The organism is Moraxella sp. CTOTU47579, from assembly GCF_032004885.1.
Taxonomy (GTDB): Bacteria; Pseudomonadota; Gammaproteobacteria; order Pseudomonadales; family Moraxellaceae; genus Faucicola; species Faucicola tetraodonis.
Map to the genome: position 1 here is coordinate 172611 of NZ_DALZOJ010000002.1, position 57671 is coordinate 230281.

The 57671-nt window shown below is 44.4% G+C and carries 54 protein-coding genes (1 of these 54 only partly in view); 36 read left to right on the forward strand and 18 right to left on the reverse strand.

Going from position 1 to position 57671, the window contains the following annotated elements; genetic code table 11:
• The 5 genes from RTP55_RS02090 to RTP55_RS02110 all read left to right on the forward strand — a co-directional run.
• On the forward strand, positions 1–217 hold the final stretch of the coding sequence (locus RTP55_RS02090; RefSeq protein WP_312383837.1) for a metallophosphoesterase. Its footprint begins 962 nt before the window's first position; the window shows 217 of its 1179 coding nt (coding positions 963–1179); the start codon falls outside the window, past its left edge; the stop codon is at positions 215–217.
• Positions 218–442: 225 nt separating this feature from the next.
• Positions 443–1336 (forward strand): 4-hydroxy-tetrahydrodipicolinate synthase, encoded by an 894-nt coding sequence (dapA, locus tag RTP55_RS02095; protein ID WP_060995312.1) that lies wholly within the window; start codon positions 443–445, stop codon positions 1334–1336.
• Positions 1333–1632: a hypothetical protein gene (locus RTP55_RS02100; RefSeq protein WP_060995311.1), complete on the forward strand. Its 300-nt coding sequence runs from the start codon at positions 1333–1335 to the stop codon at positions 1630–1632. Before dapA ends, RTP55_RS02100 begins: the two co-directional genes overlap by 4 nt.
• 134 nt (positions 1633–1766) lie before the next feature.
• Positions 1767–2495, forward strand: coding sequence for a phosphoribosylaminoimidazolesuccinocarboxamide synthase (gene purC, locus RTP55_RS02105; protein WP_095356156.1), 729 nt, complete (start codon positions 1767–1769; stop codon positions 2493–2495).
• A 171-nt stretch (positions 2496–2666) separates the two neighbouring features.
• Entirely contained in the window at positions 2667–3767 is a 1101-nt protein-coding gene (locus RTP55_RS02110) for an FUSC family protein (protein WP_312383842.1), read from the forward strand.
• 99 nt (positions 3768–3866) lie between these two features.
• Here RTP55_RS02110 and serB read toward each other — a convergent pair whose 3' ends face one another.
• On the reverse strand, positions 3867–4868 hold the full coding sequence (gene serB / locus RTP55_RS02115; RefSeq protein WP_312383844.1) for a phosphoserine phosphatase SerB: 1002 nt from the start codon (positions 4866–4868) through the stop codon (positions 3867–3869).
• Between the two features lie 81 nt (positions 4869–4949).
• Here serB and RTP55_RS02120 point away from each other — a divergent pair, with 81 nt between their 5' ends.
• The 3 genes from RTP55_RS02120 (at position 4950) to RTP55_RS02130 (ending at position 7299) form a co-directional block, all read left to right on the forward strand.
• Complete coding sequence (locus tag RTP55_RS02120; protein ID WP_312383846.1) at positions 4950–6332, forward strand: hypothetical protein; 1383 nt, start codon at positions 4950–4952, stop codon at positions 6330–6332.
• 109 nt (positions 6333–6441) lie between these two features.
• Entirely contained in the window at positions 6442–6678 is a 237-nt protein-coding gene (locus RTP55_RS02125) for a PA3496 family putative envelope integrity protein (RefSeq protein WP_060995306.1), read from the forward strand.
• A gap of 81 nt (positions 6679–6759) precedes the next feature.
• Positions 6760–7299, forward strand: a complete 540-nt coding sequence (locus tag RTP55_RS02130) for a YecA/YgfB family protein (RefSeq protein ID WP_060995305.1) — start codon at positions 6760–6762, stop codon at positions 7297–7299.
• A 56-nt stretch (positions 7300–7355) separates the two neighbouring features.
• Here RTP55_RS02130 and argG read toward each other — a convergent pair whose 3' ends face one another.
• The 7 genes from argG to RTP55_RS02165 form a co-directional block, all read right to left on the reverse strand.
• Positions 7356–8714, reverse strand: coding sequence for an argininosuccinate synthase (gene argG, locus RTP55_RS02135; RefSeq protein WP_062334910.1), 1359 nt, complete (start codon positions 8712–8714; stop codon positions 7356–7358).
• A 168-nt stretch (positions 8715–8882) separates the two neighbouring features.
• Positions 8883–9359: a transcription elongation factor GreA gene (gene greA, locus RTP55_RS02140; protein ID WP_007116148.1), complete on the reverse strand. Its 477-nt coding sequence runs from the start codon at positions 9357–9359 to the stop codon at positions 8883–8885.
• 262 nt (positions 9360–9621) lie between these two features.
• Positions 9622–10173, reverse strand: coding sequence for a phosphatase PAP2 family protein (locus RTP55_RS02145; protein WP_072092956.1), 552 nt, complete (start codon positions 10171–10173; stop codon positions 9622–9624).
• Between the two features lie 154 nt (positions 10174–10327).
• Positions 10328–13567 carry a carbamoyl-phosphate synthase large subunit gene (gene carB, locus RTP55_RS02150; protein ID WP_312383850.1) on the reverse strand — a complete coding sequence of 1080 codons (3240 nt, stop codon included), beginning with the start codon at positions 13565–13567 and terminating at the stop codon, positions 10328–10330.
• Positions 13568–13678: 111 nt separating this feature from the next.
• Positions 13679–14530: a PhzF family phenazine biosynthesis protein gene (locus RTP55_RS02155; RefSeq protein ID WP_312383851.1), complete on the reverse strand. Its 852-nt coding sequence runs from the start codon at positions 14528–14530 to the stop codon at positions 13679–13681.
• Positions 14531–15724 carry a glutamine-hydrolyzing carbamoyl-phosphate synthase small subunit gene (carA, locus tag RTP55_RS02160; protein WP_312383853.1) on the reverse strand — a complete coding sequence of 398 codons (1194 nt, stop codon included), beginning with the start codon at positions 15722–15724 and terminating at the stop codon, positions 14531–14533.
• A 256-nt stretch (positions 15725–15980) separates the two neighbouring features.
• Positions 15981–16214, reverse strand: a complete 234-nt coding sequence (locus RTP55_RS02165; RefSeq protein ID WP_076774895.1) for a hypothetical protein — start codon at positions 16212–16214, stop codon at positions 15981–15983.
• 134 nt (positions 16215–16348) lie between these two features.
• On the opposite strand from RTP55_RS02165, the gene RTP55_RS02170 reads away from it, so the two are divergent.
• Positions 16349–17620: an FAD-dependent monooxygenase gene (locus tag RTP55_RS02170; RefSeq protein WP_312383856.1), complete on the forward strand. Its 1272-nt coding sequence runs from the start codon at positions 16349–16351 to the stop codon at positions 17618–17620.
• Positions 17617–18864: an FAD-dependent monooxygenase gene (locus RTP55_RS02175; protein WP_312383859.1), complete on the forward strand. Its 1248-nt coding sequence runs from the start codon at positions 17617–17619 to the stop codon at positions 18862–18864. The genes RTP55_RS02170 and RTP55_RS02175 overlap by 4 nt, the downstream gene beginning before the upstream one ends.
• Positions 18865–18939: 75 nt before the next feature.
• On the opposite strand, the gene RTP55_RS02180 is transcribed toward RTP55_RS02175, so the two are convergent.
• Positions 18940–20154, reverse strand: a complete 1215-nt coding sequence (locus RTP55_RS02180; RefSeq protein WP_312383862.1) for an OmpA family protein — start codon at positions 20152–20154, stop codon at positions 18940–18942.
• A gap of 517 nt (positions 20155–20671) precedes the next feature.
• On the opposite strand from RTP55_RS02180, the gene RTP55_RS02185 reads away from it, so the two are divergent.
• The 4 genes from RTP55_RS02185 (at position 20672) to purE (ending at position 24071) form a co-directional block, all read left to right on the forward strand.
• The gene (locus RTP55_RS02185) at positions 20672–21301 is read left to right on the forward strand and encodes a rhomboid family intramembrane serine protease (RefSeq protein ID WP_065253622.1); all 630 of its coding nucleotides are present in this window, start codon (positions 20672–20674) and stop codon (positions 21299–21301) included.
• 143 nt (positions 21302–21444) lie between these two features.
• Positions 21445–22380 (forward strand): metallophosphoesterase, encoded by a 936-nt coding sequence (locus RTP55_RS02190; RefSeq protein ID WP_312383865.1) that lies wholly within the window; start codon positions 21445–21447, stop codon positions 22378–22380.
• A 98-nt stretch (positions 22381–22478) separates the two neighbouring features.
• A complete protein-coding gene (locus tag RTP55_RS02195; RefSeq protein WP_065253624.1) occupies positions 22479–23393 on the forward strand; it encodes a bestrophin family protein in 915 nt (304 codons plus the stop codon).
• Positions 23394–23513: 120 nt separating this feature from the next.
• Positions 23514–24071: a 5-(carboxyamino)imidazole ribonucleotide mutase gene (gene purE, locus RTP55_RS02200; protein ID WP_312383867.1), complete on the forward strand. Its 558-nt coding sequence runs from the start codon at positions 23514–23516 to the stop codon at positions 24069–24071.
• Positions 24072–24111: 40 nt separating this feature from the next.
• Here purE and RTP55_RS02205 read toward each other — a convergent pair whose 3' ends face one another.
• Positions 24112–24774 carry a DUF3226 domain-containing protein gene (locus tag RTP55_RS02205; RefSeq protein WP_060995081.1) on the reverse strand — a complete coding sequence of 221 codons (663 nt, stop codon included), beginning with the start codon at positions 24772–24774 and terminating at the stop codon, positions 24112–24114.
• Positions 24774–25847 carry an AAA family ATPase gene (locus tag RTP55_RS02210; protein ID WP_312383870.1) on the reverse strand — a complete coding sequence of 358 codons (1074 nt, stop codon included), beginning with the start codon at positions 25845–25847 and terminating at the stop codon, positions 24774–24776. Before RTP55_RS02210 ends, RTP55_RS02205 begins: the two co-directional genes overlap by 1 nt.
• Before the next feature lie 151 nt (positions 25848–25998).
• Here RTP55_RS02210 and RTP55_RS02215 point away from each other — a divergent pair, with 151 nt between their 5' ends.
• From RTP55_RS02215 to RTP55_RS02230, 4 genes are all read left to right on the forward strand, one after another.
• Entirely contained in the window at positions 25999–28944 is a 2946-nt protein-coding gene (locus RTP55_RS02215) for a valine--tRNA ligase (protein ID WP_312383872.1), read from the forward strand.
• Between the two features lie 71 nt (positions 28945–29015).
• A complete protein-coding gene (locus RTP55_RS02220) occupies positions 29016–29768 on the forward strand; it encodes a hypothetical protein (RefSeq protein ID WP_099807589.1) in 753 nt (250 codons plus the stop codon).
• Positions 29769–29939: 171 nt separating this feature from the next.
• Positions 29940–30395 carry a hypothetical protein gene (locus RTP55_RS02225; RefSeq protein ID WP_157819353.1) on the forward strand — a complete coding sequence of 152 codons (456 nt, stop codon included), beginning with the start codon at positions 29940–29942 and terminating at the stop codon, positions 30393–30395.
• Between the two features lie 30 nt (positions 30396–30425).
• Positions 30426–30680, forward strand: coding sequence for a hypothetical protein (locus RTP55_RS02230; RefSeq protein ID WP_099807591.1), 255 nt, complete (start codon positions 30426–30428; stop codon positions 30678–30680).
• A 59-nt stretch (positions 30681–30739) separates the two neighbouring features.
• On the opposite strand, the gene RTP55_RS02235 is transcribed toward RTP55_RS02230, so the two are convergent.
• Positions 30740–30970: a hypothetical protein gene (locus tag RTP55_RS02235; protein ID WP_099807592.1), complete on the reverse strand. Its 231-nt coding sequence runs from the start codon at positions 30968–30970 to the stop codon at positions 30740–30742.
• Between the two features lie 83 nt (positions 30971–31053).
• Positions 31054–33900, reverse strand: coding sequence for a DNA polymerase I (gene polA / locus RTP55_RS02240; RefSeq protein ID WP_312383876.1), 2847 nt, complete (start codon positions 33898–33900; stop codon positions 31054–31056).
• 423 nt (positions 33901–34323) lie between these two features.
• On the opposite strand from polA, the gene RTP55_RS02245 reads away from it, so the two are divergent.
• The 3 genes from RTP55_RS02245 (at position 34324) to RTP55_RS02255 (ending at position 36246) form a co-directional block, all read left to right on the forward strand.
• Positions 34324–35103, forward strand: a complete 780-nt coding sequence (locus RTP55_RS02245; protein WP_409418401.1) for a thioesterase family protein — start codon at positions 34324–34326, stop codon at positions 35101–35103.
• A gap of 22 nt (positions 35104–35125) precedes the next feature.
• Positions 35126–35779: a methyltransferase domain-containing protein gene (locus RTP55_RS02250; RefSeq protein WP_312383981.1), complete on the forward strand. Its 654-nt coding sequence runs from the start codon at positions 35126–35128 to the stop codon at positions 35777–35779.
• A gap of 101 nt (positions 35780–35880) precedes the next feature.
• Positions 35881–36246: a hypothetical protein gene (locus RTP55_RS02255; protein ID WP_309592967.1), complete on the forward strand. Its 366-nt coding sequence runs from the start codon at positions 35881–35883 to the stop codon at positions 36244–36246.
• A gap of 96 nt (positions 36247–36342) precedes the next feature.
• Here RTP55_RS02255 and RTP55_RS02260 read toward each other — a convergent pair whose 3' ends face one another.
• Together RTP55_RS02260 and RTP55_RS02265 are read right to left on the reverse strand one after the other, a co-directional pair.
• Entirely contained in the window at positions 36343–37560 is a 1218-nt protein-coding gene (locus tag RTP55_RS02260; protein WP_309592966.1) for an alpha-hydroxy acid oxidase, read from the reverse strand.
• Positions 37561–37748: 188 nt separating this feature from the next.
• The gene (locus RTP55_RS02265) at positions 37749–38036 is read right to left on the reverse strand and encodes a glutaredoxin family protein (protein ID WP_312383881.1); all 288 of its coding nucleotides are present in this window, start codon (positions 38034–38036) and stop codon (positions 37749–37751) included.
• A gap of 130 nt (positions 38037–38166) precedes the next feature.
• On the opposite strand from RTP55_RS02265, the gene mtgA reads away from it, so the two are divergent.
• The 5 genes from mtgA (at position 38167) to RTP55_RS02290 (ending at position 42550) form a co-directional block, all read left to right on the forward strand.
• Positions 38167–38907 carry a monofunctional biosynthetic peptidoglycan transglycosylase gene (gene mtgA / locus RTP55_RS02270; protein ID WP_409418402.1) on the forward strand — a complete coding sequence of 247 codons (741 nt, stop codon included), beginning with the start codon at positions 38167–38169 and terminating at the stop codon, positions 38905–38907.
• Positions 38908–38994: 87 nt separating this feature from the next.
• Positions 38995–41193 carry a polyphosphate kinase 1 gene (gene ppk1, locus RTP55_RS02275; RefSeq protein WP_312383884.1) on the forward strand — a complete coding sequence of 733 codons (2199 nt, stop codon included), beginning with the start codon at positions 38995–38997 and terminating at the stop codon, positions 41191–41193.
• Between the two features lie 351 nt (positions 41194–41544).
• Positions 41545–41748: a hypothetical protein gene (locus RTP55_RS02280; protein ID WP_312383886.1), complete on the forward strand. Its 204-nt coding sequence runs from the start codon at positions 41545–41547 to the stop codon at positions 41746–41748.
• Between the two features lie 127 nt (positions 41749–41875).
• A complete protein-coding gene (locus tag RTP55_RS02285) occupies positions 41876–42232 on the forward strand; it encodes a hypothetical protein (protein WP_312383887.1) in 357 nt (118 codons plus the stop codon).
• 63 nt (positions 42233–42295) lie between these two features.
• Entirely contained in the window at positions 42296–42550 is a 255-nt protein-coding gene (locus RTP55_RS02290) for a hypothetical protein (RefSeq protein WP_312383889.1), read from the forward strand.
• Between the two features lie 116 nt (positions 42551–42666).
• Here the strand turns inward: RTP55_RS02290 and RTP55_RS02295 are convergent, their stop codons facing one another.
• Positions 42667–43368 carry a MiaE family protein gene (locus RTP55_RS02295; protein ID WP_409418403.1) on the reverse strand — a complete coding sequence of 234 codons (702 nt, stop codon included), beginning with the start codon at positions 43366–43368 and terminating at the stop codon, positions 42667–42669.
• A gap of 215 nt (positions 43369–43583) precedes the next feature.
• Between RTP55_RS02295 and RTP55_RS02300 the strand changes: the two genes are divergently transcribed.
• The 6 genes from RTP55_RS02300 to RTP55_RS02325 all read left to right on the forward strand — a co-directional run bounded on the left by RTP55_RS02300 (position 43584) and on the right by RTP55_RS02325 (position 51674).
• Entirely contained in the window at positions 43584–45761 is a 2178-nt protein-coding gene (locus RTP55_RS02300) for a malate synthase G (protein WP_312383891.1), read from the forward strand.
• A 240-nt stretch (positions 45762–46001) separates the two neighbouring features.
• Positions 46002–47105, forward strand: coding sequence for a porin (locus RTP55_RS02305; RefSeq protein ID WP_312383893.1), 1104 nt, complete (start codon positions 46002–46004; stop codon positions 47103–47105).
• A 401-nt stretch (positions 47106–47506) separates the two neighbouring features.
• The gene (locus RTP55_RS02310) at positions 47507–48469 is read left to right on the forward strand and encodes a porin (RefSeq protein ID WP_312383894.1); all 963 of its coding nucleotides are present in this window, start codon (positions 47507–47509) and stop codon (positions 48467–48469) included.
• 146 nt (positions 48470–48615) lie between these two features.
• Positions 48616–50244, forward strand: coding sequence for a CTP synthase (locus RTP55_RS02315; RefSeq protein WP_065262630.1), 1629 nt, complete (start codon positions 48616–48618; stop codon positions 50242–50244).
• Positions 50245–50366: 122 nt separating this feature from the next.
• Complete coding sequence (kdsA, locus tag RTP55_RS02320; RefSeq protein ID WP_312383895.1) at positions 50367–51230, forward strand: 3-deoxy-8-phosphooctulonate synthase; 864 nt, start codon at positions 50367–50369, stop codon at positions 51228–51230.
• A 150-nt stretch (positions 51231–51380) separates the two neighbouring features.
• On the forward strand, positions 51381–51674 hold the full coding sequence (locus RTP55_RS02325; RefSeq protein WP_188874669.1) for a heavy-metal-associated domain-containing protein: 294 nt from the start codon (positions 51381–51383) through the stop codon (positions 51672–51674).
• A gap of 9 nt (positions 51675–51683) precedes the next feature.
• Here the strand turns inward: RTP55_RS02325 and RTP55_RS02330 are convergent, their stop codons facing one another.
• On the reverse strand, positions 51684–52124 hold the full coding sequence (locus tag RTP55_RS02330; RefSeq protein ID WP_312383897.1) for a MerR family DNA-binding protein: 441 nt from the start codon (positions 52122–52124) through the stop codon (positions 51684–51686).
• Between the two features lie 108 nt (positions 52125–52232).
• On the opposite strand from RTP55_RS02330, the gene copM reads away from it, so the two are divergent.
• The 3 genes from copM to RTP55_RS02345 are packed head-to-tail and all read left to right on the forward strand — an operon-like array spanning position 52233 to position 55579.
• The gene (gene copM / locus RTP55_RS02335; RefSeq protein WP_312383899.1) at positions 52233–52976 is read left to right on the forward strand and encodes a CopM family metallochaperone; all 744 of its coding nucleotides are present in this window, start codon (positions 52233–52235) and stop codon (positions 52974–52976) included.
• A 40-nt stretch (positions 52977–53016) separates the two neighbouring features.
• Positions 53017–53229: a heavy-metal-associated domain-containing protein gene (locus RTP55_RS02340; protein ID WP_312383900.1), complete on the forward strand. Its 213-nt coding sequence runs from the start codon at positions 53017–53019 to the stop codon at positions 53227–53229.
• A 52-nt stretch (positions 53230–53281) separates the two neighbouring features.
• Positions 53282–55579 carry a heavy metal translocating P-type ATPase gene (locus RTP55_RS02345; RefSeq protein ID WP_312383901.1) on the forward strand — a complete coding sequence of 766 codons (2298 nt, stop codon included), beginning with the start codon at positions 53282–53284 and terminating at the stop codon, positions 55577–55579.
• Here RTP55_RS02345 and RTP55_RS02350 read toward each other — a convergent pair.
• Complete coding sequence (locus tag RTP55_RS02350) at positions 55571–56023, reverse strand: hypothetical protein (RefSeq protein ID WP_065253194.1); 453 nt, start codon at positions 56021–56023, stop codon at positions 55571–55573. The two genes, RTP55_RS02345 and RTP55_RS02350, sit on opposite strands and share 9 nt — an antisense overlap.
• A gap of 139 nt (positions 56024–56162) precedes the next feature.
• On the opposite strand from RTP55_RS02350, the gene eno reads away from it, so the two are divergent.
• A complete protein-coding gene (eno, locus tag RTP55_RS02355) occupies positions 56163–57503 on the forward strand; it encodes a phosphopyruvate hydratase (protein ID WP_065262635.1) in 1341 nt (446 codons plus the stop codon).
• The last annotated feature ends 168 nt before the right edge of the window (positions 57504–57671 follow it).

The following is a 57671-nucleotide window of genomic DNA, read 5'->3' on the forward strand; positions in this document are numbered from 1 at the left end:
ATTGACAGGTAATAAACTGGCGGCAGGGTTACGCAGACCAGATACAGCCAAACAATCCGACACTTATCCCAAAGCATTCAATGAGGATGACAAACCCAGCAAACGCTACCAAGTATGGGTGAATACTGGGATTGGCATGACAGGGTTGCCGTTTCGGTTTAACTGCCCGCCCACCATTGATGTGCTAACTATCCAGGTTCAAACGGTTGATGCTTAACCCATACCATTCGCCACTGTAAGCCAGCGACTATAAACCAGCTGCTGCCTTATTATCTGGTTGAGTGGGGTCTATAACCTGATTTGCTACAGCGGTGGAGAAACTTGCGTTTGCTATCAAAGCGCTTAAACTTCGCCCCAAATGTATGCTACACTAGACAAAAATTTTCAAAAAATTGTCGCAGCTGTTACATATTCTACTTAAGGTTTTGTCCAAGGTATTGTTATGACCCCCATTTTAGATAAACTACAAGGCTCTATGGTCGCGTTGATTACACCTATGCATAGCAATGGTGACGTCGATTGGCAATCATTGGCAAATCTCATTGATTGGCAAATCGAGCAAGGTACGGACGTACTGGTGTCGGTTGGTACGACGGGTGAATCCGCAACCTTATCCATGCAAGAGCATGTGGATGTCATTGAATTTACCATGAAGCAAGTGGGTGGTCGTATTCCCGTCATCGCGGGTACCGGCGCTAACAATACAGTTGAAGCCATTGAGCTGACCCAGCACGCCAAACAGGCGGGCGCTGATGCCGTGCTGTTGGTTGTCCCCTACTACAACAAACCGACCCAAGAAGGGCTATACTTACACTATAAAGCCATTGCTGAAGCCGTGGACATTCCCCAAGTGCTGTACAACGTACCCGGGCGCACTGTTGTTGATATGCAGCAAGCCACTGTCGAGCGCTTAGCGGACATCGAAAATATCATCGCGATTAAAGATGCGACGGGTGACGTGGCGCGTGGTGCCAAACTGATTGAAGCAGTAAAAGGTCGCATGATTGTATTGTCAGGGGATGATGAAAGCGCGTTAGCACTGATGCGTCATGGGGCAAAAGGCAATATCTCAGTGACCGCCAATGTCGCACCAAAAATCATGAGCCAAATTTTTGGCTTGGCACTCAAAGGTGAGTTTGAACAAGCCGAAGCATTAAACCAAAAAATAGCCCATTTACACCAAGATTTATTTATCGAGTCAAGTCCCATTCCTGCAAAATATGCCTTATACAAAATGGGTCATATCGAGCAAGGTATCCGTTTACCATTAACTTGGCTTACCCCAGAACACCAACAAGTGATGGATGAAGCACTTGCCAAAGCAGGTTTACTATGAAAAAAACACTCAGCGCTAACCACAATCGATTCAACGCCCAGCTAGCCCTAGCTATCATTGCCTCTGCTAGCATTGCTATGACAGGCTGTACTACTTTTAAACGTAAAGTTGGCGACAATTCTTTGGACTATACCAAAACCAAAAAACTTGAACCCATCCAATTACCGGCAGATGCACAAACGCTACCTTTTACGCCAGTTTATGCAGTGCCGCAATCGGGTGAAAATACGTTAAAAATCACAAAAGAAGGCAGTAAGCGTTTTGAGCTACCGCGTCCAATTAGTACCGTAAAATAGAGAGTGGCTGACCGCATCTATGATAGTTTGCAGCTGGTGTTGCTAACCGCGTATCAGCCAATCAATGCAACTGTCATAAATTAGCTACACTGAGCCAACCTTAGCCAATCTTAAACAGCCATTTGGGAATTACCATGCAAAAACTCGATTTACTTTATAAAGGCAAAGCAAAATCCGTCTTCGAAACTGACAATCCAGATTATCTGATTTTAGAATTTCGTGATGATACCTCTGCGTTCAACGGCGAGCGTATCGAACAGTTAGCGCGTAAAGGCAAAGTCAATAACCGCTTTAATGCCTTTATCATGCAAAAACTCAGCGAAGCAGGCATCGAAACCCATTTTGAACAGCAATTATCGGATGAAGAGGTGCTGGTCAAACGCCTAACAATGATTCCTGTCGAGTGTGTGGTGCGTAACTATGCGGCAGGCAGCCTAGTACGTCGCTTAGGCTTACAAGAAGGTCAACCCTTAAACCCACCTACCTTTGAATTATTCTATAAAGATGACGGTCTGGGCGACCCGATGGTAAATGATTCGTTAGCGGTATCACTCGGCTGGGCAACGCAAGCTCAACTGGATGAAATGAAAGCCTTAACCTTTAAAGTCAATGACGTGTTATCAAAAATGTTTGATGACGGTGGTTTGATGTTGGTGGATTTCAAACTAGAATTTGGGGTATTCAAAGACCGTATCGTACTGGGCGATGAGTTCTCGCCAGATGGTTGCCGCGTTTGGGACAAACAAACCAAGAAAAAACTGGATAAAGACCGTTTCCGTCAAAGCCTAGGTGATGTGGTCGAAGGTTATGAAGAAGTTGCCCAGCGTATTGGCGTGTCTTTGGTTGATGAGTCAGGTCGATAAATCGGACGCATTCATCAAGCTAGCTAATCGCTACAGCGAATCTAATTAAGTCCAATTAAATTTGGATGACATGTGAAATAGATAAACATCTAAAACTGGGGCTTGCTCCAGTTTTGTGTTTTTAGCAGGTTATTTAAGTTTAAATTTAAGTTTAAATTTTTAGCCCTCAATATGATTAACAAAAGAGTCTTTCATTTGGACAACATTATCACTCACCAATATATCAAGCACCCGCTCACCACCTTAACCCAATTCAATCGCAATCCCAGACCTTGGCATATGCCGTTGTTTGTGGCATTTGCGATTAGTTTTCCAGTGATGGTCGGGGCGTATCTGGGTGATTTGCGCATGGGGCTACTCGCGTCACTCGGTGCGATGGTGATTTTAAACTTACCCTATACTGGGTCTTTATTGTCTCGCATGACCACGGTATTGGCGTGTAGTTTTGGGATGGTCGCGTGTTTTGCCGTTGGCTTGGTTGCCCATAACGTGCCCATCCTGACAATTCCCCTGATGTTTTTTGTGACCTTTTGGTGTACGCTTTTTAGCCGTTATTATAAGCTGCCACCGCCTGCTGGGCTGTTTATCATCATGGCGTCAGCGATTGCGCTGTTTATGCCCGCACCCGTGGCACAAATCCCACAGCTGATAGGGGTGGTGGCATTGGGCGCGTTGTTTGCGGGGATGGTGGCGTGTTTTTATGCGTTACTGCTGATTTATAACAAGCCTGTCTTGCCGCTAAAGGCACCGATGCCTGTGCGAGAGATTTTGGGTGATACCCTGATTGTATCAGCGTTTATCGCCTTATCATTGCTGCTCGCGCTGTGGCTAGAGATGCCTAAGCCCTATTGGGTGCCGATGAGCTGCTATGTCATCATGCAAGGGATGAATTTTCAAAGCATATGGATCAAGCAGATACATCGTATTGTGGGTACAGCGATTGGTATGCTGCTAGCTTGGCTATTGCTATCGGTGCATTTGAGCGATATGGGTGTGGCGCTAGGCATTTTTGGCATGATGTTTTGTATTGAGACTTTTGTGGTACGCCATTACGGGGTGGCGGTTATTTTTATCACCCCACTGACCATCTTTTTGGCAGAGTACAGCGCGGTACAGCCTACCGCAATCAGTGAGATTATCGTCATGCGGTTTTGGGACACCGTGCTCGGCTGTCTCATGGGTGTGCTAGGCGGTATTGTCATTTTATCACCGATAGTGAGGCAAAAATTACAAGTCATCGTCGATAAAATCGTGGCGAAATTGCCAATTTAGCTTTTTTATCCAAAAAAACAAAAAAGCCACTCGATAATCTGGGTGGCTTTTTTATAATCTTTAAAACTCATCTTTAATACTAATGCTTAAAACTAACCGCTAACATGAACCGCTCAATCCCAAGACAGTCATCACCCCATCGAGTCCTGCGACTGTTACCGCATAATCTGCTTGGGCGCGCACAATCGGTTTGGCGCGATAGGCAATACCGATATCAGCTAGTCCTAGCATTGGCAAGTCATTAGCGCCATCGCCGACAGCAACAGTCTCTGACAGCTTAATGCTTAAACGCTGTGCTACGGCTTGCAAAATTTCGGCTTTACGCTTGCCATCTACAATCGCTGAGGTGATTTCACCTGTCACTAGATTATCGACGATATCTAGGTCATTGGCATAACTCTCATCCATTCCTAAGCTGTTTTTCACGTATTCGGCAAAATAGTTAAAGCCGCCTGAGACCAATACCACATAGTAACCATGATTTTTCAGTGCGCTAATCAAGCGTTTTGCCCCTGGGCTAAAGGTAATGTGATTGGCAATAATGTCTTCGAGCACCTCACTTGATAACCCTTTAAGCAAAGCCACACGGCGAGTAAAGCTTTCGGCAAAATCAATTTCCCCGCGCATGGCAGATTCGGTGATCGTATCGACTTGCTCACCAATCCCGGCTTTTTTTGCCAATTCCACAATCACTTCTTGCTCAATCAAGGTCGAATCCATATCAAACAACGCCAGTTTATGCGGGCGCACCAATGTCGCAAGGGGCATGACATTGACATCTACATGATAGAGGTTGTTGGCGGCGACTTGTTTGACTCGTTGGGGTAAGTCGTTGATATCGATATCTGATTCCAGCGTCACAATCCAGCGAATCGTCGTCACAGGGCTGGTTTGCTCAGCTTGGGCGAGCGTGTCATTGGCTTGCCAATCAAGCTCATTGACTAGGGTGTCTTGATGTAAGAGGCGAATGGCAGGCTGAAGGCTTGCAAGGGTTTGGGTGATTTGGCTCAATAGCCCCAATTCAAACTTGGCAGCGCTTAGGGTAATCGCGTAACTATGGGGAAAATGCTGATTAAGTTGATACAAAAAATTCGTCGTCATGATAGTTTACCCCTTGTATGCCAAAAAAATAAACATGATAATGTAGCATTTAATCGCTCCTAAAGAAAGTTTAATCTACCCATGAATCATCTAGCCCCCCGTCAAGGCAAATTCGCTATTGTGCTCCTTATTAGTTTTTGTTTACATTTTTTGATGCTTACTTTTAGTAGTGAAAAATCCCAATACGAGCAGCGTACCCAAAAGGGTGAAAAAATTGTTGAACAGTTAGCCAAAGAAGCCATGGTGGGCATCACGAGCCAAGATAGAATTAGCCTGAGCGTCTTGGCAAACCGCTACCAAGTTGATCAGGAAGTCGCCAAGCTTGTCATCAGTGACCAAAACAATCAGCCGCTGGTGCAAACGGGACAAGCACAAAACGAAGTGGGGCAGGTAATTGATAAACCCATTATCCAAAACAACCAAGTTCTCGGTCACGCCACTATCATTATGAAAGCGGTCTCCAAAGGCGAGATTGTCAGTAGTCAATGGTTGTTTGTATTAGGGTCAGCAATTTTGCATGGGTTTTTATGGCTGATTTATGGCTATATGGCGCGCCCAACGCAGGAACAGCTTGCGCAATTGGGTGAAAAAGTCCAGCAGCATATCGCGCTTGCGCGTGGTAGCCTAGCATCCACCAACCCTGCATTGACAGCCGATGCTGAATTGCAGTTAGACGAAGACACCTTGTACAATAAAGCAGGGGATAGCAGCGCAACCGCGCAACCTGCCGCCACTGGCAAAACCATCAATGATTTTTTAAATCGAGAAAAATCAAAATCTGCTAAAGACATTCCCCAAACCCAGCCCACAGCGACTGAAGCGACTGACAATCTGGCTCAAGAAAATACAGTGGACAGCCAAAAACAGCCCGAAATCGAATTGCAAATTCATTTTTATGACCAGTATCATCTGCTAAAACGGGTGGCACCTGAAGTTGCAAAACCATATTTTCAATTGTGTAATCAGTTATTGATGCGCGCATCAAACAGCTTATTTAATCCGTCAAACAATGTGTTAAATCGCTATATCAAAGACGTGTATATCAAAGACAACTCGCATTTTAATGCCAAAGGCGCGGTCATTCATCTAGCAGGTAAAGCCGAGCAATTGCCACTGGCAGCGGTGTTGTTGTCAAAATTGTTGATTATCCTCAACCAAGTGGTATACGAAAAACACCGTGAGCTATCGCGTTTTGCCTTGCCATTAACCATCGGTACCAGTATCAGTCATCAATTCGATGACGTACAAAAACTGATGGCCAACCACGCCAAAGAAGATGGTTTATTGCTCCTATATCCGCTGGATTTACTTAAAACTTTAGATGGTAAAGTGCAGTTTAAAAACCTGCAACATCCGACCACTATCACAGAGCGTGAGATGGTTTGGTACAACGGTTTATCAGAAACCTTGATGACCGAACTCATTGCCAAACGCGATGATATTTTGACCGCCACAGAAAAATAAACGAATCATGGTTATTTTTTCTTTCGCCACTTGACTTGACTGACAAAACCCATTATAAGGCTTTATGAAATTGCAAATTTATCGAATCGACCAGCGAAAGGAGCACTAAATGGCTGATCCAGATATTGATGATAGCTTTGAAGATGACAGTTTTGATGATGACGATGACGCGCGACTCGTGGATGACGACGCATCGGGTCGAAGTCGGGCAAGTAGTCTTGAAAAACGTCGTTTGATTGATAATTTATTGGAAGAAAAGCGTCTAGAGCGCTCACTTAAAGACAGTTTTGATGACGATCTTGATGACTTAGACGATGACGACGATTTTGACGATGATGAGTTGTAAGTCAAGCAAAAGGTTAATACACTAGGTATTAACCTTTCTTTTTTCAATCCGCTTTTTTGATAGCATACTAGGATAACCACCATGGATTTTGATGATTTAATCGATTTTTTAGACAGTGATGACAACGAATTTGGGCTATCGAGTATCGCTACACACGGCTTTTTAACCGCCTCTATCGTCGGCAAACCTTTACACAATTGGCAAACCTATCTTTTTGAAGGGCATGAAAAACAAGTCAAGCCAGAGGTGTTATCAGCCATTGAACAGTGGCGTGATGAGCTGCAAGCCATGCTGCAAGATGAGCGTGAAATTGAGCTGCCTTTTGATGTCGACGAAACTGACTATCTCGATATTGAAAACTCAGAAATCAGCGAATGGTCAGTGGGCTTTGTTGATGCCATGTATGCCAGCGATGACGAAGAAGATGATTGGTTTGATGATGACGACAGCGAAGAAGATGTGGCAATGCTGACGTTACCGATGATTTTGTTTAGTGGCATTGATGAAGACCAACCGGATATGCAAGAGCTACTCAAAGACCCAGAAACCATGAGCCAAATGGCACAAGCCATAGAAAAAAACATCGTTGAGTTGTTTTTGTTATTTCATACCAATGACTAAATGATGGGTTGTAACAAGCTAAGGGCGTATTAAATACGCCCTTTTTATTTACCGCATTATTTTTGCTCTAGTTGTGGTACGTCTGAGCCATGGGCATTGGATAACAAACCTGATTGGCTATATAACGCCAATTTAGCCCGGGTATCTGAAATATCTAGATTGCGCATGGTGAGCTGACCGATACGGTCCATTGGCGTGAACGCCGCATCTTCAACTTTTTCCATCGATAGGCGTTCTGGTTGGTAGGTCAAGTTGTCAGATTTAGTATTTAAGATGGTATAGTCATTACCGCGGCGTAGCTCGATGGTGACTTCACCCGTGATAGCTTTGGCGACCCAGCGCTGGGCGGTTTCACGAAGCATCAAGGCTTGTGAGTCAAACCAGCGACCTTGGTACAACAAGCGACCTAGGCGTAAACCATTGATACGGTACTGCTCGATGGTGTCTTCGTTATGAATCCCAGTGACCAAACGCTCATAGGCAATGTGCAACAGCGCCATGGCAGGGGCTTCATAGATACCCCGTGATTTGGCTTCGATGATACGGTTCTCAATTTGGTCACTCATACCAAGACCATGACGACCCCCGATTTCGTTGGCTTTTAAAATCAAATCCACTGGGCTATCAAAGGTTTCGTCATTGATTGCCACAGGCATGCCTTGTTCAAAGCGTACTGTCACTGTTTCTTTGTCGATTTTGACATTTTCATCCCAAAATGCCACACCCATAATCGGCTCAACGATGTGCATGCTGGCATCCAAAAACTCCAAGTCTTTGGCTTCATGCGTCGCGCCTAGCATATTTGAGTCGGTTGAGTAGGCTTTTTCTTTGGACATTTTGTAGTCAAAGCCATTGTCGATTAAGAACTGTGACATCTCGCTACGACCGCCCAATTCATCAATGAAGGTTTGATCAAGCCACGGTTTATAGATTTTAAGGGCAGGATTGGTGAGTAGCCCATAACGGTAAAAACGCTCAATATCATTGCCTTTATAAGTTGAGCCATCGCCCCAAACGTTGACATCATCTTCTTTCATGGCGGTGACTAGCATGGTGCCTGTGACCGCACGACCCAGTGGCGTGGTGTTAAAGTAGGGCATACCACCGGTGCTGACATGAAACGCACCGCATTGAATTGCAGCAATACCTTCAAGCGCCAATTGCAAACGGCAATCAATCAAACGCGCTTTGACCGCACCGTATTGGTCGGCTTTTTTGGGAATGGCGTTGTAATCTTCTTCGTCAGGTTGACCTAAGTTCGCGGTATAAGCGTATGGCAGCGCGCCTTTTTGCTTCATCCAAAGTAGCGCAGCTGAGGTGTCAAGTCCGCCAGAAAACGCGATACCGACTTTTTGTCCGACGGGGACAGATTGTAAAATGGTGGCGTTGTTAGTTGCGCTGTTGTTCGCATTCATGCTCATAAGCTTTCCTATCCAATTCTCAAAAAATAATCTGTAAAATCAACCTATCGAATTATTGTAACATTTTTGTCAACGTGTTTTTCGCCATTTTTTGACAATTACCCATAATTTGTCACAATAAAAAAGCCAATCATTTGATTGGCTTTATCGGCTAAATAGCGGTTATTGGTACAAGACTTCTACGATTTCGTATTCGACTTCACCGCTTGGGGTTTGGATTTTGGCTTCATCGCCTTCTGATTTGCCAATCAGACCGCGCGCGATGGGTGAGTTGATGGAGATTTTATTGGCTTTAAAATCTGCTTCGTCATCACCCACAATTTTATAGCGTTTTTGCTCTTCGGTATCGAGATTTTCAATCACTACCGTGACGCCAAACACCACGCGACCTTCTTGCGGTAGTTTGAGCGGATCAATGACTTCAGCGCCGCCCAATTTGGCTTCAATATCGCGAATACGGGCTTCACAAAATCCTTGCTGCTCACGGGCAGCATGGTACTCGGCATTTTCTTTTAAGTCGCCATGTTCGCGCGCTTCGGCAATCGCCGCGGTAATACGTGGACGGTCAACGGTTTTGAGCTGTTTGAGCTCTTCTTCTAAAGCCGCGTGACCTTGAGGCGTCATTGGATAACGTTGCATAGGGGATTCCTTTTGTCACAAATAGGGATTCAAACGGCAAGATTGCCAAAGTAACAAGTCACAAAAAATGGTCATCAACGCTCGTGATTAACCATTATCTATTTTGTATAGATGAAAAAAACCATGCTAGACAGGGCTACTGCCTAACAAGGTTCTAGTAAAAAATTTGCTGTGCTGCGTCAATCACCACAATAACGGTATTTTACTTGATAACGGCTTGTGATGCAAAGCATTCACTCAATTGACTGTATGAACCCTGACATTACCAAACTGAGCTGATGGTAACACCCACGGCTTTATTTTCATACCAAGGTAAAATAGTGGCATTGTCAAACGGTTGCGTCATCACCAAACCACTGACGACACCCAGCGCACAGCCAGCAACCACATCACGGGTATGATGCTTGTCGGCATCCACCCGTGACCAGCCCACATAGGCGGCAGGAATCATTGCCATCGAGCCATAGCGCCAGCCATAGCGTTGACCGATGAAAGTCGCGCCCGCGCAAGAATCACTAGCATGCCCTGACGGAAATGAGTAATCTTCGCCATTGGGACGTTCGCCCCAAGCGGTGTCATTGGTGGCGTATTTGAGCGCATAGGTAGCTGCCAAATTGGTTGCCATGGTTTTGCCTAATTGATAAACGCCTTCTTGGTCATGTTTGGCAAGCGCCATACCTAAACCTGCTACTGGGATAGCAATATGCAATATATCGCCCGCTTTTTCGCTATCGCTTTTGGCATATACCGTTGTAGTCGGCGCTAATACAGCAGCGAGCAGTATGATATTAAAGGTCTTAGAAGGTTGTCTCATGGCATTCACACCCTGATTGTGGTTAGTGGTCAAAACATTGATAAACATGGCTGTACTTAGGGCAAACCCAGTCTACACCCTAAACCTTAGGATTATCTTAGCCCATAAAAAAATACTGACAGCGCTGGCTATCAGTATTTTAAAATAGCGGTGGTTATCCCTGTGTATGTAGCGCTTGGAGCTTATACACATCAAATGGTAGCTGCACTTTATACGCTTGGGTAACTGCTGCCGCGGCATTTAAGGTGGTCACATTAAATACTTTATGCTGTAAGGCTGAGCGGCGAATCGAGAACGAGTCTTCATGCGCTTGTTTGCCTTCAGTGGTATTGACCACAATCGCAATCTCACCGTTTTTGATGGCGTCGACGATATGTGGGCGACCCTCGGTAACTTTGTTAATGCGCTCACAGGCGATACCGGCTTCGGTCAAGATTTTTTGTGTACCTGAAGTTGCCACAAGTTTAAAACCATAGTCGGCAAATTGTTTTGCCACTGGTACTAGATTGGCTTTGTCGCTTTCACGCACTGATAAGAACACTTTTTTAACTTCATTCTCCACTGGCAAACCGGGCAATCTATCATTACTGCCGATGATGGCTTTGTAGTAAGCTTCACCAAAGGTCTGACCTACACCCATGACTTCACCCGTTGATTTCATCTCAGGGCTTAAGATGGGGTCGACGCCTGGAAATTTGGCAAAAGGGAAGACCGCTTCTTTGACCGCAAAAAATGTTGGAATCACCTCAGTGGTAAAGTTTTGTTCCACAAGCGTTGTGCCCGCCATACAACGCGCAGCGACTTGCGCAAGTGAAGTGCCGATGCATTTTGATACGAAAGGCACCGTACGTGAGGCACGCGGATTGACTTCAAGAATATAAACCACACCATCTTTGACCGCGTATTGGACGTTCATCAAGCCCACCACACCCAGCTCTTTTGCCATCGCCACGGTTTGTTCGCGCATCACATCACAAATCTCTTGGCTGAGTGAATACGGAGGGATTGAACACGCTGAATCGCCTGAATGCACGCCCGCTTGTTCGATGTGCTGCATGATACCGCCAATCACCACATTGGTGCCGTCAGAGATACAATCCACGTCCACTTCAATCGCATCATCCAAGAAGCGGTCCAGTAATACAGGGGCTTCGTTGGACGCTTGTACGGCTTCACGCAAATAACGACGCAGTTCGTTTTCGTTATAAACGATTTCCATCGCGCGACCGCCCAACACGTAAGAGGGACGGACAACTAGGGGATAGCCCACTTGCGTCGCTTTGACTATACCGTCTTCGGTACTGGTCGCCAAGGCATTGGGTGGCTGAGTAAAGCCCAATTGCTGAATCATGTGTTGGAAACGTTCACGGTCTTCTGCACGGTCAATCGCATCTGGGCTGGTACCGATGATATGCACACCTGCAGCTTCCAATGCGCGCGCTAATTTTAATGGCGTTTGTCCACCGTACTGCACAATCACGCCTTCGGGTTTTTCGATGCGCACGATTTCAAGCACATCTTCTAACGTAATAGGCTCAAAGTACAGACGGTCAGAGGTGTCATAGTCAGTGGAAACCGTTTCAGGGTTACAGTTGACCATGATGGTCTCATAACCATCTTCACGCATTGCCAAGGCGGCATGCACACAGCAATAGTCAAATTCAATACCTTGACCAATGCGGTTGGGACCGCCGCCGATGACCATGATTTTTTTGTTGTTAGTTGGATTGGCTTCACATTCGTCATCATAGCTTGAATACATATAAGCGGTTGACGTCGAAAACTCCGCGGCACAGGTATCCACGCGTTTGTACACAGGATACACGCCCAAATCCCAACGTTTTTTACGCAGTTGTTTTTGTGAAATTCCCAAGAGCGTTGCCAAGCGTAAATCTGATAACCCTTTACGTTTGAATTGACGCAAGTTGTCGCTGGTCAAACCGCCAAAGCCAGTTTCTTTCACCAATTTTTCCGTTTTGACGATGTCTTCAATTTGCACTAAAAACCAAGGGTCAATGCGAGTAAACTCAAACACCTCATCCACGCTCATGCCAAAACGGAAGGCATCAGCAATGTAGAAAATACGGTCAGGTGTGGGGGTTTTTAACTTAACTTTTAAGGTGCTGCGAATGGTATCCTCGTCTTGATTGAAATCAAGATACTCATCAAAACCATTCACGCCAATTTCAAGACCGCGTAACGCTTTTTGCATCGACTCTTGGAAATTACGACCAATCGCCATCACTTCACCCACCGATTTCATTTGGGTAGATAAGGTGCTGTCAGCTTGGGGGAATTTTTCAAAGTTAAAGCGCGGTACTTTAGTCACCACATAGTCAATGGCGGGCTCAAAGCTGGCTGGGGTCAAGCCGCCTGTAATGTCATTGCTAAGTTCATCGAGCGTGTAACCGACCGCAAGCTTTGCTGCGATTTTGGCAATCGGGAAACCCGTGGCTTTAGATGCCAAGGCAGATGAACGGCTGACACGTGGGTTCATCTCGATGACCACCATACGACCTGTTTTTGGGTCAATACCAAATTGTACGTTTGAACCACCGGTCTCCACGCCAATCTCACGCAGCACCGCCAATGACGCATTACGCATGATTTGGTATTCTTTATCCGTCAAAGTCTGAGCAGGTGCCACAGTGATAGAGTCGCCTGTATGCACACCCATAGGGTCAAAGTTTTCAATCGAACAGACGATGATGCAGTTGTCTTTTTTGTCACGGACAACTTCCATCTCGTACTCTTTCCAACCAATTAAGCTTTCGTCAATCAATAGTTGGTGAGTGGGCGATAAGTCAAAACCACGCTCACAAATCTCGACAAATTCGTCACGGTTGTAAGCGATACCACCACCCGAACCGCCCATGGTAAACGATGGGCGAATGATGCAGGGAAAGCCGACCTTGGCTTGAATGGCGAAGGCTTGTTCCATGGTTTCGGCCACTTCGGCGCGTGGGCACTCTAAGCCGATTTTTTTCATCGCTTTATCAAATAAATTGCGGTCTTCGGCTTTTTCGATGGCGTCTTTGGTCGCGCCAATCAGCTCACAGCCATATTTGGCGAGTACGCCATGCTTGTCCAAGTCTAACGCACAGTTGAGCGCGGTTTGTCCGCCCATGGTTGGCAAGATAGCATCAGGGCGTTCTTTATCAATGATGCGCTCTACCGTTTGCCAGGTGATGGGCTCGATGTAGGTGGCATCTGCCATGACGGGGTCAGTCATGATGGTGGCGGGATTTGAGTTAACCAGAATGACGCGGTAGCCTTCTTCACGTAAGGCTTTACAGGCTTGTGCGCCTGAATAGTCAAATTCACAGGCTTGTCCGATGACGATAGGACCTGCGCCAATGATAAGAATGGATTTGATGTCGGTACGTTTTGGCATTGCTTTACACCCTTTTTAACTGCATTACTTAAAATTTAAAATAAAAAACTGAGTACTAAATGATGTTTTAAAATCCTAATTTTAAAAAAAGCGCGATTAACGCACTTTTTATTATAAATAAAACTCACCTTTGCCCACTTCGATGACATTGCCACCCACAAAAATGTTTTGCTCGTTATCGACGTTGAGCGTCAAGCGGTTGGGTCGCCCCATATCATCGCCTTGATAAATGGTTTTGGCAATTGGGTATTTATTTTGTAGGATAAAATACGCCCCCAAATTGGCACACGCTGACCCCGTTCCGCTGTCTTGGATAATTGTCCCATTTTCTAAAGAGAAAAAACGCACGAAGATAATGTCTTTTTCCATCGCCCAAAGACAAATCATCTCTCGTCCTTGATTTTTTTGGCAAATTGTTGCCAATAAATCTTTATCAATCTTGGCGTTAAACAGACTTTCTTTGCTCAATACCTGCAAAAACAACTGGGGTGAACCGCTATTTAGCCAATACGCTTGACTATCAATGCCATTCACCGTCAAGCCGACCGCCTTTGCTAATTCTTCTGCGGTGGCGTGACTAATTTGATGGTCAAAGCCTGTTAGCGATAGCGTGATATGGCTGTCGTTGGCGGTGATTTGTACGGGTTTGGCGACTGTATTTAGCATAAAATTAGTCGATAAATCATTTAATTGTTTTAAAACAAACGCCGAGCCAAGCGTGGGATGACCTGCCAGTGGCATTTCATAATTTGGGGTAAAAATACGTAAATTGGCGACGGCTTTTGTACCATGTAAATCAGTGGGCGCAAAGATAAACACCGTTTCACTCAAGTTAAACTGCTGAGCAATCGACTGCATTTGCTCATCATTTAGCCCATCGGCATGGGGAAATACGGCAAGCGGATTACCACCAAAATGGCTTTCGGCAAAGACATTAACCAGGTGAAAAGGGTATTGTTGCATTTACGCTTTCGCCTTTGCCATCATAGCTGCGAATTTATCAAATAGTGGCGCACAGTCATGGGGTCCTGGGCTTGCCTCTGGATGTCCTTGAAAACTAAACGCAGGCTTATTAGTGAGCTCAATGCCTTGATTTGAGCCATCAAACAATGAGCGATGCGTCACTTTCACATTGCTTGGCAGGGTGGCTTCATCCACCGCAAAACCGTGGTTTTGTGAAGTAATCATCACCGTACCTGCTTCAATATCTTGCACAGGGTGGTTGGCACCATGGTGACCAAATTTCATTTTCAAGGTTTGCGCGCCGCTAGCCAGTGCCAATAGCTGATGACCTAGACAAATACCAAACAGCGGAATATCGGTTTGCGTAATGATGTGTTTAATCGCATCAATGGCATAAGTACAAGGTTCAGGGTCGCCAGGACCATTGGATAAGAAAATACCATCTGGGTTGTGTTTGAGTACCTCGCTGATAGGCGTTTGGGCTGGCACAACGGTGACATGACAGCCGCGGTCAACGAGCATGCGCAAAATGTTGGTTTTGACGCCAAAGTCATACGCCACGATGTTAAATTTTTGCTCAATGTCAGTGCCCAATTCTTTAAAGTGACCACAAGTTGGGCTCACTTCTGGACTCACCAATTGCCATGAGCCTTGCGTCCAGGTAAAACCCGCTTGGTCACAGCAGACTTTCGCCAAGTCCATGCCTTTGATACCGGCAAAGCTTTTGGCAAGTTCGATTGCTTTGGCTTCATCCAGATGACCGTCGCTATCGGCGGTCATAATACAACCGTTTTGTGCGCCTTTTTCACGTAGTAGGCGAGTGAGTTTACGGGTGTCGATATCAGCGATGGCAACGGTGTTATGGTTAATCAGATACTCATTGAGTGATTGGCTTGAGCGAAAGTTACTGGTCGCCATGGTCAAATCACGGATAATCAATCCATTTGCCCACACTTTGTGAATACGACCTGACTCTGTGTCTTCATCGTTGGTACCAGTATTACCGATATGCGGGTAGGTTAAGGTGACGATTTGCTGGGCATAGCTTGGGTCAGTCAAGATTTCTTGGTAACCTGTCATCGCTGTATTAAACACGACTTCACCAACGGTGTGTCCGCTAGCACCGATGCTGCGACCATAAAAAACCGTACCATCTGCCAATGCCAAAATTGCTTTTGCGTAATTCGTGTTCACCTAGTGCCTCCGCTCGTATCCTGTGTTCTACCCATGTGTGCGACGGTAAATTATGCCCAGTCAATGCACATACCGTAAAAAGTATCGCCCACAAAAAAGCGAGAAGACATTGATTTTAAAGAAAATAGCTAACTGGTTTTAATGCGTTACCAGTCTGTGCCATTAACTTTATCATGCCAACTCGCTAAGGTTTGATTTTGCCTATTTTAACAGAACCTCACAAAAAAAGGTAGCCAAAATTTTTGTCGAAGTCAGTCTAAAAAGTACGTAAACTTGGTTGAAACAAACCGACCACAAACCAAATCGTTTCAACAATCCAAATGATCAGTACATACAAGCGGATTTGCTCAGCGGTCCAATCTAGCGAAAACCAGCCAATTAGCCACCAAGATAGCCAGCCTTCTAGCCATTTTGCGCCATTTCCCAGCAGCACCCAACTATAAAATATACTGCTAAGCAAAAACAGCAATAACCACTGTAATAGCGACATTTTGCTTAGTCCTTTAACATTTGCTTTATGGATTTTACCCAATTGCCGCCACAAAGCGCGTAAGGATTTGTGCTAAACTGGTAAAAAATTCTGATAAGGTGCGCTTTAACCGCCCTTTAAAAAAGAGAACAATCATGAATATTCTTACCCCCCAAACTGTGGTGATTATCGGTGGCGGCAATGTTGGTTTATCCTTTGCTTTACTGCTTGCCGACAAAGGCATCTCAAGTACGTTACTAGAAAAAGCCAACTATCCGACCATCAGCCCTGATGATGACTTAGACCGCGCGCAATTTGACAGCCGTAACATCGCGCTGTCACGCCGTACGGTACAAATTTATCGTGGTATCACCTTTAATGGCAAAGCGCTATGGGATGATTTACAAAGCCATGCCTGCCGCATCGATGAAGTTAACATCAGTGAAGAAGGTAGTTTTGGTAAAGCCACCCTCAATAAACACGCTGAAGGGGTGGAAAGTTTTGGACAAGTGATGGAAAACGCATGGCTTGGCAAAAAATTACTGCTCGCCGTGCAAAACAATCCGCTGATAACCCTGCTAGACGGTGCCACCTTGACCGATATAGAGCAGACGGCAACCGATGTCACTATTCGCTTTGACCAAGCCCACCAAGCTCGCCAAACCTTAACGGCTGATTTATTGGTCGCGTGCGATGGTCAGCACTCGCCAAGCCGGCAACTACTGGGCATTGGCGCAACTGCACACGATTATCACCAAGTAGGTGTCGTGGGCGTGGTCATGACGGACAAACCGCACCAGCATCAAGCGATTGAACGCTTTAATAAAATGGGCGCAGTTGCTGTGTTGCCTTTGGTTGATGCGTTTGATATCAGTCAAGGGGATGGACGACAAGCCCAGCAAGGCTACCGCCGCTCTGTGGTGTGGGTGTGCCCAAAAGGCGAAGAACAGCGCTATCTGGACGACGACCAATACTTTCTTGACACCATTCAACAAGCCTTTGGCAGCCTAGCAGGCAAGTTTGTCAAAGCGGGTAAACGCGGTGCGTATCCACTGGTGAAAATATTGGCAGATAGTCAAGTCAAAGGACGCTGCGTCATCATGGGCAATGCTGCCCACACCTTGCACCCTGTGGCAGGACAAGGCTTTAACCTATGTATGCGCGATGCTGATACGCTCGCCAAGATGCTGGCACAGCAAGTGATGCGCGGCAAAGATATCGGCGATAGTCGCATGCTACAAACTTACGCCAAACGCCGTAAAGCTGACCAAAAACGGGTAGAAATTTTCTGCGATACGGTGGTGTATGGTTTTATGCACCAAAATCCCTTGCTCAAAATCGCGCGTAACGTCGGACTCATTGCTTTTGATAAAGTGCCATTTGTGAAACCAGCTGTGGCTACCTTTGCGATGGGGCTGAAATCATGAAAAACACTACATTAATCATCGGCGGTGGTGTTGTTGGCGCGACATTGGCGTTAAAGCTTGCCCAATCGCGCCATCCTGTCACCTTAATCGATGCTCGCCCACACCTCACTCAAGCCGACTGGGAGCAAAAACTCAACCAGCGTGATGCTCGTGTCTATGCGCTAAGCGTCGCCAGTATCAACCTACTCAAAGAGGTCGGTGCATGGCAGCGTATTGAACAAAGCAAACGCAAAGCCGACTATACCCAAATGCAGGTATGGCAGACCAATGGCGTGGGCGAGCTAAATTTTGGTGATGCTCAAACACCGCAATTATTGGGTAGTATGGTTGAGCCCTTTATCATCGAAAAAGCGCTGTATGACGGTTTTGACGATGAGCGTCTTGTCCATCAGGGTCAATCTTATTTGCGCCATATTGCAGGGCATAAGGTCACTGATATTGCGTGGCAAGGTGAAGATTTGGGGTATCAAGTTAGCTTAGATAATGGCACCACGCATCAAGGTAAGCTATTAATCGGTGCTGATGGACGCGGCTCTATGGTACGCCAAGCGGCAGGGATTGGGTTAGATACTTTGGTGTACCAGCAAACGGCAATCTGCTGCGCCATCAAAACCGAGCAGCCACACAAGGCGACAGCCAGACAAGTGTTTTTGCCGACAGGGCCTTTGGCACTTTTACCGTTGGCAGATGTGACGGCTGACGATCAGGCGAACCCGCAACATTGGCAATCGGTGGTATGGACATTGCCGACCAATGCTGCCCTTGATTTACTCACACTCACGCCAAAAGAGCTTGCCAAAGAACTCGCCTTTGCCAGTGGCTACGCATTAGGGGATATCACTGAGATTGAGTCAATCGCCAGTTTCCCACTGGGTGCCCAACATGCCAAAAATTATGTCAAAGCCAACTTGGCATTGCTTGGCGATGCTGCGCATGGGGTGCATCCTTTGGCGGGACAAGGTTTAAACTTGGGTATGCTCGATATCATTGCCTTGAGCGATATTTTGCAAAAAGATTACCAGCGTTCAGGCAACAAGCTATGGGCAAGTTTTGCCACCTTACAGCGGTATGAGCGTCAACGCTACGCTAATAACGCGATGATGATGCATAGTTTTTCAGGGATTAATTGGATTTTTGGTACACAGTTGCGTCCGATTCAGCAGCTACGCAGTGAAGGCGTGAGTATGGTTAGCAAAATCAAACCCTTAATGAAATTTTTTACCCAAAAAGCCAGTGGCATCTAAAAGTTTTTAACAGCAAAAAAAATCCTCGATAACTTATCGAGGATTTTTAACGATGAATCAACTGCGCAAGGTGGTTTAATTCGCTGGGCTTGCAACAGTTGTAACGGTTGTGGTACCGGTTGCAGGAATTGCATTGTCATCAACAATGTATGCATCGACACGGCGGCCTTCTTGGTCTTTACCTGCAGCACCTGTCGTGTCTTGTGGTTTGATCAATTCAAGTTGTGATTGTGGCACACCATTAGCTACTAAGAATGATCTAACCGCTTGGGCACGCTCTTTTGCTAACTTCTCATTGGCAGCGGCATTACCCGTGCTGTCGGTATAACCACTGATACCGATTTTTTTACCTTGTTTAGCGGCTTCAAGGATATCATTGGCTTTTTCTTTAGCATTACCAGCAACTTGTGCTTTACCTGTAGCAAAGTAGAAGCTTAGGCGACCATTTTCAAATACCACTGAAGGCTCAGTGCTAGAGATAGTTGTTGCCGTTGTCTCAGTGGTGGTCATCGTAGTGCCAGAAGCCATTGGCATACTAGCAACAGCGGTATCAGTAGCGGACGCCACAGCTAGGGCTGAGGTATCTGTTGCACTTGCCGCAGAGACTTCAGTCGTGGTAGTCGTTGTCGTTGTTGAAGCAGTGGTAGAAGCCACAACTGGCGTCGCGACTGGCTCAGTTTTGTTACATGATTTTAATAAAGCCCAAGCGAGTGCACCTAAAATCAACAGGCCAATAATTGGCAGTAACATTTTCATCAAGCCGCCTTCTTCAGCTTTCGGCGTAGCAACCAAATGCTCCTCTCTACGAGTGGTCGCTTGGACAGTAGGCGTGGTGGCTGCATGCGCAGGCGACAAATTCAACATAGTCAAAATGCCCGCTGGGATAAATGCATATGCCCAAGCAGGAATCACAGAAGCCACAGACGCAATATTGTTCGATAAGAAAGTATTAAGTGGTGTTGTACCCGCAAGTGAGCGTAGTTCACGCAGTACTAGGGGAGCGGCACGGCTTACCAACGAAGTAGTCTCTTGCTCTGGTACACTGTAATGACGTGAGAGCTGTTGCACTAGCTCTGTACGATGGTTCGTGTCTGGCAGTACACGGTCAAAAAAGCCGTGGTCATCATCAGCGATGGTTGCATTAGCAAAGCTGTTAGAGATGTTACCGTCAGCAAGACGGGCAACCATAATAGCGTATAATTTTTCTAATAAAGATGAGCGGTTTTCGTCATTTGCATTATTTAAAAGAACGGGTGTTACTGTACGGGTTAAATGTTCAATGATATTCATAATTCAATCCTCAAGAAAATGAAGGGTTATCAACCACCATAAAACCAATGTATTATTTTTATATCCAGCACACTAGCCAATAATTCTATTATATATTTTCAAAAATTATTATTTATGGTTGTTGGGTTTATTATTGCATTGCTATTTAATTTACGCTTAACAATACTGAGAAAAACTGCTGCAACTCAACAGATTTTGTTAAGTCTTTTGCAGTATTACTCAAATATAGCTAATAAATTAAAGCAAAATCGGCACGCCTTCAGTTATGTTAAGGTAACTATTGCGTAAATATTGTGTTAAAAATTCCAATCGTCCCCATTTTGGGTAAACTTGGGTAAAGGTGTGTTGCTAAAATTTGAAGGCTTTGTCATTAGTTTCATGCTACAAGGTGAAAGTAATACTACAAGGTAGCTTTAGGTATCACCTATATTAATAAATTCACATTTGGCTTATTGAGATAATACGCTATCTTTATCATAATCGTACTTACCATTATTTATTGCCATTTTGAGGTGCTATGTCACTTTTTTCTAACCATACTTTATTTATCATTATCATTACAGTGGTTGTCAGTTTATTAGCTTGGCAATCACCCCAACTGATGCAAAGGTTGATTTTTTATCCGCCTGCGGTGCAGCGTGGACAAGTTGATCGCTTTGTCACCCATGGTTTTATCCATGCCGATGGGATGCATTTGTTTTTTAATATGTTTACTTTGTATTCGTTTGGGCAAGCGGTACAGGGTTTGTTCATGTCCAAACTCGGCAGTCTAGGGTTTGTGCTGTTTTATTTTGCCGCTTTGGTGGTGGCAATTATGCCAACCTATCTAAAACAAAAAAACAATCCTCGTTATAGCAGTCTAGGCGCATCGGGCGCTGTTTCAGCAGTAATTTTTAGCTATATCTTGATGAATCCTTGGTCGACATTATTGCTGTTTGTGATTCCTGTACCTGCGATTGTGTTCGCGGTGGCGTATGTGGCGTATAGTGTGTGGGCGGATGGGCAAGGTCGCGGCAGTATCAATCATTCGGCACATTTGGTGGGTGGTATTTTTGGTATGTTAGCTACCATTGCCATTGAGCCCGGTATTGTGGCGCATTTTTTTAACCAATTAATGCACCCTAGATTTTTAGGCTTTGGTGGCTAACATTTGGGGGCAAAAAATTGCGTGGCGCCGCTTGCCTGATTACAGCTTGCCCATTCATAGGTTGTACAGCCACAGGTTGCCTAGTTAACAGTCGCTTGGCTGGTTAACGGTAAAGTCGTAAAAAGCAGTAAAAGGTAAAAAATATGATTTATGATGTGATTGGTGATGTGCATGGTCAGGCAGATAAACTCATTGGGTTACTGACGCAGTTGGGCTATCAACATGATGGTCAGTGTTTTCAAGCGCCTCCTAATCACCAAGCGATTTTTATAGGCGACTTGATTGATAGGGGCAGTCAACAGCTGCAAACCTTATCTATCGTATTTGCGATGATTGACCACGGGCAAGCGCTCGCGGTCATGGGTAATCACGAGTATAATGCGTTAGCTTACGCAACACCCGATGCCCGCGATGCAAGCCAATATTTACGACAACATAATGATAAAAATACCTCGCAGCATCAAGCGTTCCTTGATGAAGTAGGGTTTGGTAGTGAGTTGCACCAGTTTTGGCTCAAGCGGTTTTATGAATTACCGCTGTGGCTAGCGCTGGATGATGCGTGTTTTGTGCATGCTTGTTGGGACAGTGATGCGATGGCGATTTTAAAACCGCTGTTAACAACCGACAATCGCTTGACGCCCGTTGCGCTACAAAAAACCAGTGAGGAAGGCACGCCACCTTTTGAGGCACTGGAAAGAGTGCTTAAAGGTGTGGAAGCACCGCTACCTGAAGGCATTCATTTGGTCGATAAAGAAGGTCATCAACGTAAAAATGTACGGATACAGTGGTGGCAACCGAGTTTGTCGTTTCAGCCGATTCACCAGATTGCGCGCGCCAGTCAAGAAGATTTGATTCATATTCCTAAAGACACGTTGACCGCTGAGATTTTGTTTGGTCTTGACCATGACAAACCTATTTTTGTCGGGCATTATTGGCTCAATGGCACGCCTGAGCTACTTAGTCATCAAGTGGTCTGTGTGGATTATTCTGCTGCCAAAGATGGTTTTTTGACGGCTTATCAATTTGACACCGATCATCCGGCTTTGACCTCAGCGAATTTTATTCAATATCAGCATTAACCCAAAGCTAAACTGGGTGTAACATAAATTAAAATATTTATTTAAAGCTTACGGCTAAAAATGATAGCCAGTGAGCAAACGATTAAGATGAGTTAGGTATGATTCGACGTCCGATTGAGCCGCTAAAGATGCTGTTTGTGATGCAAGGCTCGTATTTTAAACGGCTGATTGTGCCACAAGTTTTGTTGTTTATTTTCTCCTTTTTCATCTATTTTTATCAAACCCATATCGCCACCGAGCCTGTACCGCTCAATCCTTCGGTGTTTGCGATACTCGGTATCTCTCTTGCGATTTTCCACGGGTTTTGTAATAACGCAGCGTATGACAGGTTTTGGGAAGGGCGTAAACTGTGGGGCACGCTGGTTTGGCTAAGTCGAAACATCGCCCGTCAAGTGATGACACTGCCCAATGTCAGTATGGCGGAAAAACAAGCCTTTATCCGCCATCAAATCGCTTTTGTCCACAGTCTACGCCAACAGCTGCGGAGTGAGGATAATACAGCAAACCTGCAGCGGCTATTAACAGTTGAAGAACAGCAAGCCGTGGTTGGGCAAAACTTTATTGCGTTACGCTTGACCCAAATCATGGGGCAGATGCTCGCCAACTGGCAAGCCGAGCAAAAAATCGATGTTTGGCAATGGCAAAGCTTGGATAACACCTTGGGTGAAATTGCCCATATCCAAGCGGGCTGTGAACGCATTAATAACACACCGATTCCGTATGCCTATTTTGTGCTGCTGCATCGCACTGTGTATCTGTATTGCTTTATGCTGCCATTTGGACTGGGCAATGCGATTGGCTGGGTAACGCCATTTGTAGTCAGTTTTGTCGGCTACACCTTTATGGCGCTCAATGAAATCGTCGATGAAATCAGCGAGCCGTTTGGTACGGGGGAAAACGAATTGCCCTTAGGGATGATGTGCGATACGATTGAGACGCAGCTGGCCATGCTTAGTCATCAAAAATTTGCCCCTGAACAAAAGCCGCGAGTACCCGCCAATGTGGTGATATAGTTGCCTCATAGATTTTGATTTTCAAGGGTAAAAAATCATGCTATATTAAGTTTTAACCGTGCATTTCATGCACGTTTTTTTATTTTTAGTCCGTCAATTTTTTGGCAAAAGGAATTTTCCATGTCAGCAAGCCAGCCAAACGCCCAGACACACCAGCTACCACCACCCATCCCATCGCCACAAGGTCAAGCCAAAGTCGGTATCATCATGGGTAGTCAATCTGACTGGGAAACCATGCAAAACGCCGCGCAAGTGCTAGCGGATTTTGGGGTACCATTTGAGTGTGAAGTAATATCGGCACATCGCACCCCTGATAGATTGTTTGACTATGCCAAAACTGCCAAAGCTCGCGGACTGTCTGTGATTATCGCAGGGGCAGGCGGCGCGGCGCATCTGCCCGGGATGTGTGCGTCTCAGACGGATTTGCCTGTGCTTGGTGTACCTGTCAAGTCCTCCATCCTAAGCGGTTGGGACAGTTTGCTATCCATCGTGCAAATGCCCAAAGGGGTGGCGGTGGGTACGCTTGCCATCGGGGCAGCGGGCGCGGCAAATGCAGGGCTACTGGCAGCGCAAATTTTGGCGATTGGTGATAGCACCCTCGCGCAAAAAATCAGTGATTTTCGCGCCAAACAAACCCAAACAATTTTGGATAATCCTGTGCCTGGTAAAATGGATTGATTTTAATAAAAACCGCCCTTTAAAATGGCGGTTTTTTGCTTTATCCAAATGTGGTAATAAGCCAGTTTTTAAAATTTTGGTAGGTAGCGGTGTTTGGGTCAGCTAGTGCCAAGGCTTTTGATAAATCTTGGGTGGGTTTTGATTGGGTGGCAAGCCATGTATAAATCCGTGCTTTATCCAGTGATGTGGTAGGATTTTTAAAATGGCTTGTTCCAAGGCTATGGATAAAGTTTTCGATTTGTCCAAAATGATTTTGTTCATTCGTTGGCATCGTCATTTTTATCCAAGTTTCGAGATAGCCTTCATCTTGATTATTTGGCATTAGCCAAACGCCAATTGGGTTATCGTAATCTAAATTTTCAAAATAAATACCTAATTCATCATTTTGTTGTGGGAATTGATAAAATCCTAATGGGTTTAATCGCTCGCTAATTTGCCGTAGATTTTGGGTTTTAATATCGGTTTTATCAGTAAAATCCATGTCAACCAAAATACCAATATGGCTTACTTGTCCTGTTTCTAAAAGTTTTACTAACCTTGGCAGCTGTTGCAATACTGCTTGTTTTGTCGTGTAGGCGGTTGGCTCAAGGTCTTGGGGTGTTGCTACGTCAATGTTTAATTGAAGGTTTAGATTTTCATGACGCAAAAAAGTTTGGATAAATAATTTATCTGATTCTGCTTCAACAATAAGGTGCTTTATCATTATCTAACCTCAATATTCATTTTGGTTAGATTGTATAAGTCATCTTCATCAAATACGGTGGCGATAAGTTTGCCTTTATCAGATTTGCGGACGCTGTGACCCATGCGAAATAGTACGCCTTCCATGTCGGTGCGGTCTTTGGCGACTTGGGAAAAACTTTCGATACAGTCCCAACTGTGGGTAGTGGCAAATACTTGGATGTTAAAGCGGTGGGCGAGTTCAAAGATAAGTTCCCAAACTTTGGGCTGAACGCTGTAATGTAGTCCGTTTTCAAATTCATCTATTAAAAGGATACTATTTTTTGACTTTGGAATTTCTAAAATAATCTGTAATAGTCTGAAAATTCCATCACCCATTTGATGTAATGGTATTCTTCTTTCAATATTTTTAAGTCTAACAAATGGTATTCTTGTTTCAGAATCCACCAAACTTAGAAAAGCCAAGTTAGTTATATCGCTATCAATCAACTTAAGCATTTCCAAAACTAAATTTTCATCATCTGTTAATGCAATTTTATCCCATGAAGAAGCAAACAAATTTAAGTCAATGTTATTAGTAGTGATATAACCAAAATTAAAAGCTTTCTTTTTCATATGATGTGAATTTTCGGACATATCCATAAATAAAGCTCTATTACTCATAGCTTTGACTTCAAAGTTCATAAAATTTCTATCATCAATAAAATAGGTAAATGAATATCCTTTTTCTCTATCTATGTCCAAATTATTATTTTTACCATTCTTAACATAACCAAAAGTTAAATAATGGCTTTGATTTCCAATATAAGTCCAATTCAAAAAAGGGTTCTCATTAGATTTACTTATGATATTTTCAATTGAAAATACCTTAGATTCTGTGTCTTTTGTATTTAGATGACGATATACATTTCTATTATTTGAAATAAATAGCATTACTTCAGGATTAAACCCACTTGCTAACAAAGCTAAGGCTTCAAGAACGGTACTTTTCCCCGAATTGTTTTTCCCCACAATCAAATTCACATGACCCAATTTCTCAATTGTCACATCTTCCAAAATCCGAAAGTTCTTAATCTTTAGAGATTCTAAGTGCATAACGCAAACCTTACGAGTTATTAACCCATTTATTATTTTATCAACCGCTATCTTACCCACAAAATACTCTACAATCTAGGCAATTTACGGTAAAATCCGTTAATTACCTTTTTGACATTCCTTTCTTTTTTATTGCAAAAGTTGACCATCTATGAGCACGCAACATCAAATCGCCCAAGCCTTAACGTCTTTAGAAAACGCTTACAACCCAAGCGACGTCGAAAACGGCATGTACCAAGTGTGGGAAGACAAAGGCTATTTTCAGCCAAGCTATGATAAACAACAATCGTTTTCTATTGCCCTGCCACCGCCGAATGTCACAGGCTCACTGCACATGGGGCACGGCTTTAACAATGCCATCATGGACACGCTCACCCGCTATCACCGAATGCTGGGCGAAAACACCCTCTGGCAACCAGGCACTGACCACGCAGGGATTGCCACGCAAATGGTCGTTGAGCGTCAATTGAACGCCCAAGGCATCAAACGCCATGATTTGGGGCGCGAAAAGTTCCTTGAAAAGATTTGGGAGTGGAAAGCCGAGAGCGGTGGCAACATCACCCGCCAAATCCGCCGTCTAGGTAGCTCGGTGGACTGGAGCCGTGAGCGTTTTACCATGGATGATGGGTTGTCCAATGCCGTCAAAGAAGTGTTCGTGCGTCTGTACGAAGATGGACTGATTTATCGCGGTAAACGTCTAGTCAACTGGGATACTAAGCTACAAACCGCCTTGTCGGATTTGGAAGTAGAAAATCATGACGAGAAAGGCTCACTCTGGCATTTTCGCTATTATTTGACCGACAAAAATGCCAAAACCCAAGATGGTAAAAATTACCTTGTCGTTGCCACCACCCGCCCAGAAACCTTGCTCGGTGATACTGCCGTTGCCGTGAACCCAGAAGACGCACGCTACCAGCACCTTATCGGGCAAACCGTGACGCTACCGATTACAGGTCGCATTGTGCCGATTGTGGGCGATGACAAAGCGGTGGACATGGAATTTGGCACAGGCTGTGTCAAAATCACCCCTGCCCATGACTTTAATGACTATGAAACAGGCAAACGCCACAATTTGCCGATGATTAATATCTTTGATAATTCAGCGAATATCTTGCCAGAGATGCAGATTTTTACTGATTTACAAACCAAAGAGCCACAGCTTGAGACCACGCCAAGCGAGTATGCAGGACTTGAGCGGTTTGCCGCGCGTAAAAAAATGGTTGAGCAAAGCGAGGCTGAAGGCTGGCTTGAAGAAATCAAACCGCATGATTTAAAAGTGCCCAAAGGCGACCGCAGTAACACCATCGTTGAGCCGTGGCTCACTGACCAATGGTATGTATCCATCGAAAAACTGGCAAAACCTGCCATCGAGGCGGTGGAAGACGGGCGCACCGAGTTTGTCCCTGCCCAGTACAAAAATATGTATATGGCGTGGATGCGCGATATCCAAGACTGGTGTATCAGCCGTCAGCTTTGGTGGGGACACCGTATCCCTGCGTGGTACGATGACGAGGGCAATATCTATGTCGGGCGTGATGAAGCGGAAGTCCGCCAAAAATACCACCTTGCTGATAGCCTAGCGCTGCGCCAAGATAGTGACGTACTAGACACTTGGTTTAGCTCGGCATTGTGGACGTTTAGCACCCTTGATTGGACAGGCGAGCTAAACTTTGACGACTATAGCCAAGCACTCAAAACCTTCCACCCAACCAGCGTATTGGTCACTGGTTTTGACATCATTTTCTTCTGGGTTGCCCGTATGATGATGATGACCCTATACTTTATCAAAGACAAAGACGGCAACCCGCAAGTGCCATTTAAGACGGTGTATGTGCATGGCTTGGTGCGTGATGGACAAGGGCAAAAAATGTCCAAATCCAAAGGCAACGTACTTGACCCGATTGACCTGATTGACGGCATTGATTTAGAAACCCTAGTCGCCAAACGCACCACAGGTCTTATGAACCCCAAAGACGCGCAAAAAATCGAAAAAGCCACGCGCAAAGAATTTGCCGACGGTATCCCTGCGTTTGGCACGGACGCACTGCGCTTCACTTTCACGTCGCTTGCCAGTACGGGACGTGATATCAATTTTGACCTCAAGCGCATTGAAGGCAATCGCAATTTTTGTAATAAGATTTGGAATGCCACCCGTTTTGTGCTGATGAACTGTGTCGATAAAGATGGCAATGCGCTAAACATCGACAAAACCGCCAATACTGAGTTGTGGGAATTGCCAGAGCAGTGGATTATGAGCCGTCTAAACTCCACGGTGAAAGCCATCCATGAGCACATGAGCCAGTACCGTTTTGACTTGGTGAGCCAAGATATCTATGAGTTTATCTGGAATGAATACTGCGACTGGTATGTCGAGCTTGCCAAATCGAGCTTAAACGATGAGTCGGTGAGTGCCGAGCGTAAAGCCCAAATCCGCTATGTGCTGCTCAACTGCCTTGAAGTCGCCATGCGCTTTACCCACCCGATTATGCCGTATATCACCGAGAGCATTTGGCAGACCATTGCCCCTATCATCGATAAAAAAGCGACTGACAGTATCATGACTGCTGCTTTCCCAACAGCGGATGATAGCCTAATCAGCCTACAGACTGAGCATGACATGACGTGGCTACAAGCGCTGATTGGGGCGATTCGTAACATCCGCGGTGAAATGAAGCTTGGCAATGCGGTGCGTCTGCCTGTGCTACTTGATAACATCAGCGATGAGGAAACCGCCCGTCTTAGCCGTATTGAAAATCAGTTCAAATCGCTTGCCAAAGTCGATACGCTGACTATTGTGAATGCGGGTGACGGCTCTGATAAAGAGTTACCGTTGTCGTCATCGAGTATGGTCGGGCAGTTAAAAGTGCTCGTGCCGATGAAAGGCTTGATTGACCCAACGGCGGAGCTTAATCGCCTTGCCAAAGCGCAAGAAAAGCTTACTAAACAAGCAGAAAGTCTGCGTAGTAAGCTTTCTAATGAAAGTTTTGTGAGCAAAGCGCCTGCCAATGTGGTGGAAAGCGAGAAAGCGAAACTAGCTGAGATGGATAGCCAACTTGCCGAAATGCATAAACAAATTGAGCAGTTAAGAAGTTTGTAATTTAAGTCTATTTGAAAAAATTAGGCATAATTGAGTCTTGTTATGCCTTTTTTTGCAATTAAGGTAAAGTTATGAATGTCTATCTACCACTATTTAATATTTTTGAAGAAAACCTTGTTTTACAAAAATATAGGAATGCCACACAAGATGAAATAAGGCAATCAAATTACGATTTAAACTTAGTTACTCGTGGTATTCCAATTTATCAAATTATTTTAGAAAACCATTTGCAATCTGCTATGTATATGGCGAATAAAGGTGAAGATAATCAATTGGAATTTGCCATTGATGACATAATTGAAAAAAGTAAAGTTTTCAAGGTATGGCGAAGTTATATGCCATCTAAAATACCCCAATTTTTATGGAATTATCAAAATCGGTATGCTCGTTGTAATGTTTTTAATGTTGATAAAGAAATTAATAACATTGGTATTAAATTAAGTGTAGGGCAGACTCTAATTCATGGTGGTTATTGGTATAATCATTCAACTGACACAATAATTACTGATAGACCTTTATCTACAACTTTTTGTCCGCAAGTAGCCTTACGTAATGCTGAGTGGTGTGGTAAAGCTTATGATAATGAAAGAATAGATATAATGGTTTTAAGAGTTTTAAGCCCAAGAACGAATGTTTATGTATTTAAACAGAAAGGAACTGATAAAGGACATGAAAAAGAAGTAGTTTTTGCTTCTGGTGCCAAATTGACCAAAGTAAAGGAGCATTACATTACCCATAGAACAGCTTACAAATCTGATAATAACAGCCAGCAACTGTTAGAAAAGTTAGTACCAATTTATGTTTTGGAAGTTAATATTTCTTAAAACGCAAAGTAGGATAAATAAATCTTTACCTTTGAAATTAGAAGCGAGAATTTAATTCGATTTATTTAAACATAGTATTTTATGAAAGAGATATAAAAATTGCTCATACTAAAAGGCATTCACGCTACAACCGCATACCATGCGAAAAATATCAATAAAAATGGATTTATTGTGCCACAAGAAAATTCTGGTAAAGCGGGCAGTGGATTATATTTTTGGAACTATGAAAGTAATCGAAAAAACGCTTTAGAATTATCAAAACAATGGTGGGATTTTGCTTTAAATAAAGCCAATATATACGACAGAAAGCAAGATTGTTCATTAGTACAATTTGATTGCGAAATACATATTCCTGAAGAAGAATTACTAGATTTTGTGGGAGATATCGCGTTATATGAAGCGTTTTTAGACGCTTATCCAATCGGTTTATATGATGAAGCCACTTATGGTGCAAAGTTGGACGATTTTATTAACATATTAGAACGAGTATCGAATCAACAATTCACTGTTTGTCGCATGAATTTATCAGTACCAAATTTAAGAAAAGTACCGTTTGCAAATGCCTTTCCTGCGTTCATTATCAAAAAGCCTATTGATATTTTTATCAAAGAATGTCTTAATAGTTAAATCAATTGGCATAAATTACAGGATATCATGATGATTAATCAAGAAATCTTAAATGCCGTTGTTCAAGAGATTAAATCGACACCAGCAGATGAGTTAGAAAGACGACTTCAACAGTCAGAACAATCTGCTTTTGCTCAATCAATTAATGAACTTTCGGCATTTTCAAGCTCAACTCCAACCGCCAAAAAGCCAAAACGTTTAGCTTTGCGTACCTTTTCGGTATATCGAGCAGAAGCGTTAAATCGTCGAAATAGAGTAAAGCACCGTTTAAGTTTTAGTAGATAATTTGTAACGTAATAAAAAACCCACAAAATCTGTGGGTTTTCATATGAACTTTAAAAAACTTATTTAAAAAGGCGAATGTCTTCCAAAGTTGGAAAATCCTGCCACGCTCCTGCTAGTTCTTGCACGTCAGACGACCAGTGAGAATTGACTTTATTAGGCTGATTAAACATACCAACACGTTGTTTGATTAGCTTATCAAGCCAACTAGTAGACGACAAGTTTTCCGCTTTGGCTTGGTGCAAAACTTGCTCAAGTACCTCATCATCAAGGGTTAAAACAATTTGCGCCATGTCTCTCTCCTTATTCGCTTTTCTCAAAGTATAACTGACAAATTCGGATTGAGCCAATCGGTTTACTCAACTACTAATAAAGCTTAATGCGCCTCATCCCAATTATCACCAATGCCCACTTCAACCACAAGCGGCACCGCAAAATCCACATCCCAGCCTTTATCTTTGGCTGTCTTAGATAGCACCTCTTGCATGGCGTTTTTTATCAACTCGGCAATCGCCTCGGCTTTATCCTCATCCGCTTCAAACACCAGCTCATCATGCACCTGTAATAGCATTTTGGCATGGTCTTGGGGCAATACCTCATTCACCGCAATCATGGCAAGTTTGATGATATCGGCAGCACTGCCCTGTAGTGGCGCATTAATCGCCGCGCGTTCTGCCGCTTGGCGCACGCCGCGGTTGGGGTGCTGCATATCGGGGGTAAATAGCTTACGCCCCAAAATCGTGGTGATATAGCCTTGATTTTGGGCAGCCGTGCGGGTGGCTTGCATATAGGCACGTACCGTAGGGTAGCGGGCAAAGTACAGCTTGATATAGTCTTGCGCTTGCTGGCGAGTAAAGCCCAACTGCTTGGCAAGCCCAAATTCACTCATGCCATAGAGTAGCCCAAAGTTGACCGCTTTGGCTTGGCGACGTTCTTCACTGGTGACATCATCAAACGCCTTGCCCAAAATCTCAGCGGCGGTGGCGCGGTGAATGTCATGCCCCTCCTGAAACGCGCGGATGAGCACAGGGTCATTGGCAAAGTGTGCCATCAGCCGAAGCTCGATTTGCGAATAGTCGGCTGATAGCACTTTGCGACCTTTGGGGGCAATGAACGCGCCACGAATGAGCCGCCCAGTATCAGTGCGAATAGGGATGTTTTGCAAATTTGGCTCAGTCGATGACAACCGTCCTGTGGTCGTCAACGCTTGATGATAACTGGTATGCACACGGTCGTTGCTGTCTGCCACATTTGCCAACGCGTCTGTGTAGGTGCTTTTAAGCTTAGACAGACTGCGATGCTCAAGCACGGTTTCAATTAGCGGATGGTCGATGGTGGCAAGCACCGCTTCACTGGTGGAGTATTGCCCGGTTTTGGTTTTTTTACCGCCTGTGATGCCTAAGCGGTCAAACAGCACTTCACCCAACTGCTTTGGACTGGCAAGGTTAAAGGTTTCGCCCGCTTGCGCAAAGGCGACTGTTTCAAGTGCTTGGATTTTTTCATCAAAGCGCGCGGATAGTTCCCCCAAAAACGCTTTATTGAGCAAAATCCCATCATGCTCCATTTGGCACAGGATTTGGGCAACGGGGATTTCTAGTTCATGCAGCAGCTTGGCGTTGTTCGGTTCGGCGTTGAGTTTTTCGCTAAACAGTTCAAATAGCTGATAGGTGATATCGGCGTCTTCACAGGCGTAGTCACTTGCCACGGTTAAAGGGACTTTGTCAAAGGTGATTTGCTTGGCGCCTTTACCTGCCACATCTTCAAAGGTGATGGTTTGGGTGTGTAGATAGTGGCGTGCCAAGTCGTCCATACCGTGGCGGGTAGCAACAGCGTTAATCACATAGCTGGCAAGCATGGTATCCATTGCCCAGTTGCTCGGCTCGTTGATTAAGTCGATATGGTAATTTGCCAAAATATGCGCGTCATATTTTAAGTGCTGACCGATTTTGCCGATTTGTGGATTTTGCAAAATCGGTTTTAACTGGGCTAAAACATCCTCACGGGCAAGTTGTTCAATCCGATTGCCCATCTCATCAACGTGGGCAACAGGTACATAATAGGCTTCATGAGACTGCAGCGCAAACGATAAGCCGACAAGCTCGGCATGTTGCCAATTTACATCGGTGGTTTCGGTATCAATGACAAAATGCTTTGATGCGCCAAGGCGTTGGATTAACGTATCAAAATCGGCTTGGCTGGTGACAGTATGCCACTGTTTGTTGGCAGTATTTTTGCTATCTTGGCTAGTTTTAATCGCTTCCACCACAGCATTTTGAGCAGGCTCAGCGGCTTTAAAATTGCCGTTATTGGACGGGTGAAACGGATGATTGAGCGACGCTATTTCACTTTTAAATTCCAGTTCGGTAAAAATTGCGCGTTTTTCTGCTATGTTAAAACTTGGGTCACTCGGTAGTCGCAACGTCTCCCAGTCAGGCACGATATCAAGGTCGGTGATGATGGTCGCCAAGCGTTTATCCAGCGCAATGCTGTCGGTGCTTTGCAAAAAGGTTTGTTGTTGCTTGCCTTTTAACTGGTCGACATTGGCAAGGATATTGTCAATGCTGTCGTATTGCTCAAGCAGTTTTTGCGCGGTTTTTGCGCCGATGCCTGCGACACCCTTGATACCATCCGACGCGTCGCCCATGAGGGTGAGATAGTCGATGATTTGACGGGGCTCAACGCCAAATTTTTCTTTGACCCCTGCGATGTCGTAACGCTTGTCATCAAAGCTGTTTTCCACGATGACGCAAGGATTGACCAGTTGGCACATATCTTTGTCGCCTGTGGAGATGATGACATGATGACCTTCTAGGCAAGCACGGTGGGCGAGTGTACCGATGATGTCGTCAGCCTCTACGCCTTCAATGGCGAGGAGGGGTATGCCCATCGCTTGTATCATCTTGTGAATGTAAGGGATTTGCTCGGCAAGTTCGGCGGGCATTTCTGGGCGGTCGCCTTTATAAATGGGGGAAAGCTTGTGGCGAAAGGTGGGCGCTTTGGTATCGAATGCCACCGCCATGTGTGTCGGGCGGTATTTTTCCATCAGTTTTTTGAGGGCGTTGAGCGTGCCGCGGATGGAGTTGGTGTGCAAGCCTTGGGTGGTTTGCATGGTGACAGGCAAGGCGTGAAAATTGCGGAACATATAATATGAGCCGTCCACCAAGATAAACGGCGGCTTTTCGGTGTTGATGTGATCGGTATCAAGTAGGGCAGTTGCAGTCATAGGATTACTTATCTTTATGTTGTTAAAATAGGGTGTCAAAATACAGGCGAATATCAAAATATAAGACAGTGTCAAAATATAGGAAAAAATTTTATATTATCCGCGTATTATACTGGCTTTTTGCGGCTAATCGTTAAGCATTTCAAACTCATTTATTGGCAGAAGGTGGATAGATGTTGGCGGATGCAAATCGGGTGTATGCTAAGCAAGTGCGAAGTTTGGCGGGTTGTCATGGCGGCAACTTTGCAAAAATTCCACCAATAGCCGATAGCCAATGTGCTACAATTTTTTAGCAATTTTAGGCACAACCAATTTTTAGGCACAACCAATTTCTATTTATAACCAATTTCTAGGCACAACCAATTTTTAAGCAAAAAAGGGAACTTTATGGGCAATACCTATTACACACTGCTTGACCGCACCATGACCGATGATATCACCACATCAAACTACCGCTGCAATATCCACTGCCAAGGCGCATGGAATGATAACGAACAACACATGGCGGCAGCGACAGGACTGTTAGCTTACGAGCTTGAACAATTCAAACCGCGCAGTGACATGCGTATCGGGCGCATCAGTCTAGATATTTTTGGGCTGATTCATTTTGGCGATGTTAGCGTGACCACCCACATCATCCGTCCGGGTCGCACTATCGAACTGATCGAAACCACCATGGCAGCCAATGGCAAAACCTGTATCGTTGCCCGCGCGTGGCGTATGCAAACCAGTGATACATCAGAGATTGCAGGGCTTGAAGATGAGCGAATCGGTCATCCAGAAAGCTACCCGAACTGGGACGGTATGAAGCATTGGGGTGGTGGCTATATTGACAGTATTTATCTTAAAGCTGACCCCGACAACCGCCAAGGCGACGGCATCGTGTGGATCAATACCGATATCGACATGGTCGAAGAAAACGGCGAAGTACAGCCCACATCCGACTTTGTGCATTTGATGGGGATGGTCGATACCGCCAATGGCGTGGTACCGCGTATTCACCAACCCAATACCATTGAATGGTTTTTCCCCAATTTAGATTTGCAAATCCATCTGCACCGTATGCCTGTTGGGCGTTGGCTGGGACTTGAGACTGTGCAACAATTTGGGAGCGATGGCGTGGGTCTGACCAGTAGCGTGCTACATGACGCACACGGCGCATTTGGTCGTAGCGAGCAAATTTTAACCATTCGAAAAGCCTAAAAAACTATCAGGAGCAGCAATCATAGAAGATAACAACACGCTAACTGAACACTCGGTCAACGACGCCGAATTTTGGCAAAAACGCTATGATAATGGCTATACTGGGTGGGACATCGGTAAAATTTCGCCACCCCTGCAAGCCTATATCGAGCATTTACTCGACAACGGCGTGAGTAAATCGGTGCAGATTTTAATCCCTGGGGCGGGCAACGCCTACGAAGCAGGCTATCTTCACGAACAAGGTTTTAGCCATGTTTATGTGGTGGATTTTGCCAATCTCCCTTTGGATAATTTTGCCAAGCGCTATCCCAGTTTTCCCAAAACGCACTTGCTACAAGCGGATTTTTTTGGCTTAGACCCTGCGCAGTATCAGTTTGATTATATTATTGAGCAGACGTTTTTTTGCGCGATTGACCCCAGTAGACGCAGCGATTATGCCAAGCAAATGCAAAAGCTCCTCAAACCCACGGGTAAATTGGTGGGCTTGTTGCTAGATAAGCATTTTGAAAGCAATCCACCGTTTGGTGGCGACAAGCAAGAATATGAAACATTGTTTCAGCAGTTTTTCACCATTGATACACTGGCGCCTTGCTATAATTCAATTAAGCCCAGACAGGGTAGCGAATTATTTTTTATCCTAAGCCAAAAGAAGGTAGAGAACGCACGTATTTTTTAAGGGTTATACTACTAATCGTTAAACCACTAATTTTTCAACTGCTAATCGTTACCCTAGCATTTTTTTGGCGATACATACTGATACACATTGAGGCAATCAAAATGATGTTTCTTGAACTTCATGAAGGCACGATTGGTTTGAAGGATATGAAGCGTATCGTCCACAAGTTACTTGAGAACAAGGCGGTGTTTAGACAGTTAAGCCCCGAGCTTTACAGCGATTTGGCTTATATCATCACCCCGACGCTTGCAAGCGACCACAATGAAGCCAATATCCGTGCCAAATTTCGCGAAGTTGTACAAAATTTTGTGATTCAAGGCGACAATGGTCAGCCCATGCGGTTTTATCGTGATGAACAATTTAATCGCTTGTACTTTGGTGATGAAGCAGGCTGGAGAGAAGCGCAGGGTTTTGAAGCGCGGGAAATGGATGCAAGCCTGCTTCAAAAACAATTACCTAAGCTTTAAAATCAGCTTTAAAAAAAGCTGTTAACAAGAGGTTAGCAAAAGGACGGGCAAAGTGCACAAACACTTAACATCCGTCCTTCTGTTTGCTACGGTCAACTAAGTACGCTCTCGCACAATGAAGGGACGAGTCAGCAAGTCTTCATACGTGCCTTTGATGAGAATATCTTTGCTCACCTGTTGGATATTGGTATAGCCACCAAATGCCATACTGATGTCCATCTCGTTGTAGATAATTTCAAGCGCGCGGCGCACACCGTCCTCGCCATACGCCCCCAAGCCATACAAAAATGCCCGACCAATCATGGCGGCTTTTGCGCCAAGGGCAATGGCTTTGAGCGCATCTTGACCTGAGCGTACGCCACTGTCTAAGAAAATCTCGCAGCTAGTGGCATGGGTGCCACTTTCTGCTTGTACGGCTTGTACGATATCTGACAGCATTGAAATACTCGATGCCGCGCCATCAAGCTGACGTCCGCCGTGATTTGACACTACTATCGCATCGGCGCCACTGCGTACCGCCATCACAGCATCATCAGGGTCAAGGATGCCTTTGATAATAAGCTTGCCACCCCATAAGTCTTTGATCCATGCCACATCATCCCAGCTTAACGTCGGGTCAAACTGCTGCGACGTCCAAGCACCCAGCGATGACATGTTTTCCACGCCTTTGACATGTCCGACGATGTTGCCAAAGGTATGACGTCTGGTGCCGAGCATATGCAAGCACCATTCAGGCTTGGTCATGAGGTTTAGTAGGTTAGTGATAGTAGGCTTGGGTGGGGCAGACAAGCCATTTTTAATGTCTTTGTGTCGTTGTCCTAGCACTTGTAAATCTGCGGTCAAAATCAATGCCGAGCAATGGGCTGCTTTGGCACGGGCGATGAGATTTTTCATAAATTCACGGTCGCGCATCACATACAACTGAAACCAAAAAGGCGCCGTGGTATGGGTGGCGACATCTTCAATCGAGCAGATACTCATGGTGGATAGCGAAAAGGGGATACCAAATTTTTCTGCTGCCCGCGCCGCATGCATCTCGCCATCTGCCCACATCATCCCAGTAAATCCCGTGGGTGCAATGGCCACCGGCATGGTGACAGGTTGACCAATCATAGTGGTGGCTAGGCTACGTCCATCCATGTTGCGGAGCACTTTTTGGCGTAATTTGATACGGTCAAAATCGGTTTCATTATTGTAATAGGTCGTCTGCGTCCACGACCCAGAGTCTACATAATCATAAAACATACGCGGCACTTTACGCTCGGCCACGCGGCGTAAGTCTTCGATATGCGTCATTTTGGATAAGTCTTTCATGGTGTGTCCTTTGCAAAGGGGCTAGCTATGCTTTTAAAATAATACGCATAAGGATTATTAGGTTGCGATTTATCAGATTGCGATGCGAACAATGGGCAATAAGCGTTAAGGAGTTGATTATAAAAAAAATCTGCCAAGACATAATGAATTAAATTTTTAATATTATGCCAATAATCTATATTGGCTTTTCAGCTTAACGCCATAATATCCATGATGGAAAAAGGATAATATAAGGTCTTGGTAGCGGTGACTAGCACAGGTATTTTATCAGCAAATTCCAGCATCTCTTGTTCTGGTAACTCGGCAATATCAATCGACTGCCAGCGTATATCGGCAACGGCTTGTGCTTGACGCAATAAGCTTTCAGCGATTTCACACAGATGACAGCCCACTGTGCCATATAATCGCCAAGTAGTCGGCTCACCCATCATGTGATTGTGCGGATTTGTCATGTTTTGGGCGTCGAAGTCGGACATATTCTGCCTTAGCATATAGCCAAAAATGCCATAATACGTTATATTTTTAGCTTAAGCCATCGCTGCTTTTTGCCCCCGCCGTTAGGAATACACCGTGACCAAACCCGCTACCAAAAAAACTGCTACCAAAATGTCGATAAAGCCCAAACCTGTCAACACAGCTTTACCACCCACCAACCGTGGTATTGGGTTTGGCGGCTGGGTCAAGCGTATTTTGCTCATAGTCATTGCCTGTTTTGTTGCGTTTCATGTAATAGTTGCAGCCTTATTGGTTGTCTGGAAAACCCAGCCTATCAACAACAGCATGTTCATGATACTGTATCGCTTGGGCAATTTTGCCCCTGTCAGTCAGACCTGGGTGGATGATAATCAAATTTCGGTGAATGTAAAACGGGCGGCGATTGCCAGCGAAGATGCCAACTTTGTCAATCACGCTGGCTTTGATGTGCAGGGCATTGAGAATGCGATTAAGAAAAATGAAAAAGCGGGGGCTATCAGCGCGGGCGGCTCAACCATTAGCCAACAGCTTGCCAAGAATTTATTTTTATACCCCAATCGCTCGTATTTTCGCAAAGGCGAAGAAGCGTTAATTACCTTGATGATTGAAAATATGTGGACCAAAGAGCGGATTTTGCTTGCTTATCTCAATGTCGCAGAGTTTGGCAAAGGCGTCTATGGCATTGAAGCAGCCGCTCAGCACTACTATCATAAGTCGGCAGCGCATTTGACAAAGCGACAAGCCGCATCTTTGATTGCTATGCTACCTAATCCCAAATATTTTGAAGACAACCGTAATGACCGACGTCTGCTTAACAAAACCCAAATTATTCTACGGCGCATGGGTGCGGCAGATTTGCCCGACACGGAATAGTGAAGAAACTCATGTATCATTACACGCTTATCATTACATTGTTAACTTTACACTGTTAAAAATGCTTGACCATAAAAGGACTGTGCTATGCCAAACACTGCCAAACAAGACCAAACTAGCGAAGAGCATGTATCAGAAATTAATCCGATACTAGGATTTAACAGCATTTGCTACCCAAACGTGTTTGAATATCAACAAGACGATAGCGAGCTGTATTTTAATCGTGAATTGTCACTGTTACAGTTCCATCAGCGGGTACTCGCCCAAGCTACCAATCCTCGCCACCCACTGCTTGAACGACTGTTTTTCTTGATCATTTTTTCATCCAATTTAGATGAATTCTTTGAAATCCGTGTCGCGGGCTTGATGCAAAAAGTACAAATGGGCGATGTGGTGAGCAGCATCGATGGTATGCGTCCCAGTAAGGTTTTGTCATATATTTCTGAAATCGCCCATCATGCCGTGGATAAGCAATACCGTATTTTAAATGATGAAATTCTGCCTGCACTGGCGGAGCAAGACATTCGCTACCTAAAACGTGATGAATTGACCCCAGAGCAAGCCGCCTGGGTAAAAAAATACTTTGCTGAGCAAGTCGCGCCCGTGCTGACGCCGATTAGTATTGACCCTGCACATCCTTTTCCTAGATTGGTGAATAAAAGCTTGAATTTTATGGTGGGCTTAGAGGGCAAAGATGGCTTTGGTCGCGATATTAACATGGCGATTGTCCCTGCACCCCGAAGCTTACCGCGGGTTATTCGCTTACCCAATGAACTGACAGGCGGTAAAGAACATCACATCATGCTCACCGCAGTGATTCACGGGCATATCGAAGACTTATTCCCTGGCATGACGGTCACAGGCTGCCACCAATTTCGTTTGACGCGTAACGCCGATTTAGATTTATCGGATGATGTCGAAGACTTGGCGAAAGCGTTGGAAGGTGAGTTAGAGAACCGTCGATTTGGTGCCAAAGTGCGCTTAGAAGTGACCACCTATTGCCCACAGCCGATGGTGGATTATCTACTTGATGAGTTTGGTTTAAGCCAAGAGCAACTATACCGTGTCAATGGTCCTGTCAATCTGACGCGTTTGTTGTTTGATTTTAAAATCCCAAATTTGCGTTATCAGTCGTTTAATCATGCCATTCCCAAAGCGTTTCGCCGTGATAGCTTGGATAAAAATGAAAACGTATTTCATGCCATTCGTAAGCAAGATGTATTGGTGCATCATCCGTTTCATTCGTTTTCACCTGTGGTCAACATTTTGCGCCAAGCCGCCAATGACCCCCATGTATTAGCCATCAAACAGACCCTTTATCGCTCAGGGACAAATTCTGAAATTGTCCAAGCGTTGGCTGAAGCTGCGCGTAAAGGCAAAGAAGTCACCGCGGTGATTGAGCTGCGTGCGCGCTTTGATGAAAAATCCAACATTGAAGTAGCAAACTTTCTGCAGCAGGCTGGGGCAGTGGTGGTGTATGGCATCGTAGGCTACAAGACCCACGCCAAGCTGATGATGATTGTGCGCCGTGAGGAAGATAAAATCCGCCGCTATGTGCATTTGGGCACAGGCAACTACCATGCGGGCAATGCCAAAGCTTATACCGACTATGGTTTATTCACCGCCAATGAAGCAATCACCGAAGATGTGCATAAAATCTTTAACGAACTCACAGGCATGGGCAAGCCAGCCAAAGTGCAAAAACTACTGCATGCCCCCTTCACCTTACATGACAGACTCATGGGCTTTATTGACAACGAAATTGCCCATGCCAAAGCAGGCAAAGAGGCGCACATTATCATCAAGGTCAATGCGATGACCGAAAAATTACTGATTGACAAGCTATATGAAGCATCGCAAGCAGGCGTTAAAATCAATCTGATTATACGGTCTATGTGTTGTATTCGTCCGCAATTACCCGGCGTATCCGACAATATCACCGTGCGCTCTATCGTCGGGCGTTTTTTGGAGCATACCCGCGTGTATTATTTTGCCAATGGGCATCAAAATCCCAATGCTAATGGCAAACGCACCCACCGTTTATATTGCGCCAGTGCAGACTGGATGGATCGCAATTTATTTAGCCGTGTTGAAGTGGCTTTCCCCATTGAAGACCCCATCGTCTTTAAACGCATTATGGAAGATTTGCACAATTATCTCAAAGACAATGTCAATGCATGGGAGCTTGATGCCAAAGGTACATGGCGAGCGATTACCCCTGGTGAAGGTGAAACAGCATTCTCGGCACAAGATTATTTATTAACCAAAATCACCAGAAAAAGCTAATTTTGCTAGTCACGAGTTTTGAGTTAATTGCACCGCTATCTATAGAAGATGGCGGTTTTTTTGTTGATGACCGCGTTGATTTACACCCAACGTCCAAAATTTACCGAATGGTAATAAATCTGCCAAAATTTCACACAGCTAAACACTTATCACATAGTGATAACAGCTTGTTACGCGAATACTTATCACTAACCGCCTTTATTTGCTACTATCAAATCATGAAATTATAAGTATAAAAGCGATTGAATTGGCTATTTTTTTTACATAAATTTAATCGCGTTCTATTTAAAAGTCTTTGATTAAAATCTTTGACTTGAATTGGTACTAATAAAAAACATAAGGAAAATTACCATGTCACAGAATCAAGCACAAAACCAATCACAGAATCAACCAAGCAACCAAACCGAGATTCAAAAAGCGACAGAAAATGTGGATCCCAGTCAATTATCAGAAAATTTGGACAAGCAAAATAGCGTGAAAGGTGAACCACAAGACTTAGATCAAAATGAAAACACCCCGTTTATTGACGACTCATTGCGTACTGACAACCACTAGGATTTTAATTGTTAAGCTTTTGAATACTAAGCTTTTAATCATTCAGTTTTGATTGACTAATTTATACAGCTCAACTTATAAAAATAATAACTTATTGAGCGATAACAATTAATTAAAGGAATAAAAAATGCAAAATAATCTAGAGAATAACGTAGAAATTGTAGATCCAAAAACAGGTGTCGCTGTGACCCCGCAAGCCGTCATAGTAGAAGACAGTGTCACCCACCAATCGGGTGATGGATTAACCACAGGCATGTCACCGTCAATGGAAACGCCCGATATTTTTGATAATACCCCACAAGCGGCGGTGAAAGTCCAATCCGCAGAAGACGTGGTGAAGGGCGAATTATCGGATGAAAATGTGGCACGTATTTCTGAGGAAGAGGCGCAGAAATTACAGCAAACTGCCCAAGCCAATCTCAATGCAGAAAATTCACTTCATACGTTATCAGATGGTAGTGTAGATATCGACCGAGATCACTAATTTTCGATATCATTAAGTTAGGTTTAAGCATTTTATTGCGTTGATACCCAAAAAGGAATGACCATGAATTCACCAGAAGCACAAACCAAACACGTTAACTTAGGCGATAAGTCTGCCGAGTTCGTCGATCGTCGTAACCAACCGGGACAAGCGTTTGACGATAATGTCAATGAACATACCCTTGGTAGGGACGCGGTTGGTAATGACCAGCTAAAAAGCGATACCATTAACGAGCGCAATCTTTATACTACCCCAGAAAATGCCCAAAAACGCACTATAAATCCTGATGGCTCTATTCCAAGCGTTGGTAGTGAGTGAGAGTAAGTGGCAGTGAGTCAGTTTAAGGATTAAATTGTAATAGCTAACCATCCACCCCATTTGATGGTTAGCTTTTTTTATCGTTACAGTCTACAAAAACCTCACGCAATCCAACCTCACGCAATCCAACTGGGTACCCCACTATGAAAGCGTAATTCATCATCGGTTTCATTGATAAGCTGCGCTTCTACTTGACGAAAAAACGCCACCCGCGCATCAATGGGCTCGTCACTGATACTTTGCGCCAATGCCAAATAATCTTCAAAATGACGACTTTCTGATTTTAGCAAATAGCGATAATATTTTGCCAAACGCTCATCCTCAATCACTTGTGACAGTGCCCAAAAACGTTCACACGATCGGGCTTCGATGAAAGCACCAATAATTAAAGTGTCTATCATCGCTTGCGGCTCGTAAGTGCGTTTATGTTTGAGCATACCTGCGGCGTAGCGACCTGCAGCAATATGTTGCCACGCTTGTCCACGCTCTGCCATCAATCCCATCACTTGCTCATAATGGAGCATTTCTTCTCGAATCAGCTGAGCAAGCTTTAACTGCAGCTCGGTATGCGACATATAGCGAAAAATCAAATTCATCGCGGTGCCTGCGGCTTTTTTTTCACAATTGGCATGATCTTGGATGATGGTCGGCAAATCTGCCATGGCGGCTTTGAGCCATTTATCCGACGTCGTACAACCCAAAAACGCCAAAACAGGGGTGATATCAATGGGTTTTGGCTGATAGACAGAGTTATCGTTATCCAAGTCAATGACGGCTAAGTCATCAAAACTGCCGTCCGTTTGTACTGGGTTGTTGATAAGAGCGGAATTTGACAAGGGGTTACTCACTTATTGGCACGTTAATAAAATGATATTTTACCAAAAATCAGCGATAAAACCCTTAGCACAAAAATTTATATATAACGATTATTTAAAAAATAAATAGTTTTTATTTCTTTATTTTTATAAATGATATTCGTATAATCAAATGTGAATTTTTTGCTATTTTAGGTCAAAACATAAGGAAAAATGCCATGTCAGAACGCGTTCAAAAGGGTAGTCTAGCGATTGATACACAGCTTTATAACTTCATTGCCAATGAAGTTACGCCAGTCGTGGGCATCGATAACGAAAAATATTGGCAAGAATTTGAAAAAATTGTCCAAACATTCCAACCCCGTAATAAAGCATTGTTGGCAAAACGTGACGAGATTCAAACCCAAATCGATGACTGGCATGACAAAAACCCCGCTAACAACGGTCAAATCGACAAAGCCGCTTATACCCAATTTTTAAAAGACATCAACTACATCGTGCCAGAAGGCGATGACTTTTTGGTTGAGACCCAAAACGTGGATGACGAAATCGCCCATATCGCAGGCCCACAGTTGGTGGTACCTGTACGCAATGCCCGTTATGCGCTAAACGCAGCAAATGCGCGTTGGGGCAGCTTGTATGATGCGCTATATGGTACCGATGTCATCGATGAAACCAATGGCGCAGAAAAAGGCAAAGGCTACAACCCTGTTCGTGGCGGCGAAGTTGTAAAATACGCCAAAAACTTCTTGGATAGCAATTTTGCCTTAGCTGAGGGTCAATATGCTGACGTCACTGGTTTTAAAGTTGAAGACGGTAAATTAGTGATACGCCAAGGCGATAAAACCACCTCACTAGCCCAGCCAGAAAAATTCGCAGGTTTCCTAGGCGACGCGGCCAATCCAACGGGTATTTTACTGAAAAATAACGGCTTACATGCCGAAATCCAAATCGACCCATCAAGCCATGTGGGTAAAGATGACCCTGCAGGCATCAAAGATGTCTTGATGGAAGCCGCGGTTACCACCATTCAAGACTGTGAAGACTCAGTCGCTGCCGTTGACGCTGAAGAGAAAGTAGAAGTATATCGCAACTGGTTTGGGTTGATGAAAGGCGACCTGAAAGACAGCTTTGAAAAAAATGGCAAACAAACCACTCGTACCATGAACCCCGACCGTGAATACACCGCGCCAGATGGTGGCAAAGTTACCCTGCACGGCCGTTCAGTGATGCTAATTCGCAACGTCGGTCACTTGATGACCAACCCCGCGATTTTAGTCGATTTTGAAGGTCAGCAAGAAGAAATTTATGAAGGTATTATGGATGCGCTAATCACACCACTGTGTAGCCTGCCAGATATCTTGGGTAAAAACAGCTTAAGCAATTCACGTACAGGTTCAATGTATATCGTAAAACCAAAAATGCATGGCCCTGAAGAAGTACAATTTACAGTTGACTTGTTTGCCGCGGTTGAAAAAGCGTTAGACCTACCCGAGAATACCTTAAAAGTCGGTATCATGGATGAAGAGCGCCGCACGACCGTTAACTTAAAAGAATGTATCCGCGTTGCCAAAGACCGCGTTATCTTTATTAACACAGGCTTTATGGATCGTACCGGTGATGAGATGCACACCAGTATGAAAGCCGGTCCCTTTGTCCGTAAAAACGACATGAAAAATACCGATTGGCTCAATGCTTATGAGCGTTGGAACGTAGACATAGGCGTCAAATTAGGTCTACCTGGTAAAGCGCAAATCGGTAAAGGTATGTGGGCAAAACCTGACAACATGAAAGAAATGGTTGCCACCAAATCCAACCATCCAAAATCAGGCGCGACTTGTGCGTGGGTACCATCACCCACAGGTGCTACGCTTCACGCCATGCACTACCATGAAACCAACGTCATGGACGTGTTAGATAATATCAAAGACCGCGAGCCTGCCAAGCTAGATGACATTTTGACCGTGCCACTTGCTACGGATACCAACTGGACAGATGAGCAAAAAACTGCCGAGCTTGAAAACAACATTCAAGGTATTTTAGGATATGTAGCGCGCTGGGTTGACCAAGGCGTTGGCTGTTCTAAAGTACTGGATATTGACGACGTTGCCTTGATGGAAGACCGCGCTACCTTGCGTATTTCTAGCCAGCACGTTGCCAACTGGTTAGCGCATGGGGTCGTGACACCACAACAAGTGGATGACGTGCTCAAACGTATGGCAAAAATGGTCGATGAACAAAGCAAAGACGATCCGGCTTATATCCCAATGGCAAATGACTATAACACTTGGGCATACAATGCAGCTCGCGATCTTATCTTTAAAGGTACAGTACAACCCAGCGGATATACTGAACCATTACTACATCAAGCACGACTAAACTTAAAAGCAAAATAAGTTTTTTATTTAGCAAAGATATTAACATCATAAAAACCATCAGATTTGTAACTGGTGGTTTTTTTATGGCATAAAAATATTGCAAAATGTTTCAGAATGAATTACTCTAATTTCACAATTAAATTTAGATTCTGTTAACTGTTTCATTGTTTTGTAACAAATTGTTGGCAAAATCTATCTATACAAAAGAATTGCTACGCATCTGTGTAGTTTTACCTAGGATATTGTGGAGAAATCCTTATGAAAAAAATCGCAATCGCTTCAGCCATCGCTTTAGCTTCAATCACTGCTGCCCATGCTGCGCCAACTGTATATGGTAAAGTCTTATTAACTGGCGAATATACAGATGTTGATGATAAAACTGCTAAAAATGATGATACTTCTAGTACAAAATTAGTCTCTAACTCTTCACGTATTGGTTTTAAAGGTGAAGATGATCTTACTGATACGACTAAATTAGTCTATCAATTGGAATACGGTATTGATGTTGATGCTGATACAAATGGTAAAAATCAATTTTACTCACGTAATACTTTTATTGGCTTAGCCCACAATACAATGGGTACTTTACTTGCCGGTCGTCATGACACACCATTTAAACTAACTAAAGGTAGTGTTGATGTATTCAATGATTATGACAATGTAGCGCTAGGCAAGCTAATGGCAGGTGAACAACGTGCTAACAATGTGATTGCTTATAAATCACCAACATTGGTAGGTACGCCAGTTACTTTTTTAGGCGCGGTGAGCCTCGATGAATGCTCTAAAAATGATGATGATAAATGTGTAGCTACGCCAGCTGTTGCAGCCGTTGCACCACAAGCGATTTATGATGTGACTGGTAAAGATATTATTGGTTACACTAAAGGTACACCAGCTAAAGCTGCCGTCTATCGTGACAAGAAAAATGCTTACTCTGCAATGGTAAACTATGACCAAAATGGTGTATATATCGGTTTAGGTTATGACAATTCAGTATATGGTAAAGATACAAGTGGATGGCGTTTAGCGGGCTCAGTAGACATGGGCAAAATGAACATGGTTGATGGTCTAACACTGGGTGCGCTATATCAAAATTATGACTTTAACACTGATGATAATGAGAAATCATGGCTGTTAAGCGGTAAATACAAAATTGGGGCAACGCCATGGGCGGTTAAAGCACAATATATTGACACTTCAAACCAAAGTGGCGTGAAAGACCGTGATGCTACTGAAGTTGCGTTAGGTGCTGAATATAGCTTTAACAAAGCTACCAAAGGTCACTTGTACGCTGCACAAATCGATACTGATAATGTTTCAGATAGAACAATCGTGGGTGGTGGCTTAGAATATAAGTTCTAATATATCTAACTTTTAGATTGCTGTAAAAGCTAACTAATTTTTTAGTTAGCTTTTTTATTTTCATTAACGCTAAAAAATTAATTAAAAAAAATATGATTTAATACTAGAAAGAATATTATGTCACTAAGATTAAAAATAAACTTACAATCACGTAAAAATTAAAAAAACTATTGCAAAATATTTCAAAATTGTTATCCTAGTAGTTAGAAGTATGTTTTTAGTAATTAGTACGAATAAAATGTAAATATATTCATACTTTATTGCTAGACTTATACAGTTAATAGTTGACGCTATTAATAATAATCAAAGTAAAGATTTTCTTGCTTTGGTCGTTCGGAGAGGTAGTGGTGCTGACAAGTCACCAGTTATCTAAAATTTGTTTTTCCTGATAGAGATGTCCTATGAAAAAATTACTTTTAGCCACAGCCGTCGCTGCACTTTCAGTTTCTGCTGCCCATGCTGCTCCAACTGTTTATGGTAAAGCGTTAGTTACAGTTGATTATTCTGATTTTGACGATGAATCAACCACTAAGTTGAATTCTACTGCCTCGCGTATTGGTTTTAAAGGTGCCGAAGCACTAACAGCTAATACTGACTTGGTATACCAATTAGAGTATGGTGTTGAAATTGATAGTGACAACGGTGGCACTGTGAAAGGCAAATCACAAAATCAATTTCATTCACGTGACACTTATTTAGGTCTATCTAACAAACAATATGGTACTTTGGTTGCTGGTCGTTTGTCTGCAATCGATGACAACATCAATTACGTTAGCCAAACTGTAGGTCAATACGACGGTTTCAATGCGGCCTCTTGGGATGGTGACCGTGTAAACAATGCGATGGCTTACTTTTCACCAGCCTACAACGGTCTTCAATTCATGGGTATGTATGCATTTAAAGAGGATAACGCATCTGATTTACCCACAGATGCAGAAGCGTTTGGTGTAGGTGTGAAGTATGAACCAGCAAATCAACCATTCCGTGCTGGTGCAACCTACATCAAATCAGGTGATTTCAATACTACTCGCTTAAGCGGTGCCTATGACTTAAATAACCAAATTGGTCTTGGCGCATTGTATCAAATCACTGATTTAGACACTAGTGACAAAGAAAACTTGGCTGCAATAAGTGCAACCTACAAAACTGCAACGCCTTGGACAGCCTACGCGCAAGCTGAAATGACCTCAAATGTTGGCGGTGTTGATGGTAAGGACGCACAGCGTTTAGTATTAGGTGGTAAGTATGCATTCAATGCCAATGCAACGGGTCATGTATACGCTGGCTACTCAAATCTAGAGCAAGAAGGTCAAGATGACCGAGACGGTTTTGGTATCGGTACTGGTATCGAATACAAATTCTAATCTTTACTAGAATTTGCTATCAAAAAATCCACTCAGCGATGAGTGGATTTTTTTATGCCAATCAATGAATTGATAAAAATAATTTTTTGCTAAACCTAGGCATTTTCGAGTAAAATTCTTTTTTACCAACGAGCGAAATAGATAACATGACAAAATTCATCTTTGTAACTGGCGGTGTCGTTTCTTCACTTGGCAAAGGTATCACCGCTGCATCGGTAGCTGCGATTCTTGAGGCGCGTGGTCTGAAAGTCACCATGACCAAAATGGACCCTTATATCAATATTGATCCAGGTACAATGAGCCCGTTTCAGCATGGTGAAGTGTTTGTTACCGAAGATGGCGCAGAGACTGACCTTGATTTGGGCTATTACGAGCGTTTTTTACGCCACTCAAAAATGACGCAGCGCAACAACTTTACCAGCGGGCGTATTTATTCGGCAGTGATTGAGAAAGAACGTCGCGGTGATTATTTGGGTGGCACGGTACAGGTCATTCCGCATATTACCGATGAAATCAAAGCGCGTATCCGTGCCAGTGGCGAAGGCTACGATATTGCGATGATTGAAATCGGTGGTACTGTCGGTGATATTGAAAGCTTGCCATTCATGGAAGCGGTGCGTCAAATGCAAGTTGAACTTGGCCGCAACAATGCGATGCTGATGCATTTAACCCTCGTGCCTTATATCGCGAGTGCAGGCGAGAGCAAAACCAAACCAACCCAGCACTCAGTCAAAGAATTACGCAGCATTGGCTTGCAGCCTGATGTGTTAATCTGTCGTAGTGAACACGCCATTAGCGATGATAATCGCCTAAAAATTGCATCGTTTACCAATGTTGAGCAACGTGCCGTTATTCTTTGCCCAGATGCCAAATCTATTTATCAAATTCCAAGTATCCTGCACGCGCAGCATTTAGATGATTTGATTTGTGAGCGCTTTGGGTTAGATACGCCAGAGGCGGACTTGAGTGATTGGCACCAGTTTACCCAAGCGTTGTTAAATACCCAAGAAACCGTCACTGTGGCGATGGTGGGTAAATACGTCGAACTGCCTGATGCCTATAAGTCAATCAATGAAGCCTTGCTACATGCGGGCGTGGCAAACAATGTCAAAGTCAATATTGACTATGTCGATGCCGAAAAACTTGAAAACGATGACAGCCTGTTTGAGCATATTAAATCCGCCGATGCTGTGCTTGTCCCTGGTGGATTCGGTGAGCGCGGCACCTTGGGTAAAATGAAAGCAATTCGCTATGCCCGCGAAAACAATGTGCCTTATTTGGGAATTTGTTTGGGAATGCAATTAGCCGTCATTGAGTTTGCGCGCAATGTATTAGGTCTTGACGCCAACTCAACAGAGTTTGATAAAAAAACCAAAGCGCCATTGATTGGTTTGATTACAGAATGGTTTGATGAAAAAGGTGAACTACAAGTACGTAGTGACGCCTCGGACTTAGGCGGTACCATGCGTTTGGGTGCCCAAAAAGCCGAGCTTGTGGAAGACAGCAAACTGCGCCAAATCTATGGCAGTCCTGTGATTACTGAGCGCCATCGTCACCGCTATGAAATGAATGGTCGCTATATCGAACAGCTGGAAAATGCCGGTATGAAAATTTCTGGTTATTCAGCCAAACAGCATTTGGTTGAGTCAGTAGAGATTGCCAATCACCCTTGGTATGTGGCGGTACAATTCCATCCAGAATTTACCAGCCAGCCACGCGGTGGTCATCCATTGTTCAATAGCTTTGTTGCGGCGGCGAAACAAACCAAAAAATAGTATTTATGACGCACAAAAAACCATCTGTTACAGGTGGTTTTTTGTTTTTAGCCAGCTTCGTATCTAGCCAATTATGCTATAGTGACAATCAATAACAACTTTAACAACATACTGAGAGCCCTATGACCACTAACTTACCGACACCGCAATCCCATATTCAGCTCAACGATATCACCATCGGCAATGATCAACCGTTTGTGCTGTTTGGCGGCATGAATGTACTAGAAAGCAAAGATTTGGCATTTGAAATTGCTGAAAGCTATATTGAAATCTGTAAACGCTTAAATATCGGCTATGTGTTTAAGGCAAGTTTTGATAAAGCCAATCGCTCAAGCTTGTACTCGTTTCGTGGTCCAGGTCTAGAAAAAGGCATTGAATGGCTAAGCGACATCAAAAAAGCGTTCAATGTGCCCATTATCACTGACGTACACGAGCCGTACCAAGCTGAGCCTGTGGCAGCGGTGGCGGATATTATCCAGTTGCCCGCGTTTTTGAGTCGCCAAACCGACTTGGTAGCAGCGATGGCAAAAACCGGTGCGATTATTAACGTCAAAAAAGCACAGTTTTTGGCACCCCATGAGATGAAACATATCATCAATAAATGCCTTGAAGCCGGTAATGATAAAATCATCTTGTGCGAGCGTGGCAGTGCGTTTGGTTATAACAATCTCGTTGTTGATATGCTTGGCTTTGACATTATGAAAAAAATGCAGGTTCCCGTGTTTTTTGATGTGACCCATAGCTTGCAGCAGCCGGGTGCGCGTGAAGATAGTGCAGGCGGTCGCCGAGAGCAAATTACCACGTTAGCACTCGCTGGCATGGCAACAGGATTGGCAGGGTTATTTTTGGAAGCGCATCCAAATCCTGATATCGCCAAATGCGATGGCCCTTGTGCGCTGCGGCTGAGTCAGCTTGAGCCGTTTTTAGCGCAGTTAAAACAGCTTGATACCTTAGTCAAAGGGTTTGAGGTGTTAGATACTCATTAATTTTTACGCAAGTTTTAACACAAATTTGCAACGCCTTGTTATTAAAATGTTATCAATCGATAACGAGGCTTTTTTTTGGCTATGTTATAGTGCTAGGTTATAGGACTAGAACAATATTTTATAACCCACAGCATAAATACAGGAATGACTATGGCAATTCAAACAGTCGCGTACGATTTAAAAGGCATTAATGACCCTGCAGGCTATGAGGAAGTCATGAAAGCTTTAACCACCATCGGCGGGGTTCAGGCAGTGCATCTTGAACCTGAAAATCATCGCGTGATTGTAAGCTTTGATGATACCGAGACGTCAGTTTTTGCCTTCAAAGCTGCGCTGACCAATGTTGACTATATCACCGAGCCGTTCCCGATTGAGGCACCTGCCAACCCTGCCAACAATCGTACTTTAGCGGGTGATTTGGCAAAAGATGGTAGACTTTTTTAAATTGTTTGTTCAGTGGCTACGCTCGGTGCGGCAAGGGTGGTTGGTCACTGAACCATTTTGTACGCCATCTTGCAAGCCCTCTAAAATGCTACAGGTAGGCGAGCCATCTCCCAAACAACTATCGTGCCATCCTTGCAGGGTGGCTTTCATTGATTGTAACCGCTGTATTTTATCGCTTAGTTCATCGATGTGATTGCGGGTTAACGCTTTGACTTGGGCATTGCTACGCTGCTTGTTATCTTGTAGAGCCAATAACGCTTCAATTTGCGCTAACGAAAATCCCACATCACGGGCATGTTTGATAAATTTTAGACGCTGTAATTGGGTATCGCTAAAAATACGGTAACCACTGTCCGTGCGCTGAATGGTCTGTAATAAACCGAGTTTCTCATACTCACGAATTTGCCTAGGTGATAATTCAGTCAATTTAGCGACTTCATTAATATTCATTTTTTGCTTGACCTTGACCTAATGTTAAGGTTTATAGTAATACCACAGTGTGATAAATCAATCTTTTTTTTCAAAGAACATAAAAAAAGCAACCTGAAGGATATGAATATGAATAACATCGTGGGTTTGCCATGGGTGGTGGCATTGGCGCTAGGTATGACAGCTTGTACAAAAAATGACACCACCCAAACTGCAACAACGGCATCAAGTACCGATTCAATGAGTATCGATGCGAGAAGTGCCGATGCGAGCATGACCCAAGCACAGTCAATGCATCATATGGCTTCGGCAGCGGATACACAGTCACAATCGCAGCCGCCGCATATCATGGCTTATATGGATATCATGAATAAAATGCACCAAGCCATGTCAGCAGGGGTGCAAGCTAAGAATGCCGATGTCGGGTTTGCCAAAGGCATGATACCGCATCATGAAGGCGCAATTGCGATGGCAAAAGTGGAGCTGCAATATGGCAAAGATGCCGAGATGAAAGCCCTTGCACAAAAAATCGTCGATGCCCAGCAAAGTGAAATCAGCGTGATGCAAAACTGGTTGGACAAAAACGAATCAAGTCAGGTAGCGGCGAGCAATGCCAAAGAAATAACGCAAGCCTATCAGCAAAAAGACATGAGCAACCACGATGCCATGATGCAAGGAACTATGGACGCCAATCCTGATATCGCCTTTGCTAAGGGTATGATACCGCATCATCAAGGCGCGATTGATATGTCAACGATAGAGCAAACCTATGGTAAAAATCCAGCGATGCTAACACTCGCCAAGCAGATTAAACAAGCGCAAACGCCAGAAATCAAACAAATGCAAGACTGGCTTAGCAAACAAGCTTATTAATTAAAAGAATAGCCACGTAAACGTAAAAAAGGAGCGTAGTATGACAACCCAAACCATCACCTTAAATATCCAAGGCATGACTTGTGGCGGCTGCGTCAAAAGCGTAACCAATGCCCTCAATCAAGTGGCAGGGGTGAAATCTGTCGATGTCAGCCTAGACCATAACAGCGCAACCATCAGCTTTGATGACAGCCAAGCACAACAAAACACGCTTAAAGAAGCGATTGAAGACGCTGGCTTTGACGTAGTATAACGACGCCATACAAAGACACCATACAAGGACTCCATACAAGACAGACACTATCATGACTACCCAATCGATCACCCACGCGTCAGACAACGCCCATACCGAGCAAGTCATTCTTGATATCGATGGCATGACTTGTCAAGCCTGTGCCAGCCGCATCGAAAAAGTGCTCAATAAAAAGCCTGCGATAGTGCAAGCCGATGTCAATTATGCCAATGAAGTGGCGCAGGTGCAGTTTGATGCATCACAAACCAACGCCGAGCAGATTGTAGAATGGGTGAAAAAGACAGGCTATGAGGCAAAATTGCAGCCGAAGAACGCGCTATTTGCGCATGAAGCCTATGAGCAAAAAGCGCCCTACACCTTGATTGCGGTTTGGATTTGCTTGCTGCCTTTTTTGATTGGCATGGCGGGCATGATGATAGGCAGTCACGCACTGATGCCGCCGCTGTGGCTACAATTTGTGTTGGCAACTATCGTACAGTTTGGCTTGGCGATACCGTTTTACAAAAGTGCGTGGGCGAGTATCAAAGGCGGTCTTGCCAATATGGACGTGTTGGTGGTGCTGGGCACACTGACAATTTGGGCGTATTCGACCTATAGTTGGTTGAGCTATCTGCAAACCACAGCCCAAATGGGGCATGATGGGATGGCGCATAGCATGGCCCATGTGTATTTTGAAGCCAGTGTGATGGTAATTGCCTTTGTCAAAATGGGGAAATACCTAGAAGCCCGTACCAAAAAACATAGCCTAAATAGCATCAATTTGCTATTAGCGCTCACCCCTGAGCAAGTGGAAGTTAAAAGCCCCAATCCACAAAGCCAAGATGCACAGTGGCAAACCCTGCCCCTTGATCAAGTCACGGCTGGTCAAATTTTACGTGCTAAAGCAGGTACTCGCATTGCCACTGATGGCATCGTCACCGCTGGCGAAGGCTGGTGTGATGAGAGCCATTTGACGGGTGAGTCGGTGCCCCTATCTAAACATATTGGCAGCACGGTGCTGGCAGGTGCCATGGTAGAAAACGGCAGCTTTGAATACCAAATCACCGCCAAAGGTAGCCAAACACGGCTTGGCGATATGATACAAGCGCTCAACGACGCGCAAGGCAGTAAAGCCCACATTGCCCGTATTGCAGATAAAGTTGCAGGTATCTTTGTGCCGGTGGTGGTTGCCATCGCTTTGTTGACTTTTTTTGCCAATTATTGGTTCTTAGGCGCGTTTGACACGGCACTCATGCGCGCGGTATCGGTGTTAGTGATTGCTTGCCCCTGTGCATTGGGACTTGCGACGCCGGCAGCCATCATGGCGGGCATGGGCGTGGCAGCACGCTCAGGGGTTTGGTTTAAAGATGCGCAAGCCTTAGAAGCGGCAGGCGCAATTGATACGGTAGTACTCGATAAGACAGGCACCATCACCCAAGGCAAACCCCAATTATCTGCAGCGTACCTGATAGATGACAATCTAAAGCTGTTTAACTTAGATAAAGCAGCGCTGCTGCAGCTCGTTGCCAGTGTCGAGCGTCATGCGAACCACCCGCTTGCGACCACGCTAGTGAACTATGCTGAATTTTACAATAAACAGACTGATACGCCTCAAAGTCCAGCGGCATTTACCATAAGCCATGTGGAGACAGTGCTCGGGCAGGGGATACAGGCACAGGTAGCAACTATTGGGCGGGTGAAAATCGGCACGCCAAGTTTTGCCAATCTTCAGTTGCCTGCAGCGACTACCCAAGCCAATCCCATTTGGCAAATTGCCAGTCAAGTGGCAGTAAGTATCGATGACACCCCTGTGGCAGCCTTTGCGCTAGCCGATGAGCTTAAACAAGACAGTGTTAAGGTGATTGCGTCGCTGCAAGCCCATCATCTAGATGTGGTAGTGATGAGTGGTGACAAGCAATCGGTGGTGGATTATATAGCCCAGCAGATTAACGCCAGCAAGGCGCTTGGCGAGCTGTCGCCACGTGACAAAGCACAGCGCATTGATGAATGGCAACAACAAGGCAAAAAAGTAGCAATGGTCGGGGATGGTGTGAATGATGCTCCGGCAATGGCAACGGCGACCGCAAGTTTTGCGGTAGAAGGCGCAACCGATATTGCCAAGCATAGCGCCACGGCCAGGCTGATGGGCGAGTCGCTCAAACATGTCGATTATGCGGTCACAATTGCCCGCGCAACCCTGCGTAATATTAAGCAAAACCTATTTTTTGCGTTTATCTATAATTGCCTTGGTATACCGTTAGCGGCGTTTGGGCTACTCAATCCGATGATTGCGGCCGCGGCGATGGCGCTGAGCTCGATTTCTGTACTACTCAATGCGCTGCGATTGACTCGATTTAAAGTGTCACATTAGCCATACTTTTTCGACTTTGCAATTGATTTTAGGTTGTGGCTGTAGAGCTGCATAAGAATATTCACCCCCACCAACGGACATAGTATCGCCTAAACGGTATTTGGTTTTTCTTATAGTTAGAATTTGGTTTTGCGCATCCCAGCTCGTGGTTTCAGCTGGAAAAACAACCGCTTGATCACCTATCATCAAGCAATTATCTTTTAGATTAAGTGGACCCGTCAGTTTTGCCATCGGTGCAATACGATAACCCTCTTTAGTAAGAACGCTAGGCATAACAACTAAAGGGCTAGAAAGATTAGGCTTATTTATATCAAGTGATTTTTTGACTTCAGGATGAGTAATGACCATTGGTGGTGGGTTTGATAAAATTTTTGATTGACAACCCAACAAAGTCAGCGTCAAAAAAGTGCATAGGGTTGTGATGGATAAAGAGGTTTTAATCATTACGATTTTCGCTTATATGAGTAGATATTTATTACGATGAGTCTAACAAAATATGGTTTTCTATCCTACTAAAAAAACTTACCAAAATATGCTATTATGGCGAAAATTTTACTTTTACTGAATAAAAACAGGAAACGCCATGTACGCTGAAGAAACCACCACCAATAACCAAATCAAAGATATCATTGCCCGCGAAATTTTGGACTCACGCGGCAACCCAACCATTGAAGCCGATGTGATTTTAGCGGATGGTACTATCGGTCGTGCAGCCGCGCCATCGGGTGCATCGACAGGCTCACGTGAAGCGCTTGAGCTGCGTGATGGTGACGCATCACGCTATCTAGGTAAAGGGGTCAAAAAAGCCGTTGCCAACGTCAATAGTGAAATTCGTTCATCACTGGTTGATATGGATGTATCAAAACAACAAGACATTGACAACAAATTATTAGCGCTTGATGGCACAGAAAACAAAGAAAAATTGGGCGCCAATGCGACCTTAGCAGTATCTTTAGCAGCAGCCCGTGCCGCCGCACAATCACAAAAACTGCCACTTCACCAGTACATTGCTAACCTACGTGGGCAAACATCACTATCGATGCCGGTGCCGATGATGAACATCCTAAATGGCGGTGCCCACGCGGACAACACTGTTGATATCCAAGAGTTTATGATTGAGCCTGTTAATTTCACCAGCTTCGGTGAAGCGTTGCGTGCGGGTACAGAAGTGTTTCATAGCCTAAAATCTGTGCTAAAAAAACAAGGCTTAAACACCGCAGTCGGTGATGAAGGTGGCTTTGCACCAAACTTACGCTCAAACGAAGAAGCGATTACTGTCATCATGCAAGCGATTGAGCAAGCAGGATATACCGCAGGTAAAGACATTTACTTAGCGCTTGATTGTGCCTCATCAGAGTTCTACCATAAAAATGAGCAAGGGAACGGTCAATACGTACTTGAAGGCGAAGGCAATAAAGCCTTTAGTTCAGAAGGTTTTGCGGATTATTTAGCAGGTCTTGTGAGCCAATACCCAATTATCTCGATTGAAGATGGTCTAGATGAAAGCGATTGGGATGGATGGGCGTACTTAACGCAAAAATTGGGCGACAAAGTACAGCTCGTGGGTGACGATTTGTTTGTCACCAACCCAAAAATTCTACAAGAAGGTATCGATAAACACATTGCCAATGCGATTTTGATTAAATTTAACCAAATCGGTACTTTATCAGAAACCTTAGACGCCATTTATCTAGCGAAGAAAAATGGCTATGCCACCGTCATCTCACACCGCTCAGGTGAGACTGAAGACAGCACCATCGCTGACTTAGCCGTGGGGACAGCTGCAGGTCAAATCAAAACAGGCTCACTGTGCCGTTCTGACCGTGTTGCCAAATATAACCAATTGCTTCGTATCGAGCAGATGGTCACTGCAAGCTACCACGGTGCTGACGAGTTTATCGGTTTACGCAACCCAAAAGCCTAACTTTAAAAGCCTAACTTTAAAAGCTTAGCGCCAAAAGCTTAAATCCAAAAGCTTAAATATTAGAGCTTGATAAAGCATTGAAGTGATAAAAACCTTAACCCATGACATTGAATTTGCTACAATGCGTGGGGTAAGGTTTTTTTATGCCAAAAGTTTTTATTATTGAGT

Bases quoted from the DNA above. Each gene is read 5' to 3' on its own strand.
- dapA (WP_060995312.1), top strand. From the start codon at position 443: ATGACCCCCATTTTAGATAAACTACAAGGCTCTATGGTCGCGTTGATT.
- RTP55_RS02100 (WP_060995311.1), top strand. From the start codon at position 1,333: ATGAAAAAAACACTCAGCGCTAACCACAATCGATTCAACGCCCAGCTA.
- purC (WP_095356156.1), top strand. From the start codon at position 1,767: ATGCAAAAACTCGATTTACTTTATAAAGGCAAAGCAAAATCCGTCTTC.
- RTP55_RS02110 (WP_312383842.1), top strand. From the start codon at position 2,667: ATGATTAACAAAAGAGTCTTTCATTTGGACAACATTATCACTCACCAA.
- serB (WP_312383844.1), bottom strand. From the start codon at position 4,868: ATGACGACGAATTTTTTGTATCAACTTAATCAGCATTTTCCCCATAGT.
- RTP55_RS02120 (WP_312383846.1), top strand. From the start codon at position 4,950: ATGAATCATCTAGCCCCCCGTCAAGGCAAATTCGCTATTGTGCTCCTT.
- RTP55_RS02125 (WP_060995306.1), top strand. From the start codon at position 6,442: ATGGCTGATCCAGATATTGATGATAGCTTTGAAGATGACAGTTTTGAT.
- RTP55_RS02130 (WP_060995305.1), top strand. From the start codon at position 6,760: ATGGATTTTGATGATTTAATCGATTTTTTAGACAGTGATGACAACGAA.
- argG (WP_062334910.1), bottom strand. From the start codon at position 8,714: ATGAATGCGAACAACAGCGCAACTAACAACGCCACCATTTTACAATCT.
- greA (WP_007116148.1), bottom strand. From the start codon at position 9,359: ATGCAACGTTATCCAATGACGCCTCAAGGTCACGCGGCTTTAGAAGAA.
- RTP55_RS02145 (WP_072092956.1), bottom strand. From the start codon at position 10,173: ATGAGACAACCTTCTAAGACCTTTAATATCATACTGCTCGCTGCTGTA.
- carB (WP_312383850.1), bottom strand. From the start codon at position 13,567: ATGCCAAAACGTACCGACATCAAATCCATTCTTATCATTGGCGCAGGT.
- RTP55_RS02155 (WP_312383851.1), bottom strand. From the start codon at position 14,530: ATGCAACAATACCCTTTTCACCTGGTTAATGTCTTTGCCGAAAGCCAT.
- RTP55_RS02165 (WP_076774895.1), bottom strand. From the start codon at position 16,214: ATGTCGCTATTACAGTGGTTATTGCTGTTTTTGCTTAGCAGTATATTT.
- RTP55_RS02170 (WP_312383856.1), top strand. From the start codon at position 16,349: ATGAATATTCTTACCCCCCAAACTGTGGTGATTATCGGTGGCGGCAAT.
- RTP55_RS02175 (WP_312383859.1), top strand. From the start codon at position 17,617: ATGAAAAACACTACATTAATCATCGGCGGTGGTGTTGTTGGCGCGACA.
- RTP55_RS02180 (WP_312383862.1), bottom strand. From the start codon at position 20,154: ATGAATATCATTGAACATTTAACCCGTACAGTAACACCCGTTCTTTTA.
- RTP55_RS02185 (WP_065253622.1), top strand. From the start codon at position 20,672: ATGTCACTTTTTTCTAACCATACTTTATTTATCATTATCATTACAGTG.
- RTP55_RS02190 (WP_312383865.1), top strand. From the start codon at position 21,445: ATGATTTATGATGTGATTGGTGATGTGCATGGTCAGGCAGATAAACTC.
- RTP55_RS02195 (WP_065253624.1), top strand. From the start codon at position 22,479: ATGATTCGACGTCCGATTGAGCCGCTAAAGATGCTGTTTGTGATGCAA.
- purE (WP_312383867.1), top strand. From the start codon at position 23,514: ATGTCAGCAAGCCAGCCAAACGCCCAGACACACCAGCTACCACCACCC.
- RTP55_RS02205 (WP_060995081.1), bottom strand. From the start codon at position 24,774: ATGATAAAGCACCTTATTGTTGAAGCAGAATCAGATAAATTATTTATC.
- RTP55_RS02210 (WP_312383870.1), bottom strand. From the start codon at position 25,847: ATGCACTTAGAATCTCTAAAGATTAAGAACTTTCGGATTTTGGAAGAT.
- RTP55_RS02215 (WP_312383872.1), top strand. From the start codon at position 25,999: ATGAGCACGCAACATCAAATCGCCCAAGCCTTAACGTCTTTAGAAAAC.
- RTP55_RS02220 (WP_099807589.1), top strand. From the start codon at position 29,016: ATGAATGTCTATCTACCACTATTTAATATTTTTGAAGAAAACCTTGTT.
- RTP55_RS02230 (WP_099807591.1), top strand. From the start codon at position 30,426: ATGATTAATCAAGAAATCTTAAATGCCGTTGTTCAAGAGATTAAATCG.
- RTP55_RS02235 (WP_099807592.1), bottom strand. From the start codon at position 30,970: ATGGCGCAAATTGTTTTAACCCTTGATGATGAGGTACTTGAGCAAGTT.
- polA (WP_312383876.1), bottom strand. From the start codon at position 33,900: ATGACTGCAACTGCCCTACTTGATACCGATCACATCAACACCGAAAAG.
- RTP55_RS02245 (WP_409418401.1), top strand. From the start codon at position 34,324: ATGACCGATGATATCACCACATCAAACTACCGCTGCAATATCCACTGC.
- RTP55_RS02255 (WP_309592967.1), top strand. From the start codon at position 35,881: ATGATGTTTCTTGAACTTCATGAAGGCACGATTGGTTTGAAGGATATG.
- RTP55_RS02260 (WP_309592966.1), bottom strand. From the start codon at position 37,560: ATGAAAGACTTATCCAAAATGACGCATATCGAAGACTTACGCCGCGTG.
- RTP55_RS02265 (WP_312383881.1), bottom strand. From the start codon at position 38,036: ATGTCCGACTTCGACGCCCAAAACATGACAAATCCGCACAATCACATG.
- mtgA (WP_409418402.1), top strand. From the start codon at position 38,167: ATGTCGATAAAGCCCAAACCTGTCAACACAGCTTTACCACCCACCAAC.
- ppk1 (WP_312383884.1), top strand. From the start codon at position 38,995: ATGCCAAACACTGCCAAACAAGACCAAACTAGCGAAGAGCATGTATCA.
- RTP55_RS02280 (WP_312383886.1), top strand. From the start codon at position 41,545: ATGTCACAGAATCAAGCACAAAACCAATCACAGAATCAACCAAGCAAC.
- RTP55_RS02285 (WP_312383887.1), top strand. From the start codon at position 41,876: ATGCAAAATAATCTAGAGAATAACGTAGAAATTGTAGATCCAAAAACA.
- RTP55_RS02290 (WP_312383889.1), top strand. From the start codon at position 42,296: ATGAATTCACCAGAAGCACAAACCAAACACGTTAACTTAGGCGATAAG.
- RTP55_RS02300 (WP_312383891.1), top strand. From the start codon at position 43,584: ATGTCAGAACGCGTTCAAAAGGGTAGTCTAGCGATTGATACACAGCTT.
- RTP55_RS02305 (WP_312383893.1), top strand. From the start codon at position 46,002: ATGAAAAAAATCGCAATCGCTTCAGCCATCGCTTTAGCTTCAATCACT.
- RTP55_RS02310 (WP_312383894.1), top strand. From the start codon at position 47,507: ATGAAAAAATTACTTTTAGCCACAGCCGTCGCTGCACTTTCAGTTTCT.
- RTP55_RS02315 (WP_065262630.1), top strand. From the start codon at position 48,616: ATGACAAAATTCATCTTTGTAACTGGCGGTGTCGTTTCTTCACTTGGC.
- kdsA (WP_312383895.1), top strand. From the start codon at position 50,367: ATGACCACTAACTTACCGACACCGCAATCCCATATTCAGCTCAACGAT.
- RTP55_RS02325 (WP_188874669.1), top strand. From the start codon at position 51,381: ATGGCAATTCAAACAGTCGCGTACGATTTAAAAGGCATTAATGACCCT.
- RTP55_RS02330 (WP_312383897.1), bottom strand. From the start codon at position 52,124: ATGAATATTAATGAAGTCGCTAAATTGACTGAATTATCACCTAGGCAA.
- copM (WP_312383899.1), top strand. From the start codon at position 52,233: ATGAATAACATCGTGGGTTTGCCATGGGTGGTGGCATTGGCGCTAGGT.
- RTP55_RS02340 (WP_312383900.1), top strand. From the start codon at position 53,017: ATGACAACCCAAACCATCACCTTAAATATCCAAGGCATGACTTGTGGC.
- RTP55_RS02345 (WP_312383901.1), top strand. From the start codon at position 53,282: ATGACTACCCAATCGATCACCCACGCGTCAGACAACGCCCATACCGAG.
- RTP55_RS02350 (WP_065253194.1), bottom strand. From the start codon at position 56,023: ATGATTAAAACCTCTTTATCCATCACAACCCTATGCACTTTTTTGACG.
- eno (WP_065262635.1), top strand. From the start codon at position 56,163: ATGTACGCTGAAGAAACCACCACCAATAACCAAATCAAAGATATCATT.